The following is a 57,435-nucleotide window of genomic DNA, read 5'->3' as shown; positions in this document are numbered from 1 at the left end:
GGCGGTGAAAGATGTTACACGCGTTCTCATTGCCGAAGATGAATTTCTCCTTCGCCTTGATGCCGCCGATAGCATGCGGCGGCTGGGCTGGGAAGTCGTGGAAGTATCTTCCGCTGACGAGGCCATGGAACTGCTGCGCTACAGAGTGACCTTTGATCTCCTTGTGACCGACATTGATATGCCGGGACAGGCAGACGGGCTGGATTTGGCGCGTTATGTGCGGTCAGCACACTCTGAAATGAAAATAGTGATCATGTCGGAAGATCGTGGCGATCGGCCGACAGACCCGCATTTGTTTGAACTCATGGTGGTAAAGCCACTTTGGAATGTGGGTGAAACTCTGATTAAGCTGATGGAGGCAGACCGAAATGCAGGCTGACGAAGTCGAGACGATCCTGGTTGCGAGCAGCGATGCCCTGCAGCGCTCGATTATCGCGAAATATCTGCGTGAATGCGGCTATAGCGTCATCGAGGCGACCGGTTTTGACGATGCGAAAATCGCGATCGGACATTACGAGGTCGATGTCGTTGTTTCCGATACCCAGATGCAGGATGGGACCGGCTTCGATCTTTCTACCTATATCCGTTCAAGACACCTAAATATCGAGATCATTCTGACGCAATCTCTGATTAAAACTGCGCAGGTCGCCGGCGATCTCTGCGAACAGGGACCGCTGGATCAACCTTATCATCCGCAGCGTCTGGTCGATGAGATCAAGCGGCTGCGTGCGTTTCGCTGAGCGGCTCAGCAGACCGTCTGCCAAAATGACTGCTGAATATCGCTGGCTTACACAGCATCAAGACCTGCAATCGCTCTGACCACGTCTGCGCGGCTTACAATGCCGACGAGGCGTTGGTCACGAAGGACCGGTAGGCGTTTGATATCATGCTGCGACATTATTTCGGCGAGCTCGCTGAGTTCGGTCTCTTCTTCGGTCGTCCTCACCGGGTGTGTCATCAAAAGGGCTGCACGATGCTGGTCGACACCGATCAGCGTTTCGAACTGGGGCTCAAGATCATTGCCTTGGGCAAGGGCCGAAATCCACCAGTCCCGGCGCTGGGCGATAGTCTTGCCAAAGGGGCGCAGAAGATCACGTTCGCTGATGATGCCGACAACCCGTCCGGCTTCGTCGCAGACGGGGACAGAGCTGACGGTGTGCTTCACGAGAAGCCCCGCGATCTCTTTCAACGTAGCATCCGGCGAGACCGTGACCACGTTCCGCGTCATGATATCCTTGACCCGAACACCCATTTTTTCCTCCTGTAGCGTGCCTCTTCAACAGCAACTTTGTAGCATGCACCTGAGATGGCTACGATGCGCACTTCGTCGCTACGGCTCCCCGAGCGACATGTCGAAGCCGCCTGCCGATTGCACTGCAAGGCTCCCCGATTGGATGCCGGCTGTCAGGCAGGCGAGATGAGGTTTGCCGTCCAGCCATGCATGGATAAACCCGGCGTTGAATGCATCGCCGGCGCCGGTTGTGTCCACCACAGGTACCGCTTCGGCCTCCGCATGAAGTACCACGCCGTCCGACATGCTCCATGCCCCTTGCGCGCCAGCCTTCAGGGCGACGTGTGGAAAAATGGCGGAGAGCATGAGCATCGCTTTTTCCGGAGAGGCCGAGCCCGTGATGGCTTCCGCCTCTTCGAGGTTGGGCAGAAAAAGATCGACACCGGTGCAGGCCTGAAGCAGGCCCTTGTCATAGATCAGTGCAGCGTCCCAGCTCGGATCGAGCGAGACGCTGAGGCCCCTGTCTTTTGCCAAACGGACAAGTGCAGGGATTTCATGCAGCGTTGCATATTCGGCGATGTGCAGGTGCTTCGCTTCAGGCCAGTTCAGGGCTTCACCCAGTGTTGAAGGCATGGCCGCGCCCGCCCGACGGGTTAGAAACGCCCGTTCCTCGTCTATGACAGCTGCCACCGTCACCTGTGGACCCGCGTCAGCGGAATGTTCGACAAAACGCAAATCCACACCACTTGCCTGGATTTGTCTGCCTGCATCGGAAGAAAGCGCGTCGGTTCCAAGCCTCGCCACGAGCGCGGCCTTACGTCCGGCATTAGCGAGATGGGCGGCCGAAATGAAGGCGCCACCACCGGCTGCTATCCTCATGTCGTCGGCAAAGAGCTCGCGCCCGAGCACAGGAAGCTCCTCGAGACCGGTGAAGATGAGGTCGCAATAGATCCGCCCGATGCTCAACACCGCGGACCGCTTGTCTGTATCGGTCATCATGAGCGGCTCAGGAGTTTCTCTGTCTTGGCGTCGAAGAGGTAAAGGCTACCGCGTGCGGCCGTGCAGGTGAGGGTGCTGCCCACCGCCGGCATGAACTTGTCCTTTGCCGTGGCGATGACTGTCGTACCATCGATGTCCAGATGAACCAGCGTCTCGGGACCGAGCGGCTCGACTGCGGTAACCGTTCCCGTCAAACTAAGGTCCATCTTCTCGTCCGATGCCGTCGCGCGGGCGATGAGGTCATGCGGGCGAACGCCGATAAGGATGTCGCGTTCCGTTGCGGCTGAGGCCATTGCGGAACCCTTGCTGATCGGTAGCAGGTTCATCGACGGACTGCCGATGAAGCGGGCGGTAAACACGTCGACCGGGCTCTCGTAAAGCTCTGTGGGCGTGCCGACCTGCAGGATATGTCCGTCTCTCATCACCACGATCCGGTCGGCCATGGTCATTGCCTCGACCTGGTCGTGGGTCACGTAGACAGTGGTTGTTTTCAGCCGCTGGTGCAGGCGCTTGATCTCGATGCGCATCTGCGAGCGGAGCTGTGCATCGAGGTTGGAAAGCGGCTCATCGAAGAGAAAGGCAGATGGATTACGTACCATGGCGCGGCCGATAGCGACGCGCTGGCGCTGGCCGCCTGAGAGTGCCGCAGGGCGGCGATCGAGCAGGGCTTCCAGCCCCAGAATACGCCCAGCCTCTTCGATCCGCCGGTTCTTTTCGGCCTTGTCGAGTTTGGAGGTGTAAAGGCCGAAGCCGATATTCTGGCGCACCGTCATATGCGGATAGATCGCGTAATTCTGGAAGACCATGGCGATGTTGCGCTGCTTCGGCTCGCGCTCGTTGACCACTTCGTCGCCGATCTTCAGCGTGCCGTCGGAGATTTCCTCAAGCCCGGCAATCATTCTGAGCGTCGTCGACTTGCCGCAGCCGGACGGTCCGACGAAGACGACAAATTCGCCATCGGCGATGACAAGGTCTATGCCCTTGACTGCTTCGACCTTGCCGTAGCGCTTGATCAGTTTTGTCAGTTCAATCGTCGACATCAGCGGTCTCCCATCAGAGCGGCGAATTTCTCTTCAAGTTCGGCGGCGGCGGCGGCCTCGTCACGCTCGATCTGTTTCGCTTCCGTCTCGAAGGACGAGAGGCGCTCGCGATAGGCGGCAAGCGCTGCCTGCATCGGCTCGGGCGCCGGGCCGCCGAAGCGGCTGCGCACGGCAACGAAATGTTCCGGCGAGACGATCTCTTCGAATTTATCGAGGGAAATGGATGGCTTGCGACCAGTGGAATGTTCGAAAGCCGCAGTGAACGGAGCGTAGCCATCATCCGCCAGGCTGCCCTTCGCCGCGACGACGCTTTTGGCCGTGGCTGCGGCGATTTCGTGTGCCTCACGGAAGGACAGGCCTTCTATGCGAACCAGGGAATCGGCAAGCTCGGTGATAGTGATGCAGGAGCGGCGGATGTTCTGGTCCACCCGCTCCGGGTCGATGCTGATCTGGGCGATCAATGCGGCCAGAAGATCGAGCACGCGGGCGGCCGAGGCGAAGGCCTCGTAGCCCATGCCCTGGGTTTCACCTTCGCTGTCGTTCATGTCGGTGAACGGCGTGTTGTGCATCACGTCGAGCACGGTTCGGGCACGACCGAAGGTCTGGCTCGCAAGATGCCGCAGATGCTCGATCGGGACCGGATTGCGCTTCTGCGGCATGATTGAGGAGATCTGCACCAGCGAATTCGGCACGTAGATCTGGCCGACCTCGAAGCTCGTCCAGAACTGGAAATCCTGGATGACACGTCCCAGATGCAGGAACATCAGCTCGATCGCCGAATAGGTCGATGTCGTGTAGTCCACCGCCGCGATGCAGGAATAGGAGTTGCGCAAGGGTGCGGAAAAGCCGAGCAGTTGCGCTACCCGCGCCCGGTCGATCGGAAAGCCCGAGGTGGTGATTGCGGCAGCACCCATGGGCGACAGATCGACAATGCGCCGTGCGTCTGAGAATCGCTCGATATCGCGGATCAGCACCTCGATTGTGGCGGAAAGATAGTGTCCGAACGTCGTCGGCTGCGCCGGCTGGCCGTGGGTATAGGCAACGATAAGTGTCGATTTCTGCCGGTCCGCCGCATCGATCATCGCGGCAAGAAGTGTCCGTGCCTTCGACATCAGCACGTCGATCTTCTCTTTCAGGCCGATTTTGAAGAGCGTGTGGTCGATATCGTTGCGCGAGCGGGCAGTATGCAGGCGACCGGCGATATCGACGCCGATGCGCGCTTTAAGCTCCTTCTCGATCAGGAAGAAGAAGTCTTCGACTTCGCCGGTATAGACCAGCTCCGCCGGGTCGACCTCTTTGTCTATTGCAACAAGGGCTTCAGCGATCTTCGCTGTGATTGCTCGATCAAGGATGCCGGTTTCGGCAAGCATCACCAGATGGGCGCGATCGATGCGACGAAAGCCGTCGACATGATGGTTCCGGGCGCCATCGAAGAGCGGACGCAGTACCGTTTCCTTGTAGACCGGATCGGGAAACTTGCTGGTGTCGGAAAGGCGCGGGTCTTTGTCCGCCATGGCTTTATCCTTTCAGGCCGGCGAGCATCACACCGCGGACGATGTAGCGCTGCAGGACGAGGAAGACGATGAGGGTGGGAAGGGTGGCGATCGCAGCACCCGTCATGATCATTTCCCACTGGATGGACTGTTCGACGGCGAAGCTCGAGAGGCCGACCGGCAGAGTATAGAGTTCCTTGCTGGTGGTGACGATCAACGGCCAGAAGAAGGCGGTCCAGTTGCCGAGGAAGGTGAAGATGGCAAGTGCGGAGAGTGCCGGCGTCACCAGAGGCATCGCCACTTTCCACCAGATCTGGAATTCATTGAGGCCGTCGACGCGCGCAGCCTCGATGAAATCATTGGGAACGGTCTCGAAGAACTGCTTCATCAGGAAGGTGCCGAAGGCGGTCATCATGCCGGGAAACATGATGCCCCAGTAGCTGTCCAGCCAGCCGAGCTGGCTGGACATCAGGTACCACGGGATCACCAGCATCTCGGTTGGGATCATCAACGTCGAAAGAATAGCGATGAAGACGAAATAACGGCCACGAAACTCGAATTTTGCAAGCGTGTAGCCGACAAGACTGTCGAAGAAGCAGTTGGAAATGGTGACGGTGACAGCCACAAACATGGAATTGAGGAACCACCGCATGAACCGGCCATCGGCCAGAACCGAGATGTAGTTGGCCAGTGTCGGTGCTGCCGGGATCAGACGAAGATCATAGACCTGATCGGCGGTTTTGAGCGAGGTCGAAAACATGAACAGGAGCGGCGAGATCATGATCAGCCCGCCAATGAAGAGCAGCGTCCAGATGATGATCCGTCCTGGGCGGATATTGGCGTGGGAAAGTGCTGGCGTGTCGGTCATTTCTTTTCCCTCAGAATCCAGAGCTGCAGAAGCGACACGATCAGCAGAATGGTGAAAAGTACGACCGTTTGTGCAGCCGCATAACCCATGGCGTAGGAGCCGAAGGCAGTCTGATAGATCATCAGTACCAGCGGCTTGGTCGAGCCGAGCGGACCGCCGGGATCGTTCGTGGTCATGTTGTAGACCTGATCGAAAATCCGCAGGAATGCGATCGAGGAAAAGACCACGAGGAAAACGGTGGTGGGTTTCAGAAGCGGCAGGGTGATCTTACGCAGGATCGCCCATTCACCGAGGCCATCGATCCGGGCTGCTTCGTAGAAGGTTGTCGGAATGGCGCGCAGTCCGGCCATGAAGATGATGACCTGGAAACCGAGACCGGCCCAGATCGCCGTGACCATGATGGAGAACAGCGCCTGGTCGGTCGATCGGATGAAGGGCTGTTGCGGAATTCCGATCAGCGCTAGCACGTCGTTGATCACGCCGATCGGTGGAGGCTGGTAAAACCAGCGCCATACCCAGGCCATGGCCGCGGCGGTGGTCAGGTAAGGCAGGAAATACAGAGCCCGGATGAAATTGTGCATGAACCGCACCCGGTCGAGGAAGAACGCGACCGTGAACGCAATCAGCAGGCTGAGTGGCGTGCCGATGATGAGATAGGTGAAGGTGTTGCGAAACACCTTCCAGAATTGCGGATCCTTGAACAGCTTGACGTAGTTGGCAAAGCCGACAAATTTTGCCGGCCGCACGAGATCCCAATTGGTCATCGACAGGTAGAAGGCCTGAAATGTCGGATAAAAGCGGATGACGGCGTAAAACAGGACAGGGATTGCCAGAAATCCCCATACCCAGAGCAGCCTTTTGGTGCGCATCGAGAGGCGGTCTGCCGGCATGGCCGCCGCAGTCCCGCCGGGGCGGCCGCTCGCCGCCCCCTGCAGATTGTCCGTATCCATCATCAACTCCGCTTTCTCTGATCGGCGCTTATGGCATTGCCGCGTCGATCATTTCCTGCTCGGCTTCTGCCGCCTGCTTGAGAGAATCCTCGGGCGATTGCCCTTCGAGGAGAACGCGGTTGACCATGTCGATGGCGTTCTGGCGTTGGCCTAGCTCATCTTTGAACATCGTCGTATGAGCGTAATCCAGCCCCTTCAGGAACGGTCCGTAGATCGGGTCCTTGAGGTTGGCGTCCGTCAAGGCCGCCGAGCGCAGGGCCGGCAGTTCGCCGACAACCTTTAGCCAGATGGCCATCGCTTCCGGCGAGGTGAGATAGGTGAGGAATTTTTTCGAGGCTTCCAGCTCTTCCCCGCTCGTCTTGGCGCCGATGCCATTGGCGAAATAGCTGGCATAGTTGGAACGCAAACCGTCCTTGTTGGCCGGCAGTTCGGTCACGCCCCACTCGAAATCCTTGATCGTCGAGAAGGCGCCAAGACGGAAGGTTCCGTCGATCGTCATACCGGCCTTGCCGGCTCGGAACGCGGCCTGCCCCTCGTCCATAAAGCCAGCCGCGCCGATCTTCTTTTCCGTTTGCAAGCTGGTGTAGAATTTCAGCGCCTGAACACCTGCATCGCTGTTGTAGGCGACCTTTGTGTCGTTGTCGGTATAAGGTTCTCCACCGAACTGACGGACCAGCACTTCGCGCCACCACTGGTGATCCTGGCCGGCCATGTCCAGTGTCGAGCCTGCTGTGGTGACGTTGCCGGCTGCATCGTGCTTGGCGATCTTTTCGGCCGCGGCAACAAATTCATCTGCCGTTTGCGGCGGCTTGTTTGGATCAAGGCCTGCTTCGGTAAAGAGCTTCTTGTTGTAGAATAGGGCAAGCGAACGGACCGCTGTCGGCAGGCCGTAATAGTTGTCGTCGCGCTTCATCGCGCTGACGATCGGGAAGAAATCCTTCTCGATCTTGTCATGCGGGAACGTATCTGTCGGCAGCGGCTGAAGAATGCCGCCGACCACGAACTTGTCGAGCCAGCCATAGAAAAGCTGCATCACATCCGGGCCATTGCCGGCCATGTTGGCGGCAATAACGCGCGTCTGGTAGTCGGCATAGGGAAAGGTGACTTGCTTGACGGTGATATCCGGATTTTTCGTCTGGAAGTCGGCGATCAGCTGATCCATCGCCTTTACGCGTGTCTCGAAAACATACTGCCAGTATTCGATTTCCACTGCCTGTGCCGCGTTGAACGCGAAAGTGCTGAATCCGGCAACGAGCCCGGCCAGCAGAACTGACTTGCGCATGTGAGCCTCCATTTACCCCACCGGTTCTTCCGGTTTTCGGGGTTTGATTGTTCCCTGCATTCGGCCGCGTTACGGCCGATGCGTTGTCATCTGTGCGGACGGATCCAACAGGTCATCCTGTATCGCGGGGGACTGCCCCGGCTGCCGTAAAGCTTCCCTGAGCGGCTGGGTTTGTCAATAAGATAATTTACTTGAGTTATTGTATTTGCGGTGGCGTCGGCGGGGATCCTGTGGTTTGAAAGCGGAAGAGGTTGCAGAAATGACGATTCACACGATCGGCGCTCATCCAGTGGCCATCGGGAAAAATCCCGAGCGAAGCCGCGATCACAATCGCCGGGTGGTGCTCGATATTGTGCGTCGTCACGGCTCGCTTGGTCGTGCTCACATCGCCAAACTTACGCAACTGACGCCGCAGGCTGTCGCTAACATAGTCGATGAGCTGATGGGCGAGGGCCTTCTGATGGAGACCGGCCGGCTGCGTTCTGGTCGAGGTCAGCCGCCAATCCAGTTCGCGGTCAATCCGGAGGGTGGTGTTACGATTGGTGTGGAGATCGCGGCAGACCATATGGTAACGGTCGCGCTCGATTTTGCCGGCCGGCTCCGCGGACAGCGAATTGCGCCACTCAAGGATACGACGCCCGGCTCCATCACATCTGCCTTCTCGCGAGAGTTCTCTGGGTTGGCAGGATCGCTTGGCAGCAAATTACTTGGTGTCGGTGCGGTCATGCCTGGTCCCTTCGAGATCGACGGCATGACTTCCGTCGGGCCGACCACGCTTTCAGGTTGGGCAGGTGTCGATGCCGCTGAGGCGCTTAGCCAAGCTTGCGGCCATGCCGTTGTGGTGGAGAATGATGCGACGGCTGCAGCAGTCGGCGAACGGCTGTTCGGATCCGGTCTCTCGATTTCCAATTTCTGCATGATCTATTTCGGTGTTGGCCTCGGTCTTGGCATCATCCAGGACGGTGCGCCTTATCGTGGCGCCTTTGGCAATGCCGGAGAAATCGGTCACGTGACCGTTGTGCCGAAAGGGCGGCTGTGCCCGTCCTGCGGCCAGTATGGTTGTCTTGAAGCCTATGCCTCGGTCTATGTGCTCAAGCAGCAGCTGGCTGCGGTCGGGATCGCTGATAGCGAATTCTCCGACCTTGAACGACTGCACGCGGAAGGCCATCCGACCCTCATGGCATGGATAGAGGACGCAGCCACCTATTTCGGTCCGATGGTTGCCATGCTGGAAAACATTCTCGATCCGCAGACCGTCATTCTGGGGGGGGCTTTGCCGGATGCGATCATCGACGAGATCGTGGTTCGCATGGGGTCGCTTCCGACATCCGTCGCCAGCCGCAGGCAGCGCGAACTGCCGCGCGTTATCCGCGGAAAGACCGGGCAATTGACCGCGGCTCTCGGCGCCGCAGCCATTCCCCTGTTCGACATCGTCACACCGAAACTCGAGATTTCGCCCGGAAACACGATTTCAGCCTGAACATATAATGAGGTGATAGCCCAATGCTGAGCGCGCGCGAACGTATCGAAAAACAGATGGGCGCTCCCGCTCTGGTCCGGCTCCACCGCAAGCTTTCCCGGTTGAAATCGACTGTCACGGTGATGAATACCGGCGCCCATCCTGACGATGAGCAGAACGGCCTGCTCGCCTTTTTGCGGCTCGAACATGGCACGCGGGTGATCGTTGCCTGCTCGACGCGTGGCGAGGGAGGGCAGAATGCACTCGGCCCTGAGCGACATGGTGCTCTCGGTGTCCTGCGCTCGCGCGAGATGGAGGAGGCGGCCCGGATCATTGATGCGGATGTCGCTTGGCTTGGGCATGGTCCGGACGATGCAATCCACGATTTTGGATTTTCCAAGGACGGGGATGCGACCTTTGCCCGTTGGGGTGAGGCGCGTATCGTCGAGCGCCTGGTGCGAGCTTATCGCAAAGAGAGGCCGGATATCGTCATCCCGACTTTTCTCGACGTACCGGGACAGCACGGCCACCACAGGGCAATGACCCGCGCAGCCGAGGCCGCCATTGTGCTTGCTGCACATGCGACTGCGTTTCCCGAACATATCGCTGAAGGCCTAAAACCCTGGAGGGTTGCCAAATACTATCTGCCAGCCTGGTCCGGCGGGGGCGGGACATATGACGATGCGCTGCCGCCACCTGATGCGACCATTACTGTGGAGGCTTGCAGTCGCGATAAGGCTACCGGTGCGGAATATGGCCGGATCGGCGAGTGGTCACGTTATTTTCACGCGTCGCAGGGCATGGGCGACTGGCCGATGCAGGCAAAATCAGTCTGGCCACTACACCTCAAGCTGACTTCGATTGCCGCTAGCGAAGAGCGATTCATTTCCGATGGATTGCCAAATTCCCTTGAGCAGCTTGCGGCGTTTCCTGACCTGCCGGACGAGGTCGCGGCGGCGCTCATTTCCGCGGACACTGCAATAGCCGCAGCCATCGAGGCTTTCCCACATCGTGAAACCATCGTTTCCATGTTGACACATGCGGCCGGGCACCTCGAGAACGTCGTCGCGAATGCTTCCGAAGAGTTTCTGGCATTGCACAGCCATCGCATCGAACGCAAACGCATCGAGATAGACGCCGCGATCCTGGAGGCGGCCTCCATATTCGAATTTGTGTCTGTCGGTCACCCTTCCATTGCTCCGGGTGGAAGCACGGTGCTGACCGCGGAACTGGGGGAAGGGGCTCGCAGACACAATGTCGATATCTCGCTTGTCCTGCCATCCGGCGTGAGCGCGGAACACACATCATATGGCTCATCGCGAACTTTTCTGCTGACCGCATCCGCCAATGTCAGGCTTTCCGATCAATTTCTGCCTGATTGGTCATGCCTTGGAGGCAACGGTCATGCTTCTGTTCGGGCTTCTGCAGAGATAGAGGGGCGTAGCGTTACCGGGGTGTTTGATCTGGAGGAGCCGTTTACCGTTTCTGCTGCGCAGGCGATAAAGCTTCGCCCGGATGCCCTGCTTGTACCACTCGACACGCGATGCCGGGGATGGCAGGTCAAGGCTGATTTGACAGGGGAAGCGGCAACGCTTTCGTTCGATTCACCTGCCGGCTGGGCTATGGTGGCTTCTGGCGAAGATTGGACCCTGACGGCCCCGGAGAGAATTGCACCTGGCTTTACCAGTGTCGGGGTTAGCGTTGGCGGTCATTCGGCATTCGAGGTCGAGTCCATGTCCTATCCGCATATCGGCCGGGCGGAATTCCGCCGACCTGCGGCGCTCAATATACTGGCGTTGGACTTGCGACTTCCCGAAGGTGCCCGCATTGCCTATGTCGGTGGTGGCGCTGACAAGGTTGGTCTCTGGCTAGCCCGCATGGGACTTGATGTAGTCGACCTCGATGCCGTCGGTCTTGCGGGAGATCTTTCGCAATTCACCACAATCGTCGTCGGCATATTTGCCTTCGGCCTTCGCAAGGATCTGGCAGCGATAACGCAGCGGCTGCATCAGTTCGTGGAAAACGGTGGGCACCTGGTTACGCTGTACCATCGTCCATCTGACGGCTGGCATCCTGATGAGACACCGGTTCGTCGTCTGCAGATCGGATCTCCTTCCGTCCGTTGGCGGGTTACCGACCCCTGCGCCGAAGTTACGGTGCTTTCGCCTGACCATTTGCTGCTCTCCGGCCCGAACCTCATCCACCCTGAAGATTGGGAGGGATGGAACAAGGAGCGCGGTCTCTATTTTGCGTCGAGCTGGGACGAGTGTTACGAGCCGCTTCTCTCCATGCATGATGTCAATGAACAACCACTGAAAGGCGCGCTGCTTTCCGCCGAGATTGGCAAGGGCAGGCACACGCATGTCAGTCTGACCTTGCATCACCAGATGGATCGCCTTGTTCCGGGCGCCTTCCGGCTCATGGCCAATCTTGTTCAGCCCGCCTGAGATGCTGTTTCGGACCTGGCAACCTCTTAGCAAGCGCGAAGGGGCGGTGGTTTGCCGATTGATGAATCGGGGAGGTGCGCTTAAACCGTAGTCAGCATAATCAGGGAACAGACATGACTGACAGCAAGTATTTCAGTGCGGTGGGCGGACTGCCGCCTCAGACGCAACTTCTCTCCAGCAAGGCCGTTTTCACCACTGCCTACGCGGTCATTCCGAAGACGGTGATGAGCGACATCGTCACCAGCGTTCTGCCGCATTGGGAAAAGACGCGGGCGTGGATCATCAGTCGTCCGCTGTCCGGTTTTGCCGAGACATTCTCGCAATATATCATCGAGGTTTTGCCGGGTGGCGGCAGTAACAAGCCGGAGCCGGATATCCGGGCCTCGGCAGCCATATTCGTGGTGACCGGCGATCTGACTATAGAGCTTGAGGGCGCCTCGCATCGTCTGCGCGAGGGATCGTTCGCCTATCTTCCTGCCGGTTCGAAATGGACCCTGCGTGGCGAAGGCGACAAGCCCTGCCGTTTTCATTGGGTGCGCAAGGCATTCAAGGTCGTGGAAGGTCTGGAGGCGCCCCCGGCGATATTCACGCATGAGGGCGAATGCGTCATGGATCCCATGCCGGATACCGACGGCCGCTGGGCGACGACGCGTTTCATCGATCCTTCGGATGTTCGATACGACATGCACCTGAACATCGTCACATTCGAGCCCGGTGCAGTCATCCCGTTCATGGAGACCCATATCATGGAACACGGTCTCTATGTTCTGGAAGGCAAGGCGGTCTATCGCCTCAATCAGGATTGGGTGGAGGTCGAGGCCGGAGACTACATGTGGCTCAGGTCATTCTGCCCGCAGGCATGTTACGCAGGTGGTCCCGGCCGCTTCCGTTATCTCCTCTACAAGGACGTCAACCGCCATGCCGATCTCTGGTAGGGCGGCAAGCTTGGTCTCCGCATGAATTTAAGGCGTCAATGATAAACTTGTTGACGCCATACCTCCCACTTGTAGTATCTATTTGGCTGTCATGTATGACAACGCCGATAAAGTGTCGGTGATGCCTGTCCTGGGGAGGATATATGCTGAAGAAATTGTTGCTGACGGGCGCCGCGGGCGGTGTCGGTCAGAACATCCGCCCGCTGCTGTCGCAGTTGGCGGAAAAGGTCGTATTGTCAGACCTTGGTGACGTCTTTGACCTCGGACCAAAGGAAACATTCGTCAGATGCAATCTAGCTGATGCCCAAGGGGTTTTGCGACTCCTTGAAGGCGTGGACGGCGTCATTCATCTTGGCGGAGTATCCGTCGAGCGGTCCTTCGATATTGTTCTTCAGGGCAATATTATCGGTCTCTACAACCTATATGAGGCCGCCCGGCATCAGGGCAAACCGCGCATCGTGTTTGCCAGTTCCAACCACGTCGTCGGCTACTACCGCCAGGATGAAAAGATCGACAACACGGTCTACCCGCGTCCCGATTCACTCTATGGCGTTTCCAAGGTTTTCGGCGAGGCTGTCGCCAGCATGTATTACGACAAGTTCGGGCAGGAGACGCTGTCATTGCGCATCGGCTCCTGCTTCGACAGGCCGCTCAATCCGCGCATGATGGCAAGCTGGCTGAGTTATCGCGATTTCGTTTCCTTGTGCGAGAGAGCGTTCCTCACCCCGAAACTGGCGCACACGATCGTCTATGGCGCATCCGCGAACCAGCAGACGTGGTGGGACAATAGCAACGTCGATTTTCTCGGCTGGGAGCCGCAGGACAGTTCGGAAAAGTGGCGCGCCGAAGTCGAGGCTGCGACCGGCGAGCAAGATCCGAACGACCCTATGGTGATCTACCAGGGCGGGGCATTCGCCGGCGCTGGTCATCCCGACGACAATTGATAACATCGCCTCAAGAATGCCCTCCATTCATATGTTGCGGCCATATCCGCTGGATTGAAAAGCCGCTTGGGAAGGAAAAAGCATGACCATCCATCAAAATCTTATTGCCGGCGAGTGGGTCGGCAGCACCGGCTCGGAAAACGTCAATCCGTCCGATACCAATGACATTGTCGGGCTTTACGCGCAGGCAACGGCCGATGACGTCAGCCAGGCGATTGCTGCAGCAAAGGCTGCCTTTCCCGCATGGTCCCGGTCCGGAATTCTGGAGCGTCATGCGATCCTGAAAAAGACCGCCGACGAAATCCTGGCGCGCAAGCAGGAACTCGGCACGCTTCTCTCCCGCGAGGAAGGCAAGACGCTGGCTGAGGGGATCGGCGAAGTCACGCGTGCCGCTCAGATCTTCGACTTCTTTGCCGGTGAGACGCTGAGGCTGGCTGGCGAAGTCCTGCCATCGGCACGGCCCGGCATCGGGGTCGAGATCACGCGCGAACCGCTCGGCGTCATCGGCATCATCACCCCGTGGAATTTTCCGATTGCCATTCCCGCCTGGAAGATCGCGCCGGCGCTCTGCTACGGCAACACGGTGGTCTTCAAGCCGGCAGAACTCGTGCCCGGCTGCTCCTGGGCGATCGTCGACATCCTGCATCGCGCCGGCCTTCCCAAGGGCGTGCTCAATCTGGTGATGGGACCGGGTTCGGTTGTCGGCCAGACGATGCTCGACAGCCCGGATATTGCCGGCATCACTTTCACCGGCTCTACAGGGACGGGCAAGCGTGTGGCGGCGGCCTCGATCGAGCATAACCGTAAGTTCCAGCTGGAAATGGGCGGCAAGAACCCGATGATCGTTCTCGATGATGCCGATCTTGGAGTCGCCGTGGAAGCTGCGGCAAATTCCGGCTTCTTCTCGACCGGCCAGCGCTGCACGGCGTCTTCCCGCCTGATCGTCACCGAAGGCATCCACGACAAGTTCGTCGAGGCTCTGACCGAACGGATGAAGAGCATTCAGGTAGGGCATGCGCTGAGGCCCGAAACCCATATCGGCCCGGTTGTCGACGTGCGTCAGCTGAAGCAGGACACCGACTATATCGAGATCGGCGTCAAGGAAGGTGCCAAGCTAGCTTTCGGCGGCGAGCGTCTGGAGCGTGACACGCCCGGTTTCTTCCTGCAGCCGACGCTGTTTACCGAAGCGACCAACCATATGCGCATCAGCCGCGAGGAAATTTTCGGACCGGTCGTCAGCCTCATTCGCGTCAAGGGTTATGACGAGGCGCTGGCCATGGCCAATGACACGCCTTTCGGTCTCTCGGCCGGTATTGCGACGACGAGCCTGAAATATGCGACGCATTTCAAGCGCAACTCGGAAGCCGGTATGGTGATGGTCAACCTGCCGACGGCGGGTGTCGATTTCCACGTGCCCTTCGGCGGACGCAAGGCTTCGTCGTTTGGTTCGCGCGAGCAGGGCAAATATGCCGCCGAATTCTTTACCGTGGTGAAGACTGCCTACACTCAGGCCTGATGATGGCCGCAAATGTTGCGGCTGTAGAAATGTAAAAGACCTGTGAGCGGTCCGTCTGCAGAGTAAGATCTGTAGACGGATCGGTTTTACGCATTATCTCTGTCTGCGGAAAAACGTTCAGATGCAGGATGGGATATTCGTGGTTCAGCGTGTCAGCTTTTATATTCTGCTTGTCCTTGTGACGCTGGCATTCATCGCAATCCTCATCCCGTTCTATTCGGCGGTTTTCTGGGCGGTGGTCTTCGCCATCATCTTCTTCCCGCTCTATGCCAAGCTGGAAGAAGCACTTGGCGGGCGGCGTAATAGTGCCGCCGTTCTCTCCGTGCTGATCTGCCTCTGCCTCGTGATCCTGCCGGGTCTGGCCATCCTGGCTTCGCTCATTCAGGAGGGAACCGGTCTCTATCAGAGGGTCTCGAGCGGACAGATCGATCTCAACCGGATGCTCAACGAGGTCGTGACGGCTCTTCCCGCCTTCATGCAGGACTGGCTGCAGACCATCGAGACCGGCGGCTTCGCCGCCCTGCGCGATCGCTTTTCGTCATCGCTCATGCAAGGCGGAAGCTTCTTTGCTGGGCGGGCATTGAATTTTGGCCAGAGCACCGCAGAGTTTTTCATTGCCTTTGGTCTGATGCTCTATCTGCTTTTCTTCCTGTTTCGTGATGGACGCTCGCTTGCGGCTGCAGTCCGAAGCGCGGCACCTCTGAGCGATGAGCACACGACGCAGTTCATGGCAAAATTTGCCTCGGTCGTGCGGGCGACGGTTCGGGGCAATATCATCATCGCCATCATTCAAGGCGTCATTGGAGGCGTTACCTTTTGGTTGCTGGGCGTGCAGCCGGCACTTCTCTGGGGCGTCCTGATGGTCATCTTGTCGCTGGTGCCTGCCGTTGGCGCTGCGCTCGTCTGGGTGCCGACGGCGATCTATCTTGCCGTCACGGGCGAGGTTTTGAAGGCTGCTGTCATCGTTGCAGTCGGTGTGTTCGTGATCGGTCTCATCGACAATATCCTTCGGCCGCCGCTTGTCGGCAAGGAAACGAAGCTTCCGGACTATGTCGTGCTGATCTCGACTGTTGGCGGGATTTCTCTTTTCGGCGTCAACGGTTTTGTCATCGGCCCGCTGATTGCAGCGCTCTTCATTGCGGCATGGTCGCTTTTTGAAAAGGAGCGGGGCGGGGGCGGGAATGCAGTTGATTGAAACGCGATATCTGTAAACATTGTTGGACCATGGTCCAATTCGGGCATTCGCAAAGGTCTCATGGCGGAACTATGGCTGGGCTCAAATGTTGAATGCTAGTAGGGTGCAGTTACTGACGCTTGTCCGATGGAGGTTGCCATTCGCTCCCGCCGACAGATCATTTCAGGCCTGATGCTTGCCTTTCTCCCGGATGTTGTGTCGTTTGGCGCGAAGTCCGCGATGGCACGTAATGGCGGACAGGGTGGTGGAAACGGAGGAGGCGGAGGCGGCCGTGAAGGCGGCGGCAATTCCGGCAGGAGCGGTGGGGCTGAGAGCCGAGAGGGTAATGGTGGCCGGGGCAATCGCGATCGCAGCACCGATACCGCGGCCGAGACGAGAACAACGGATAGCCGCTCTCAAAAAGACGCCGTCAATGTCGACAATCGTGGCATCAGGGTGAGGCACGGCAGCGGTATTGCCGAAGAGGTGAATGATCGAGGCCGTTATGTCATGCGCGATCGAAGTGGCAGGACGATCGTCAATCGCGCCGCCACGAAATCCGATCTCGACAGATTGCGCTCATTGATAAAGTGAGTGAGCTGCGAGCCATCATTTCCAGACGGCCAGCCGGATTGCTGGTTTCGCCTACGAGGAGAGCGTACGCCCGGAGATTTCCCGTGCCGCCTCATTCCAGGCGATTGCCGCGGCGGTTCTGTTGGTCACGTTCAGCTTGGCGAAGATGCGCGTCATGTGATGCTTGACCGTCTTCTCGTGCAGGTCGAGTTCGATGGCGATTGCCTTATTGCTTAGGCCTTCGGCCGCGAGACCCAAGACCTCGCGTTCGCGTATCGTCAGATCGCGCATGGCGACGGAGAGGCTGTCCTCGTTGGCTGATGCCGGCGGCTCTGCAAGGAGCTTGGCGGAAAGCGCCGGCGCCACATATCCTTCACCGGCGGCAACCGAGCGGAGGATTTCCGCAAGCGAGCCTGATCCGATCCCTTTGAGCACATAACCCTTTGCGCCGTCCTGTAGCGCCTGGCGGATATCATCGCTGGTTTCCGATACCGTCAGCATCACGATGTTCTGGTCGGGCCGCTCGGCAAGGATGGGGCCGATTGCACCAAGGCCGCCACCCGGCATCGAGATATCCATCAGCAGAATGTCGGGCTGATGCCGCTGGGCGATTTCGATTGCATCGTCGCGGCTTCCCCCCTCAGCCACGATGTCGAAGCCGAGTTCGGTCAATGTGCGCGCAACGCCTTCCCTGAAAAGAGGGTGATCGTCGCATACGGCAACCCGCAGATCCGTCATCAAGTTTTCTCCGTTTCGCAAATCTTCAAAGTCATCGTCACTGTCGTACCACTGCTATTCGAAACGATGTTGAACCGTCCTCCGAGGCTCTCGATCCGCTCCCTCAGACCGGCGATGCCAAGGCTCGTCGGCTTGATCTGTGTCGGATCGAAACCGGGGCCGGTGTCGATGACATCCACCACAACGCAATCCTCTTCTAAACGTTGCAGCACTTTCTGGCCCGATCCTCCCGCATGCCGCCAGCCATTATTAAGCGTCTCCTGAACAAAGCGGTAGACGCAGATTTTTTCCGCAGGGCTTGGCTGCCACTCGACTGCGGCCATTGTAAGGGCAATCGGAACGCCGGTCCGTTCCCGGTGGCGCTGAACGGCCTGCAGGATCACATTCTGGAAGTTCGCGGTCTCGATCTCCGGAAGGATGAGATCGTGACAAATGCTGCGGATTTCCCGCATCGCTTCCTGAAGGCTCTTCTTGATCGAGGTGACCTCTGCCTTGCGCGTTTCGCGAAGTGCCTGGGCGCCGAGAATGGCGGGGCTATCGATCCGCAGGGATGCATAGGCAATAAGCTGCGCCGGCCCGTCGTGGAGATCGGCTCCAAGCCGCCTGAGAAAACGTTCGTTAATGGCGGTCGTTTGCTGGCTTGCCTTTTGAACGCGCGAGTGCAGTTCCCGGTTCTGCTTGAGAAGATGCGAAAGCTCACCGACCCGGGCATTGAGAAGGCCGCGCTGCAGCTCGATGAGCCGGCTGCCGCGAAAGACGATCAGCGACAGCAGCGAGAAGATTGCCGCGATCACCGCAATGACCGCCAGCCAGGCACGTAGTCTTGCGCTCTGGAGGCTGCGCTCGAAATCGGTTGCCACTTCATAGAATTCCGATACCGCCACGACTTCGCCTGACCATGGCTGCAGCACGGGATTATAGATTTCGAGGAGTGGTCGCGTCTGATTACCCAGCGCTTCCGCTTCCTCCGGATCGATCTGGTTGAATTCTGACACCATCTTACCGGAAAACGCCGCCTTCAGGTCTTCGCTTGGAGCAAGTTTTTTCCCCATCAGCGTCTTGTCATTGGCGTACAGGATCGTGCCGTCCTTGCGCCATAGGCGGAAGGAAATGAGGCGTTGACCGAGCGCTCCCTGTGACAGTGTCTCGTCGAGCACGCGTTCTATCGACTCATCGAGCTTTTCCGTGGTCGTCATGTCCGGCAAAATCGGAGCGATGATGCTGTCGACGTAAAGAGCAGTCGATGCGGCGGAGTTCCGCGTTACGGCCTCTTCGATGAGGCTGGCAACGAAAGTACCCACGATCAATGTCGCGATGATCGAGATTAACCCGCCGGCAAGCAGAAACTGGCGGGCGAGCGACTGTCCGGTCCAAAAAGCAATAACGTTGGGTAGGCGCACGAAAGCCTCGGTGGCTGCATCAGAAGAAGATAATTAAGGCTCGGCTTCACGGCGTCAATGGGGTCGCATCACCACTAATTTGTCCGTCGGGACCAAAGTCGCATCCTCAAACGCAAAGGTCCCGTATGGGAACGGCTCCGCATGCTTCACGTTTTCCTGCCATCGCAAGCAAGGAGTTCTGTGATGAAAAAGATGATCCTGGTATCCGCTGCCATTGCAGCCTTCGCCACCGGTGCCCTGGCCCAGCAGAGCACTGTAAACGGTGCCGTCGGTGGTGCCGTCACCGGCGCAATCGTCGGCGGCCCGGTCGGCGCTGCGGTTGGCGGCATCGTTGGCGCTGCAGCCGGCACGGCAATCGACCCGCCGCCGGAACGCGTGGTGCGTTACGTAGAGACCCAGCCGATGCCGGCACAGTCGGTCGTCGTCCAGGAACAGGTGGTGGTCGGTCGCCCCATTCCGCAGCAGGTGGTGTTGACGCCTGTGCCGGAAGATCCGACCTATGCCTATGCGGTGGTCAACCAGCAACGCGTTATCGTAGATCCGCAGACACACACGGTCGTTCGCATTCTTAACTGATATTAGGTCGAAGATCGAAAAGGCGCCCGTGACATCGCGGGCGCCTTTTCTCACGTCTTTCCTCAGCCCTTCTTGCGGGCAGCAGCGTAGCGATTGGCGGACATTGAAAGGCCGAGATTTTCGCGAAGTGTTGAGCCCTCGTACTCTTCACGGAAAAGCCCGCGGCGGCGAAGTTCCGGCAAGACGAGTTTGGTAAAGTCGGTCAGGCTTGCCGGCAATGTCGGGAACATCAGAATGAAGCCGTCGGCGGCGCGCGCCTCGAACCACTCTTCCATGAAATCGGCGATTTCCTTTGGCGTGCCGGTAATACCGTTGCCGGTGCTCTTCTCCGCATAGTGGTGGATCAGATGGCGCAGCGTGTGGCCCTGTTTGATGAAGTCGGTCAGTTCTTCGAACAATGCCTTCGAGCCCTTCGGCTGCTGCGGCAGGCGTTCCATGGGGAAGGGCTTGTCGAGTTCGGCTCCGGAAAGATCCGTTTCCAGAAATTCGCCCAGCATCCAGCGGCCGACATCGGGGTGAAGGTTGTCGATCAGGAAATCGACCTTGGCCTGGGCTTCCGCTTTCGTTTCTCCGACATTGACGACAATGCCCGGCATCATCTTCAGGTCGTCCTCGATGCGGCCATACTTCGCCATACGGCTTTTGACATTGCGATAGAATGAACCGTTGCGCTCGATGCTGGAAGCTAGGCTGAAGACGATTTCCGAGGTTCGGGCAGCAAGCTCCATCCCCGCTTCCGAGCCGCCGGCTTGGGCGATGACAGGTCGCCCTTGTGGGGTCGAGGCGATATTCAACGGTCCGCGAACCTGGAAATGCTTGCCCTTGTGGTTCAGCGTGTGCAGCTTGTCCTTGTCGTAATAGACACCGCTCTGACGATCGAGCAGCAGGGCGTCCGGCTCGAAACTGTCCCAGAGGCCGAAAACGACATCGACGAATTCCTCGCCGCGCTCATAGCGGATCGCATGCGGATCGAGCCCTTCGCGATTGAAGTTATAGCCGGTTTCGTCGTGGTCGGAGGTGACAACGTTCCAGCAGGCCCGGCCGCCGCTGAGATGATCAATGGAGGAGAATATGCGGGCGATGTTGTAAGGCTCATAGTAGCTGGTCGAGGCTGTCGCCACGAATCCGAGCTTCTCCGTCATGGCCGCAAGGGCAGTGATCAGCGTCAGGGGTTCGAACCGGTTCATCTTTGTCGGCGAGCGGGATAGAGCTTCCGGATCGCCGATGGCGGCGGCCGGTGAGTCCGCCACGAACATGAAGTCCAGCTTGGCCTCTTCCGAAATGCGGGCGACATTAAGCAGGTGGTCGATTTTGTTCGCACCATTGACATCGGCTGCAGGATGCAGCCAGCTCGCCGGGTTGAAGCCAAACGTATAGACGAAGGTTCCAAGTTTCAGCTTGTCTTCGCGGGCCATGGTTCCTCGACTCCTCTTGATAGTCTTCGTGTTTCAGCCCGCCTGAGATGGGGTGAAGCGGGCGGTGAGCGTGTGGCTTTTGCCGGGATAGGTCAGCCGAACCGAAGTCACCGACTGATCGAGCCGCCATGTCTGACGCTCGACAACCATGACAGGGCTGCCGATAGGGATGGTGAGATAGTCAGCTTCCGCGGAGCCGGCGCCGCGGGCCGCAATCCGGTGCTCGGCGGCGCTCCATGGCACATGATCGAGAAGCCAGGGACCGGGAGACAGGGTTTCGAATGTTTCTCCTCTGGCATCCGGCACGACTTCCAGATTTATCAGACGCTGCTCAAGGCAGAAGGGATGTGTGCCCGCATAGTGGAGGCAGGTAATATCGGCGATCGCTCTCTTATGCGGAATGTCGAGGCGTTCGGCCTCTTCACTGTTCGCCGGCCTTACCGTGCGGCTCAGAATCCGGTGGCTATAGATTTCACCTGTCGCCTTCACCTCTTCGCGAATGTCGTAGATTTCGAGAATTGCGCTTTGTGCCTTCTGAGGGAGAACGACACTGCCGACCTTGCGCTTCCGCTGTATCAGCCCGGCGCGTGCCAGCTGTGTCACGACCTTGTTCACGGTCATGCGCGAACAGCCGTATTGCAAGGCCAGTTGCTGTTCCGATGCGATCTTGAAGCCGGGTTGCCAGCGGCCAGTCAGGATATTCTGCTCGATATCGAGAAGTATTCGCTGATGAAGCGAAAGCGGCGTCTCGGAAATAGTGTCGGCAGTAATATCCGCGTCAATCATGCGAGCATGCTGGCGCCGCGATCGAGATAGGTGTCGAGAAATTGCTCCAGTCGTGGGTGGCGCGGCTTGGCAAAGATTTCCGCTGGCGGTCCTGAGAACAACAGCCTTCCGTGATCGAGAAAGCTGATCTGCTGGCCGACGCTGGCGGCAAAGCCGATCTCGTGGGTGACGACAACCATCGTCATGCCCTCGCTCGCCAAGTCTCGCATGACGTTGAGCACTTCACCGGTCAATTCCGGGTCGAGCGCGGAGGTCGGCTCGTCGAACAGCATGATTTTCGGTTCCAGCGCGAGCGCCCGGGCAATCGCCACGCGTTGCTGCTGGCCGCCAGAAAGCTGCGACGGGTAATGTCCGGCGCGGTTTTCCAGCCCGACCTTGCGCAACTGCACCATGGCGCGTTCTTCCGCCTCGGCTTTCGGCACCTTGCGGACGAGCTTCAGGGCTTCGCTGACATTGCCGAGCGCGGTCATATGCGGCCAGAGATTGAATTGCTGGAAGACCATGCCTGTCTTCGTGCGAACCGCACGGATCTGGTTCGCGGGCAGGCGCTCGCGGCGGCCATTGGCGTCCTCGAAAAAGCCCAGGGCCTCTCCGTTGATGGTGATCATGCCGCTGGTTGCTTCTTCCAGAAAAGCGAGGCAGCGCAGCAATGTGCTCTTGCCTGAACCAGACGGACCGATGAGGCAGGAAACCTTGCCTTCCGGGATTTCCAGATCGATGTCCTGCAGCACGGTGGTTTCTCCGAACCGCTTGACAAGTTTGCGGATGGCGATGGCTGGTACACTCATGCTTTCGAAAACCTCAGTCGGGAGAGACGATTTTCGGCCATGCGGCCGAGCCGGTCTGTGAGTTCAACGATGATCCAGTAGACGATCGCCAGGATGAAGATCGCTTCGAGGAAGGCGTATTGCTGCGAGCCGATGGCGCTGACAGTAGCGGTCAGTTCCGGCACCGTGATGATCGACAAGACGGCGGACTCCTTGAGCAGGATGATCGCGAGGTTGATGGCGGGCGGCAAGACGATCAGCCCCATTTCCGGCACCTGGATGCGGCTGATCGTCTGGAACCGCGTCATGCCCAGGCAGGCTGCGGCCTCGACATGGCCGACCGGAACTGAAGCATAACCGGCGCGGAACACTTCGCTGTAATAGGCCGCGCTATAGACGGTTAGCCCGATCAACCCGCAGGGGATGGGATCGAGCATCAGGCCGACGAACGGACCGCCGTAATAGAGAAGGAAGATCTGGATCAGGAACGGGGTGCCGCGCAGCACTTCCACGATCGTGCCGAGCACGGCATTGACGATCTTGCCGCCGAAGCGTCGCGCAGTGGCGACGATGAAGCCTGCCACGACCCCGCCGAGCACGCCGGCGATCCAGAGCCAAAGGGTGACGAACAGCCCGCTGCCGATTTCCGGCAGTTTTTCGATAATGACTTGCGGATCGAACATCATGCCGAGGCTCCCTTCAGAGAGCGTTCGGCATAGCGGCCAAGAAGCGCGAGTGCGGAGTTGATGACGAAATAGATGAGCGCCGCGGAAGCAAAGATCGGGATCGGCTGATAGGTGCTGGAGGCAAGATCCTGAGCCATCTTGGTGATCTCGATAATCCCCACCACCGACACGAGCGAGGAGGATTTGAGGATCATGATCGCCTCATTCACCAGTGCTGGAAATGTTAGCCTAAGAGCGATGGGCGCGCGGATGCGGATGAATGTCTGGGCACCAGTAAAGCCTGCGACATCGGCGGCTTCAATCAGCCCAGGCGGAACGCTTGCGAAACCGCCACGCAGATTTTCGGCCTGATAGGCAGCCGTGCAGAGCGACAGGCCGACGATCGCGGCGACGATGCCGGGAACATTGATGCCGATCACTGGCAACAGCGTGTAGATAAGCAGCAGCTGGACCAGCAGCGGCACGCCGCGGAAAAAGCTGATGAACAGCCTTGCCGGCAGGATATAGATCGACTTGCCCGACAGGAGCGCGGCAGAGAGCAGCATGGCGATCACGAACCCGATCGCGATCGACACCAGGCTGATGCCAAGGGTCGAGAGAGCCGCCTCCAGAAGCAGCGTAAAAAGTTTTGGCGTCATCGGCTACGCTTCGTTGGTCGCCGGCGCGGTGCGCAGGGCGAAACGGAAGGAACGAGGGATCAGGGGACGCGCTAAGCACATCCCCCTAATCGACTGAGGATCAGAATGCCGGCTCAGGCACCGAGTCCGGCGTATCGAACGTCGTGCCGAACCACTTTTCCTGCAGCTTGCCCAGGCGGCCGTCCTTCTTCATCGCAAGAATTTCGGTGTCGATGTAATCGAGCAGCGACTTGTGGTCGTCATCCTTGGTACCGATGAAGCCGAAATAGGTCTTCTTACCGAAAGCCGGGGTCACGACTTCGAAGGCGCCGTTGCGCTGCTTGGCAACGAAGGCGATGTTCGGAAGGGAGTTCGCGACAGCAACGACGCGGCCGGTGGCGAGGTCGGCATAAGCGTCGTTGAACGAGACATATTCGCGAACGTTGACCTTTTCCGGAAGCGTCGCGGAATATTCCTGCAACTGCGCGAGCTGTGCGGTCGCCTTGCCGACGCCGACGGCCTTGCCGGCAATATCGGCCGGCTTCGTGATCGAAGTGTCGCCGGCCTTCTTCAGGATGGCGACGGAGGCTTCGGCAACCGGGGCACTCATGCGGTAACGCGCAATGCGGGCCTTGGTGATGGTCGCCGGACCGGCAACGACATCGAACTTACCGGCTTCAAGGCTTGGCAGAACGCTATCCCACGGCAGTTCGACCCATTCGATCTTGACGCCAAGGTCCTTTCCGAGCGCCTCGAAGAAATCGACGTTCAGGCCCTTGTGTTCGCCGGCGTCGATGAAGTCGAAGGGAGCGAATGCTGTTTCCGTGCCGACTTTCAACACGCCTGCGGCCTTGGCCTTGGCCAGCACGTCTTCAGCATGGGCCGAAAACGACGTGGCAAGCAGAAGGGCGCCAGCGGCGACAGCCTTCATCATTTGTCTTTTGAGCATTGGTGATTTCTCCGCGTTGTTCTACCTTAAGGACCGCAGTTCGGCTGTTCCCACCGTGTGACAGCGAATTTTATCGCTGTTCTTTTTATTGCCTATACAAATGACCGATGTTTTCGGAGCCGTCAACGGCTTCAATCGGGCTTTCCCACGTGTCGCGTCGGGGCTGATGATCGCCGCAATCGGTAGGCCGATTTCCGATCAAATCAGCTTGCCTTGCCTGGTTTCGTAAACCTATCTTCTCTGGATACTCATCGAGGAGAGAGCGAAGCCAGGTGCCGCGCCGGCGCGAATGCTTCGCTCGATCTGCTGCCAGCATTTCATTTCAGGATCATGCCATATGACTTCCAATCTCGTCGTCAATGCCGGCCGTATCGCGGCGGATATCGACGCTCTGGCCAATATCACCGAACCCGACAGGCCGTGGACGCGCCGCGCATTCACGCCGATGTTCCTCAAGGGACGCGCCTATGTGGAAAAGGCATTTCGTGATGCGGGTCTTGAGACGCATATCGATGCTGCCGGTAACCTGATCGGCCGTCGTCGCGGAAAGACGGGTGGGGGCACGCTGATGCTTGGATCACATACGGACACGGTGCCAAATGGCGGTCGTTTCGACGGGATCGCTGGCGTGATCGCCGCGCTCGAAGTGGCGCGCGCGCTCAGCGATGCAGGGATCGAACTGGAGCACGACCTGGAAATCGTCGATTTTCTGGCGGAAGAAGTCTCGATTTTCGGCGTGTCCTGCATCGGTAGCCGGGGCATGACCGGGGTTCGCCCAAGCGAGTGGCTGGAACGTACCGCCGAGGTCGAAGGGAGACGTATCGATCTTGCCGAAGGAATTCGCGAGGTCGGTGGCGATCCTTCGCAAATCGGTGGCCGTGACGACATCAAGGCCTTTCTGGAATTGCATATCGAGCAGGGGACCGTGCTTGAGCGGGAGGGGATCGATATCGGTATCGTCGGGGCGATCACCGGGATTTCCCGGTTCGAGATCTTGGTCGAAGGCCGCGCGGACCATGCCGGCACGACGCCGATGAACGCGCGCTACGACGCTCTGGGCGCCGCATCCTGCCTAGTGCTCGGGATTGAACGCATCGCCAAGGAGTTGGCTCTCGGATCGAGCTATTTCGCAGGCACCGTAGGTGAGTTTTCGATGGAGCCGAATGCCGCGAATGTCATTCCATCCCATGTTCGGATGCTAATCGATGCCCGGGCCGTCGATCCTGCTCTCATGGATGAATTCGTAGCGGCCTTGTCTGCGCTTTGTGCGCAGACGGCTGCGAAGCGGAATGTGAAGATTGCGGAACCGCGCAGGGTTTCCAATGCGGCCCCGACGCCTATGTCCGGGATGGTGACGGATGTTTTGGCATCGAGCGCTGCGCGGAGCGGTGCCACCAGCAGGCCGATGGTGTCAGGCGCCGGCCACGACGCCGCCTTCATTTCAAAGGTGGCGCCGGCTGCGATGATCTTCATCGCCAGCAAGGACGGGCGCAGCCATGCTGCGGAAGAATGGTCGGAAAATGATGCGATCACTCTGGGTGCGGCCGTTCTTTTCGAGGCAATTCTGGATCTGGATAAAAGATAGGGAGACGGCATGGGGCGCATACTGACGGAGAAGGATGTCGAGGCGGCCGTTCGCGGAGGTTCCGTTTATGCGGCCGGCGGCGGCGGCTGGTCCGATCATGGCCGCATGCTGGGTTATGCCGCGGTCAGCATCGGCAAGCCAGAACTGATTACGATCGATGAACTGGATGATGAAGACTGGGTTGCAACGGCAGCGGCCATTGGCGCGCCGGCGTCGACAACCGCATGGGAAATGCAGGGCGTCGATTACGTCAAGGCCGTTCAGCTTCTGCAGGATGCGTTGGGAGAAAAGGTTTCGGCCCTGATGATCGGCCAGAACGGCAAGTCATCGACGCTGAACGGTTGGCTTCCGTCCGCAATTCTTGGCACCAAGGTGCTCGATGCTGTCGGTGACGTGCGTGCCCATCCGACCGGCGACATGGGTTCGATCGGCATGGCCAATTCGCCGGAACAAATGATCCAGACCGCAGTCGGCGGTAATCGTGCCGAGAACCGATACATCGAACTGGTTATTCGCGGTGCGACCGCCAAGGTCTCGCCGGTCCTGCGTACGGCTTCCGATATGTCGGGCGGATTTATCGCCTCCTGCCGCAATCCGCTGCGGGCCTCTTATGTTCGCCGCAATGCGGCGCTTGGCGGTATCAGTCTCGCGTTGAAGCTCGGCGAAGCGATCATCAAGACGGATGTCAGGGGAGGGCATGCGATCATTGACGCGATCGTCAAGACGACAGGCGGGTCGATCATCGCCGAGGGCGAGGTCAGCTCAAAATCGGTTGTCTATACGAACGAGGCTTTCGATGTCGGCACGATCACGGTCGGTCGCGGCGACAAGGCCGTGACGCTGCATGTGATGAACGAATACATGGCGGTGGATGATGCCGGCGGCAACCGGCTCGCAACTTTTCCGGACATCATCTCGACCTTGTCGCCACAAGGCGAGCCAATGAGCGTTGGACAGTTGCAGGTCGGAATGCCGGTGTTTCTGCTGCATGTGCCGAAGACGATCATTCCGCTTTCGTCGAGCGTCAAGGATCCGTCAGTCTACCCGATCGTCGAGAAGGCGCTCGGGATCAGCATCGCCGATTACGCATTGGGGTGAGGAGAATACCGTGTCTAAGCCCAACCCGCGCCATCCGAAATTTCCGATCCCCGGCGGACTGAAGCTGCGCGCCAAAGGCTGGCGGCAGGAGGCGTTGCTGAGGCTTCTTGAAAACGTTCTCTCCGTTGGCGAGGATCCCGACAATCTCATCGTCTATGCGGCGCTAGGGAAAGCCGCGCGCAACTGGGCGGCGCATGATGCGATCGTCAGGACCTTGAAGGAGATGGACGAGGATCAGACGCTGATCATCCAGTCCGGCAAGCCGGTCGGGTTGCTGAAGACCCATGCCAGGGCGCCGCTGGTGATCATGGCGAACTGCAATATTGTCGGCCAATGGGCGAAGGCGGAATATTTCTACCAGCTGCAGGAAAAGGGGCTGATCTGCTGGGGCGGGCTGACGGCCGGCGCCTGGCAGTATATCGGTAGCCAGGGCGTGATCCAGGGGACCTATGAGATCTTCATGCGTATCGCCGAAAAGCGCTTCGGCGGTACGCTTGCAGGGCGGTTCGTGCTGACTGCCGGGCTGGGCGGCATGGGCGGTGCGCAGCCGCTTGCCGGTCGCATGGCGGGAGCGGCGATCCTTGTCGTCGACATCGATCCCGAACGTGTCGCCAAGCGCAAGGCAATCGGTTTTCTCGATGAGGTCGCGCCCGATCTCGATACGGCGCTCTCGATGATCGACGCGGCGGTGAAGGAAAAGCGAGCGGTCTCGATCGGCCTCGTCGGTAATGCGGCGGATATCTATCCGCAGATCGTCAAGCGCGGGATCGTGCCGGATGTCGTTTCCGACCAGACCTCGGCTCATGATCTGGTCTATGGCTATGTCCCGAAAGGCATGAGCCTCGAGGAAGTACGACGGCTTCGAAAGGAAGGGCAGGGGCAGCTGATGGCGGCGAGCCGCGCCTCGATCGCCGATCATGTCCGCGCCATGCTGACCCTGCAGGAAAGAGGAGCGGAGGTTTTCGATAATGGTAACCTCATTCGCACCCAAGCCAGAGAGTGCGGCGTCGAAAACGCCTTCGATATCCCGATTTTTACCGAGGCCTATCTGAGGCCGCTTTTCTGCCGCGCAATCGGTCCCTTCCGTTGGATGGCGCTATCTGGTGAAGAGAGCGATATCGCGCGTATCGACGATCTCGTTCTGGAGCTATTCCCGGACAATCATATCGTCACCAACTGGATCAGGCTTGCGCGCGAAAACGTGCCCTTCGAAGGGCTACCTGCACGGATTGCCTGGCTTGGCCACGGCGAACGCACGAAGCTGGCGCTGGCGGTCAACGAACTGGTCGGGAAAGGCGAACTGAAAGGGCCGATTGCTTTCTCGCGTGACCATCTCGATGCCGGGGCGATGGCGCATCCCAACATCATGACCGAGAATATGAAGGATGGGTCGGATGCGATAGCCGACTGGCCGCTGATGAACGCCATGGCGCTTTGCTCGTCCATGGCCGATCTCGTCGTCATCCATTCGGGCGGTGGCGGCTATGCCGGCTACATGACCAGCGCCGGGGTGACAATTGTGGCCGATGGAACGGAAGCTGCGGCGGAACGGCTCGATATGGCGATTACCAACGACACGTCGCTCGGCATTATCCGGTATGCCGATGCAGGTTATGAAGATGCGGTCGAAGCGGCCGAGCGGGGCGAGGTTCCACATATACGGCTGGGTTGAGACCCAGCCGTATGGATTGCTCGGTCAGCCCTTCTTGAAGGCCGAATAGGCGACGGCCATCTTGGCGGCGAGCGTCGCGTTATTCTTCACCAGCTCGATATTGGCCTTCAGGCTTTCGCCTTTGGAGAGTTCGTTAATGCGGGCAAGCAGGAAGGGCGTCAGTTCCTTGCGGCCGATGCCGCGTTCATCGGCTTCGCGAACCGCATCCGCAATCGTGCCGTCGATGAATTTTGGCGTCAGGGCCGCCGCTTCCGGGATCGGGTTGGCGATCAAAAGGCCTGTGCCGGTGCCGAGCTGGTGATGCAGCCACATCGCCTTGGCGATCTCGGCGGCGCTGTCCAGCTTGTGATCTGCCTTGTAGCCGCTCTTGCGCGTGAAGAAGGCCGGGAATTCGTCGGTTCCATAGGCAATAACCGGGACGCGCTGGGTTTCCAGATATTCAAGGGTCTTGGCGATATCGAGGATCGACTTGACGCCGGCGCAGACGACGGCGGTTTTCGTGCGGCCAAGCTCGGTCAGGTCGGCGGAAATATCAAAGGTCTGCTCGGCACCGCGGTGAACGCCGCCGACGCCGCCTGTGGCAAAAATCTCGATGCCGGCGAGTTCAGCCAGCAGCATTGTTGCCGAAACGGTCGTACCGGCCGTCTGCTTGCGTACCATGGCGACGGCAAGGTCGCGGCCGGAGGCCTTTACGACATCCTTGGCCTGGGCGAGTTTTTCGAGTTCGTCGGCGTCGATACCGGCGCGCAGCTCGCCATCGATGACGGCGATCGTTGCCGGGACGGCGCCGTTGGCACGGACGACATCCTCGACCGCCTTGGCTGTTTCGAGATTGGCGGGGTAGGGCATGCCATGTGTGATGATGGTGGATTCGAGCGCCACGACCGGTCCGCCCTTCGCAATCGCGTCGGCGACTTCCTTGTTGAGCTTAGGCTTCAGCAGTTGCATGTCGTCTTGTCCTTTCAGTTCGTCAGCCTGTGCCGATTGGCTTCGATAAGCTCGGCAGACAGGTCGGGGTGCACGCTGGCATTACATTCGGTGGTGAGTGTGGCGGCAAGCGCGCCGGTACGGGCCGCATCGAAAATCTCGTCGCCTTCGAGCAGTCGATGAAGCGTCGCGGCGATCATCGCGTCGCCTGCGCCGGTCATGTCGACGGGGACAGCCCTGACGGCACTGACAAATTCCACGGTTTTCCGTCCAGCAACCGCCATGCCCTGAGCACCGGCGCTGACCACAGCCATGCCGGCGCCTGCCTTCTGCAGCGCCAACGCGGCCTGTTTCGCGCCTTCGGACGTGTGCGGGTGCGTCTGGCCGAGGATGGCGTTCGCTTCGTCGATATTCATGAACAGGAGGTCTATCCCGTTCAGGTCTTTCGGCAGGCGCATGACCTTGTGGGTCGACACCGCATCGATCGCCAGATGAGAGGACGCATTTTTGCAACGGTCTATCAGCGCCAAAAGCGCTTCGGCGGGAAGATTGCAGTCTGCAAACACCCAGTTCGAGGCTGCGAGATGAGGCCAGGCACGCTCGATATGATCGGGCTGGAACAGGTCGAATATGTTCATGTCGGCAATGCCGAGAACGAGATCGCCTTCTGCATCGAGAATCGCCGCATATTCGGCCGTCGGGCGTTCGTTGGTCGTCACGACCTGACTGACGTCGATCCCGATTTCGCGCATATATTTGAGCAGGGCCTGTCCGCCGTCATCGTCGCCGACGATCGATAGAAAGCCGGTGGCCGAGCCGAGCCGAGCAAGATTTTCCGCAACATTGCGCGCGACGCCGCCGAGGCTACGGGTACTTTCGACGGGATTGGACGTTTCCAGCACGATCTTGGTGCGGGCGTGATATTTGCGGTCCAGCACGGCGCCGCCGATGCAGAAAGCGCGGACTTCGGACGAGAGAACATAACCCCGCCCGAGGATATATCCCTTGTTCATCAATTGAACGATATGAGCAGCAACCGTCGAGCGGGCCAACCCCAGAGCGGTGGCAATTTCCTGCTGTCCGACGAAAGGGTTTTCGCGGATCAAGGCCAGAACGGCGCTTTCCTGTGGTGCAAGCGGCTGGGTCATTGCATGGGCTCCTTAAAAAACCCATGCAGACAATTGTTTATTTTGTCAACAATTGTTTTGGAGTGCTACTTGCCATGCGGCTTTTCGACGTGGCCGCCGAAGGACTTGCGCATCAGCGACAGCATCTTGTTGGCGTATTCGGCATTGCCCTGGCTGTCGAAACGGCTGAACACGGCGGCAGACAAAACCGGCACGGGAACGCCCATGTCGATCGCGGCCTTCATGGTCCAGCGGCCTTCGCCTGAATCCGAAACGCGCCCGCCGAAGCTGCTGAGCGACGGATCGACCTTCAGAGCGTCCGCCGTCAGATCAAGCAGCCACGAGCCGATCACGCTGCCGTGGCGCCAGACTTCGCTGATCGCCTCGATATCCATGTCGAACTGGTAATACTGCTTGTCCGGCAGCGGCGTCGTTTCCGCATCCGCCTCGCGATGGGCGTTGCCGACATTTGCCTGTTTCAGCACGTTGAAGCCTTCGGCATAGGCCTGCATCATTCCGTATTCGATGCCGTTATGAACCATCTTTACGAAATGGCCGGCGCCGCTTGGGCCGCAATGCAGATAACCGCGTTCGGCGGGGCGAATGGAGGGATCGAGATCCGCTCCCGGCGCCAGTGTCGCGAAGATCGGATCGAGATGTTTGACCGCCTCGTCCGGGCCGCCGATCATCAGGCAAAAACCGCGCTCAAGGCCCCAGACGCCGCCGCTGGTGCCGACATCGATGTAGGAAATGCCCTTCTCGGCAAGCTTGGCGCTCTGGTCGACGGCGTCACGGTAGTTGGAATTGCCGCCGTCGATGATCATGTCGCCGGGCTGCATGAAGGCTGCCAGCTTGTCGACGATGCCGGGCGTGATCGCTGCCGGAAGCATGATCCATACGGCACGCGGGGGCGTCAATTTTTCAAGGAACTGTTCGATGGACGAAATGCCGATGGCGCCCTCGCCGACCAGTGCCTCGACGGCCGCCGCGTTGACGTCGTAGGCGACGCATTCATGGCCAGCACGCATCAGACGCCGCGCCATGTTGCCGCCCATGCGGCCCAGTCCCATCATTCCGATCTGCATGTGTAAGCCTCTCGATGCAGGTTTAGAATCGAGAGGATAACTAGGACGATGTGTCGCAGGCCTCAAGCTATTTAAATCGATTTACTCTTGGCGACGGTCACGTTTCCGGCAGGATCGGAAAAACTGGTGTAGAATATTCAGGGATTGGCGAGCTTACCGCCCGTCTGAGCCATCGGAACGCCGGTCGTTGTCGGGAAGCTGATCGGCAGACCACGCAAAGTGCGCACGGCGAGGAATGCAAAACATTCGGCTTCGACAGCATCACCGCGCCAACCGAAACCATCGGCTGAAACTGCCTGAACCTTTGCCCTCTCTTCGATCATCGCCATGATCGTGGGGTTGCGCCGCCCGCCGCCGCTGACGATCAGGCGCCTGGGTCTGTGTGGCAGAAGGTCGAGCGCCTTGCCGACGGCGGACGCGGTGAAGGCGGAGAGAGTGGCTGCGCCATCTGCGGCGCTCAAACCATCCGCCATGGCTGCGGTGAAATCGAACCGGTCGAGTGATTTGGGATAGGCTGCGGTCAGATATGGATGCTGCAGAAGGCGTTCGAGCCGCGCTTCGTCCACCGTGCCTGATGCACCAAGCGCGCCGTCCCGATCCATCTCTCCAAGACCAAGCGCCTTGATGAAATCGTTGAGCGGCGCATTGGCCGGCCCGGTGTCGAAAGCGACCACCAGATCCTCACCATCCCACCACGTAATATTGCCGACGCCGCCGAGATTGAGGATGGCGGTGTCGCCGCTGCGATCGACTTCACGTAGGAGAGCAGTGTGATAGATGGCTGCCAGAGGAGCGCCCTGACCGCCGGCTCGGACATCTGCCGTCCGGAAATCGTAGACGACCTTGGTTCCGAGAACATCGGCCATCATCTGGCCGTCGCCGAGCTGTCGGGTATCGCCCAGGCGCGCCTTGGTCGGAGCGCGATGCAGCACGGTCTGTCCATGGAAACCGACGGCACCGATCTCCTCCATGGTCAGTCCGGCGCCTTTGACAAGCTCCTGAACGGCGGTGGACTGGGCGCGCGTCAGCGCTTCTTCCGCATCTTTGAAAATCAGAGGGTCCGGACCTTCAAAATTCCAGCCTCGCGCCTGACGCAATGTTTCTTCGAGCAAAAGGCGAGTATCTTCCGCATAGGGCGCAAGCGTGTAGGCGCCGAAGGTTTCGACGCTTTCGCCGTCCGTCTTGATGAGCGCGACATCGATATTGCCGTCGAGTACCGTTCCGGTCATCAGTCCGACCGCCCAGATAGGCTTCATTGCTTGTCTCCAATCGCGATTGACCGAATCAGATCATTTTATACGTACTCTTCCGGCAAACGACGCCGGTTGTTCCTTTAGTAGAAATTCCTTGACGCGAATCACTCATGCAAGCACCCTGTAACGGCACTTTCGGAATTTTCTTATATTCGGCGTAACTATCTATGTTTGGTGTAGATTTGACGAAAAGGCGTATTGAACTGCCGGGACGAGTTTTATTCGCGGTTGATCGTAACCGTGAATGTCGCTCCCGTAGGTGGGCATCAGGGAGAGTTTGAGGATGGCCGGATCGGCTGAAAAAATTCGGAACTCGAAAGGCGATGTCGCGCGGGAAACGCGAGAGCTTGCCGACGAGGCCATCGCAAACGATGCGCGCGCGCTTTCCGAGCAGCTCAAGGCGATGCGTGAGCGGCTTTTTCCGCCGCTCGCAAGCAAGACGCTGCGTAGCTTCTCTTCCGGCGAGGCCGCCAAGCTCATTGGTGTGTCCGATGGTTATCTGCGCCAGCTGTCCCTGGCAGGCGAAGGGCCGCAGCCCGACACGGGTGCGGGCGGACGCCGATTCTACTCGCTCTCGGACATCAATGCCTTGCGCAGTCATCTTGCAGAACAGGCGGTGGCCAAGGGCAATGTCGCCAAGGCGAAGTCCTACCTGCCGCGCCGGGATGCGGCGCAGAACGAGCATCTGCAGGTCATCTCTGTCACGAATTTCAAGGGTGGTTCAGGCAAAACCACCTCTGCGGCGCATCTCGCCCAGTATCTGGCCCTGACGGGGCATCGGGTGCTTGCGATCGATCTCGACCCGCAGGCTTCGCTTTCGGCGCTTTTCGGTTACCAGCCGGAATTGGACCTTACCGGGAATGACACGCTCTATGGCGCCATCCGGTACGACGACGAACAGCGCCCGCTTTCGGAGGTCATTCGCGGAACATATTTTCCGGGTCTGGATCTCGTTCCCGGGAATATAGAGTTGCAGGAATTCGAGCACGTTACCCCGCAGGCGCTGGCGAACCGCCAAAGCGGCAAGGATAGCGGTCCGCTGTTTTTCGCGCGGATTCAGGCCGTACTGACGACCGTGGAGCAGGATTACGATGTCGTTGTCATCGATTGCCCGCCGCAACTCGGTTACCTGACCTTGTCGGCTCTTTGTGCATCAACGTCGGTTGTCGTGACAGTGCATCCGCAGATGCTGGACGTCGCGTCCATGAATCAATTCCTTTTCATGACGTCTGATCTTCTGTCGGTTGTCCGCGAGGCAGGCGGCACGCTCAATTTCGATTTCCTGCGGTATCTCGTGACCCGTTATGAGCCGAATGACGGGCCTCAGGCGCAGATCGTCGGTTTCATGCGCTCGCTCTTCGGGGATCGAGTTCTGACCGCGCCGATGTTGAAATCCACCGCGGTTTCCGATGCCGGTCTGACCAAGCAGACCCTTTATGAGGTCGGACGCGAGAACTTTACACGTTCAACCTATGACCGCGCAGTAGAGGCTATGAACGCCGTCAACAGCGAGGTGGAGGCTCTGATCCACGCGGCCTGGGGCCGCTAGGACAGAAGGAAAGGTTTCAGATCATGGCAGGAAGCCGGAAAAACGAATTGAAGGCGCTGTTTGGAGGCGGACTTGCGCCCGGCACTGCACCTGCGCCCGAGGCGCAATCGGCACCGAAGCCGGCGATTGAAGTGCCTGCTCCCGCGGCCAATCCGACAGGACGTAGCGCCGCCGGCGCGGTAAAGGCCATGGGCCTTTCGCTCAATGCCATGACCCGTGAAGCCGAAGAAGCTCGCCTGCTGCGCCAGGCGCTCAGCGAAGGCGAGCGGGTCGTCTCGATCCATCCTGAGAAGATCGATTCTTCCTTCGTCGAAGACCGGTTGCGGCTGGACGATCAGGACGACGAGGACCTCGCGACCCTTATCGAAAGCATGCGAGAGAGCGGACAGCAGGTGCCTGTGCTGTTGCGCAATCATCCGGAAAAGCCAGGCCGATACCAGACAGCCTATGGCCATCGCCGCATTCGCGCTGCTTCGCGCCTCGGGATCGAGGTCAAGGCAATCGTTCGGTCGTTGTCCGATGACGAACTGGTTTTGGCTCAGGGCAAGGAAAATGCCGAGCGCCGCAACCTCTCCTTCATCGAGCGCGCTGTGTTTGCCAAAAACCTTCTCGCCGGCGGTTTTGACCGGAAGGTGATCGGTGAAGCACTGTCGGTTCAGAAAAGCGAGTTGTCGCGGCTGCTGCAGGTGGTCGAGGCCGTGCCGGATACGCTCATTCGGGCGATTGGCGCAGCTCCGAAGGCTGGCCGTGATCGCTGGATGAAACTTGGTGAACTTCTCTCCTCGAAGGCAGCTCAGGCTTCGGCTATGGCCGAGATATCCGGTGCCGATTTCCAGTCATCCGTAAGCGATGACCGATTCCAGCTCCTCTTCAATCATCTCTCCCAGCCGGAAAAACGCCAGCCTGCAGAGCCTGTGCTGTTGAAGGACAACAAGGGAAAGATTTTCGCGCAGCTACATACCGATGGCAAGAAAAGCCGGATCGAGTTTGCAGCGGGGATCGATCGTGGGTTCGTCGATGCTGCCATGAAGACCCTCATTCAGCAGTATGACGCGTTTATCTCCGCTCAGTCATCGAAGGTATAAAGGCGCTGACAGCTCTTCCAGACGACAGTGAAAACGAGAAGCAGAGTAGATAAGCCGGCCTTGTTCCGGATGGAAAAGTCGTCGAAAGAATAGGCATATCGAAACTGATTTTTTCAACCGTCCGGAACTCATGTCATGAACGCCAATCCTCTGGTCAAAGGTTTCTACGATGAGCGCACCGGCAGCATTCAGTATGTGGTGAGCGATCCGGAAACGAGAGATTGCGCGATCATCGACCCGGTGCTCGATTACGATGAGAAATCGGGGAGCACGAAGACATCGAGCGCAGATGCAATCCTCGCCTATGTCGAAGGTAAGCAGCTTACGGTGCAATGGATACTGGATACGCATCCTCATGCGGATCATTTTTCTGCGGCAACCTATTTGAAGACAAAGACGGGCGCCCCGACCGCGATCGGCGCCAAAGTGGTCGATATTCAAAAACTCTGGCAAAAAATCTACAACATGCCGGAAATGAAGACGGATGGATCGCAGTGGGATCGTCTTTTCGCTGATGGCGAGAGCTTCCGGATCGGTAACATGGTCTGTAGGGTCATTCATTCGCCGGGCCACACGCTGGCATCGGTGACCTACGTTGTTGGCGACGCTGCCTTTATTCACGATACTTTGTTCATGCCGGATAGCGGCAGTGCCCGTGCAGATTTTCCCGGCGGCAGCGCTGCAAGCCTGTGGTCTTCGGTCGAAACGATTCTTGCTCTTCCCGACGATACGCGGCTGTTCACCGGGCATGACTACCGTCCGGGCGGACGCGAGGCCCTGTGGGAAAGTACGGTTGGCCTGCAGAAGGCGGAAAACCCGCATGTTGGCGAAGGGCGGGATGCCTTTATCCGACTGCGCGAGGAACGGGATGCGACCTTGCCGTTTCCGCGCCTGATGCTGCATGCTCTGCAGATCAATCTGAATGCAGGGCGGATGCCGGTTCCCGAAGCCAATGGCACGAGCTACCTGAAAATCCCGCTTGACGCATTCGCCATCAACGCCTGGTAGGCGGCCGCTGCCGAACTGCCGAGTTTTACCGGTTGCTTAAAATCTATTCGGCCGAAGTTGGAAGGTCGCGATCCCAGCGGGGTGCAGGTGCGAATTTGCCGGCCAGGAAATCGATGAAGGCGCGCACCTTTGCCGGCGGTCGCCGGTTGCTTGCATAGATGGCGAAGACGCCGGGCAATTCCATGAGAGGCTCGTCGAGCGTGACAGATACCAGCCGGCCGGCGCGGATTTCATCGCCAACCAGAAAGGTCGGCTGATAGATCATGCCCTGACCTGCAAGGGCGGCGGCGACAAGCGCGTCGCCATTATTGGCATGCAGATTTCCTGTAACCGGAACGATGATCGAACCATCGAGACCAAATCGCCAGCGATCGGGACCAACCGAACTCGAAAGGGTGTAGCCGAGGCAGTTATGCGATCCCAGTTCCGATACCGATCTAGGGATTGGTCGCCTCGCAAGATAGGCGGGAGATGCGGCGACGAGCATGCGACAGCGTGCGATCTTGCGAGCTATCAGGCTCTGGTCTTCGATCCTGCCGATACGGATGGCGATGTCCCAACCTTCTTCGACGAGATCGACGGTACGATCGCTCAGACCCAGATCGACACTCAATGCCGGATGCAGTTCGGCGAACTCTGCCAATAACGGTACGATTTCCCGAACGCCGAATGAAACCGGCACGTTGACGCGAAGCGTTCCGCTGACTTCCATACGCTCTGCCGCTGCCGTTGCATCGGCTTCCGAAAGTTCGGAGAGAATACGCTCGACACTTTCCAGATAGCGCCGCCCGGCTTCGTTCAGGGTTATCTTGCGGGTGGTGCGATGCAGAAGTTTTACGCCGAGCCGATCTTCGAGCGCTGCCATGTGCTTGGTGGCCATGGTTGGCGACATGCCGAGCGCTCTTGCGGCTCCGGACAGGCTGCCGATTGCGGCGATCCTGGCGAAAACCTCCATTCCGGCGATGCGATCCAGCATGATTGTCTCACTCCATGGGTGTGAGCTGTAATGCTCAGATAGTTGATTATCATGTTACTGGAGCGAATGCATAGTGTGGCCGGTGATGGCTTCGCGCCGTCGGTATAACTATGTTGGGAAAAGACCGTGCTCGTAGATGGCAAATGGACTGCTGACTGGCAACCGGTACAGGCCAAGGATGCGAAAGGCGGCTTTGTACGCCAGACATCCAGCTTTCGGAACTGGATCACGCCGGATGGATCGGCCGGGTCAACCGGAACGGGCGGATTCGCAGCCGAAGCCGGCCGCTATCATCTCTATGTCGCACTGATCTGCCCCTGGGCATCGCGAACACTGATCGCCCGCAAGCTCAAGAAGCTCGATGACCTCATCTCTGTCTCGGTAGTGGAGCCGGCGCTGACAAAGGAAGGCTGGCAGTTCGGCACCTATCCCGGCTCTACCGAGGATACGGTGAACGGCGCCCGTTACATGCACGAACTCTACACACGGGTGGATCCGCATATTACCGGCCGCGCGACGGTTCCTGTTCTATGGGACAAGAAGACAGGCACGATCGTCAACAATGAATCGGCCGACATCGTGCGGATGTTCAACAGCGGTTTCGCATCTCTGGCCGACGAGAGTGTCGATCTCTATCCGGAAGCTCTTCGCCATGAGATAGATGCCCTGAACGAGCGCATCTATCCGCGCCTCAACAATGGCGTTTATCGCGCGGGCTTCGCCACCACGCAGGATGCCTATGAAGAGGCTTTTCATGACGTATTCGGCATGCTTGACGAATTGGAGAGCCTGCTGTCGGCGAAGACCTTCCTGGTCGGCGAGCGCCTGACCGAGTCCGATATTCGCCTCTTTGTTACGCTCGTGCGCTTTGACGCCGCCTATCACGGGCAGTTCAAATGCAATCTGCGGCGTATCTCGGATTATTCTAACGTCAGCCACTATCTGCGCCGCATCCTATCCGTTCCGGGCATCGCGGAGACGGTCAGCATCGATCACATCAAACGTGGCTATTACTCGATCGAAAGCCTTAATCCGAACGGGATCATACCCGTTGGCCCGGCTCTGGAGTTCGCGGATCTGCTGCCTTCGCTACCAGCTGCGATCTAGGCAAACCGCTCAAGACATTCTCTGAAATCGGCAAATATTCGGGATCGATACGCATGCTGACCCAAATTCTTCTGACTTCCGTCCTGTTGCCGCTTGTTCTCGGTGCGGTGATTGCACTGGCCGGCAAGGGTGCAACTTCTCGAGCCGTTCTGCTGACGGCACTGCTGATACCAGTTGCCGCTGCCATCGCGAGCGTTTCGATCGAAGGCCTTCCGCCATTCCCGCCGATTGCGGCGAAACAGAAGCTGCCCTTGTTGCTGGTTATCGGTGGCGTTGTCTTTGCAGTGCTTGGCGTTCTGTTGCGACAATTCGTGAACCGATGGATCGTGGCGCTGGTCGGCGTCGTCTCGCTTGCAGCTCCAGCATGGTGGCTCGGCAAGAACGTTCTCGCGGCCAATGCGACGAAAGCGACGACGCTCGCCATCGTGCTCGTCATCGTCGCGATCGAGATTGCAGCCGTGTCGGGGCGGCAGGCCAAGCGGTCTTCTCCAGCCGCCTTGCCGGCTGCGCTGCTCGCAACCGCGATCGGAACGGCGCTCACCGCGATCATGGGCGGCTATATCGGCATGGCGCAGATGAACGGCGCGCTGGCCGCCCTGTTCGGTGGCTGGCTGCTGGTTCGCTACATTTCCTATATCCGAGGCGATGATGCAGCCTTCGTTCTTGGGAACTTTGCAGCAATTTCCTTCATCTGGACCGCTGCTATGGGCGCTACGATGACTGTGCTGCTGTCGCCGAGCGCTGCGCCGGCTGCGCTTGTTCTTTCGGTTCTGCCTGTCGCCATCTTCGCGGTTCTCAACTGGCGAGAATTCGGTTTTGCGAACCGCGCGCGGTTCCTACAGCCGCTGATCATCGGCGCTCTAACCGCAATTCCTGCAATCGCTGCCATCCTTGTCGCCATGCTTGCCGGCGGTTGAGCTCAAAGTTTCACCAATCCGGCTTGCCGGACACCATCCCATCACGAACACCATCAACATATGTAAGGAAAAACCATGAAACGCCTGATTCTCGCCACTGCCCTTGCCGGCATGTTCATGACCGGTGCGGTATTCGCAGCTGACAGCTATGAAATCGATCCGACGCATGCGTGGGTCGGCTTCAAGACGAGCCATGCCGGCTGGGCAAAGGCCCACGGCGCTTTCAAGGCTGTTTCCGGCACCATCTCCTTCGACAAGGATGATGTCACCAAGAGCACGGTTGAAATCGCTCTCGGAGCTGCAAGCATCGACACAAATGACGAGAAGCGTAACACGCACCTGAAGAGCCCGGACTTCCTCAACGCCGAAGAATTCCCACAGATCACCTTCAAGAGCACCTCGATTGAAAAGACCGGCGACAAGACCGCAAAGGTAACCGGTGACCTGACCCTGCTCGGCACGTCCAAGCCGGTAGTTCTCGACGTTACCTGGAATGCGGAATCCCCGCTGCCTTGGGATGCAAACACGATCAAGACCGGCTTTTCCGCGACCGGTTCGTTTAACGGCGTCGACTTCGGTATCACCAAGATGACCGATTTCGGTATCGGTCCGGAAATCGCGCTCGATATCGACGTCGAAGCCATCAAGAAGTAATCACAGCCTCACATGTTGAGCTGAAAATGGCGCGACCGGCCGAATATCCGGTCGCGCTTGTCGTTTTACGACAGAACGATCCTTGCCTCGAATCCGTCATCCCTGCCACTCGCGGGTGATAGCAGCACGAGATGGCCGTTCATCTGCCCGAGCAATCTTTCGACAATCGAGAGACCAAGCCCTGACCCTGCGGCTTCCGTCTTGCCGCGGCTGAAGCGCCTGCGGATCGAGGCAATTTCTGCTTCCGTCATTGCAGGTGCAGCATTGACGATGCGCACAGGCCCGCCGTCTTCGAGAAACACTTCGACCGGTTCTTCCTGTCTGCCATGTACCAGCGCATTTTCGATCAGGTTTCGCAGGACAATCGCAAAGGCGTCTTCGCTGAACGGACCTGTCAGCTTCGCACCGGGTGCGCGATGGAATATCAGGCGCGAAGGCTTGGCCATGCCGCGCCAGAAATCGGTCAGAACCATTTCCAATATGCGACCGAGATCAGCCGGTTTGTCGGCAATGCCTATACCCGCCTCGGCACGCGATAGCTGAAGCAGCTTTTCGGCAAGGTGGCTGAGACGTGTCAGCGATGCCTCGATCTGGCTTGCACGATGACGGCTGGAACTGTCGGTCAATTCGGCGATCAGCATCTGCGTTTGCGCCAGAGCGCCGGCGATCGGCGTGCGCAACTCGTGCGCGCTGTTGGAGGTGAACTCCCGCTCGGCATCGAGTGCTGTTCTGAGCCGCATCATCAGCAGGTTGACGGAAACTGCGATCGGCTGCAGTTCGCGCGGCAGGATGGACGCATCGATCGGCTCCATATTGCCGCCATCCTTTGTCTCGATTTCGCGGCGCAGTTCGCTGACCGGTTTCACAGCCCGGCGAACCACCAGCCAGATCATCATCCCACTGACCGGAATCAGCAGTATCAGAGGAAGAAACAGAGCGATTGCGCCTTCTCTAACGGCCTCTTCGCGGTTCTCGAAGGCATCTGCAACCTGAACGAAGATTTTACGATCCTCGCTTGTCGCGGTGTAGAACTGATAGGTTGGGTCTTTCCAGAAACCCGCTTTTAACGGTGTTTCGAATGCCTGTTCGGGCGCGTCATGAGATCGGATCAACACACGGCCGGAAGGATCGCGTACCTGGTAGATCAGATATTCATGATCTCCGCTCGAGCTGGCTGTCTGCAGTTGTTGTGGTGCTGCACTTTGGGCGCTGTCGGAAGGGCCGCCCGCCATACCGCGATGTTCGAGATCGTCGACGACCAGCGGCACGAGCCGTTCTGCGGTATCCTGAAGCGTGCCGTCAAAAATTTCGGCAAGCTCTTCTTCCATCACCACCAGGCCTAGTCCGACCGCCAGCAGCCAGAGGAAGGTCATGGCAAATGTCAGCGACAGGATCAGCCGCCGGGTCATGGACGGGCCGGTCGCCCGGCTGAAGAGGCTCATTGTTCGCGTCCCAGCCGGTAGCCGATACCGCGCAGCGTGGCGATGTGATCCCGACCGAGCTTTTTGCGCAGCCGGCTGACATAGACCTCGACGGTGTTGCTTTCGATTTCGGAACCGAAGGCGTAAAGGGCTTCCTCGATCTGAGGCTTGGACACCACGGCCCCCGGGCGCGCCGAAAGGCTGTCCAGCACCGCCCATTCGCGGCTGGACAGATCGATGACCTCGCCTCCAACTGTCACTCGGCGGGTTGCGGCGTCTATTTCTATGTCTCCGATGCGCACCAGAGACACCGGCCGGCCGCTGTAACGGCGGCTCACCGCCAGCATCCGCGCCGTCAGTTCACCGAGATTGAACGGCTTCACCAGATAGTCGTCTGCGCCGCTATTCAAGCCTTCGATACGGTCAGATATCTGGTCATGCGCCGTCAGAATGATCACCGGCGTGGTAACGCCTCGGGCGCGGAATTCCTTCAGAAGAGCAATCCCGCTGCCGTCGGGCAGGCGAAGGTCAAGCAGGATCAAGCCATAGCTGGTCGTTGCAAGCGCGCTTGTCGCCGTGTCGATCGTCTTCATCCAATCGACGGCATGATCGCCACTTGCAACATGATCGCGCACCGCTTCTCCAAGCGTTGCATCATCTTCAACCAGAAGAACCCTCAAGCTGCCTGCTCCGTCCCATCGCGATATTATCTTATACCCACCGTTTAGCAGAGGAGGGGGATAAAATTCGAGAGGGGAAGGGGCTGCCTCCGGCATCATAGCAATATGAGTTTCGGGATTATGACGAAAGCAGCGGTCAGACCGTTCACGACAAGCAGGCAGAATACGGCAAAAGAGCCGAGATCCTTGGCATGCCGGCCGGTTTCGGACCATTCGGGCGAGATGCGGTCGATGATCTCTTCAATGGCCGTGTTGAGGGCTTCCGCCGCAAAGAGGCCCAGCATGACGATTGCCATCATCACGTAATCGGAGAAGCGCGCACCGACCGCGGCAAAAGCCGCGAATATTGCCACGCCGGCAATGATTTCGTGGCGGAATGCGGTTTCGCGCAGCAACCTCAAGGCACCATTCAGCGAATAGCCGAACGCTGCCTTGAGGTGCCGGCTGCCGGTCACTTTCTCGATGGGGGACGAGGGGCTGATGGAGACAGGCGGCAGTTCATCAGCTTTTTTTGTGACCGGCCTTCCGACCGTTCCGATGGGGGCATAATCGGGAACGGTCATGAGTTTGGTTTTCCTTCCGCCTTGCGGCACGTGCCGAGCACATCGAGATCGGGATTGTAGACGGAGGTCTTGACCGCCATGATGCCGAGCGCAGTGTGGAAGAGATTGTCGTGCGAGGCTTCGTTACCTGCTCGTTTCGAGACACAGGAAGCGTCGACCGAAGCTTTCATTTCGGTTCCCTGCCACAGAACGAAGGGGACATGGGTCTGCTGCGACGGGGCTATGATATAGGGCGCGCCGTGCAGGTACAGCCCGTTTTCGCCGAGCGACTCGCCGTGGTCGGACATGTAGATCATCGTGGGAGCGATCTTGTCTTCACGCGCTTTCAGGATGTCGATGACCGAGGCCAGGATATGGTCGGTGTAAAGAATGCTGTTATCGTAGGCATTGACGACCGCCTGGCGATCACAGGTGCCGAGCTCGGCTGTGAGGCATTCCGGCGTGAAACGAGCAAATTCCTGCGTGTATCTCTGGTAATAGGCCGGGCCGTGACTGCCAAGCTGATGCAGAACCAGGACGCTGTCGCCCTTGAGATTTGCAAGCCAGCCGTCGAGTTCGGCAACCATGCCGTCATCGAGGCATTCGTGTTCCTTGCAGTAACGCGGGTCGTTTGCATCCGAGAAGGACCGGTAAGCGGTACGGTCGGCGACACCTTTGCTGCCCGTATTGTCGTCCCACCATTCCGTCTTGATGCCGGCATGGCCAAGCACGTCGAGCAGGTTTTCGTTCGCAAGTCCGGCGCGATGGGAATAGCCGTGCCGTGTCAGGTTGGAGAACATGCAGGGCACCGAGACCGCAGTCGCCGTGCCGCAGCTTGAGGTTTGCGAGAAGTAGGTGATGTCGCGCTTCTTGAGTTCGGGATTGGTCTCGCGGTTATAACCACTAAGTGAAAAGTTTTCGGCGCGGGCGGTTTCTCCGGTCACGATGACCAGCACGCGTGGCTTGCCTGATGTCGGGGAGGAGGCAACTTTTGCATCGGTACCGAGTGGCTTTGCCACGATGTTCTTGTCCGCTTCACTGGCCAGTGTGAAGGCGACCGCACTGCCGATTGGCAGGAACGGGTTGAGTGTCATGATCATGTCTTTGTGCAGACGCGCGACAGAGGCGATGCTGCGCGCGCTGCTGACGCCACAGGCTAGCGCGACGAGGAGAAGCGGCACAATCGCGGCGAGATTCCAGCCAACCTTGGAAAAGAATCTGCGGTGCTCGACTCTAACCCAGCAGACCAAAAGCGCTGGAAACAGACCGAAAATCGACATGTGCAGCAGATAGGCCGCGGTAATCAGGTGGCCGGCTTCAGACGGGGTCGTCTGCGCCGCGTTGCGGATCATGTCGACATCGATGATGGTGCCGAACCGATCCATGAACCATGAGGCCGAGGCGGCACTGACGATCATCAGGATCAGGACGGGTTTCAGAAGATATTTGACCGAGACTGCGATCATGAAGGCGGCAAACAGGCAGGTTAAACCCAGAGCAAATGCTCCAAATGCCAAGTGGCTGTCGAAATAGCTATAGGCCCGCGTGAAGAACGTGCGATTGGTAAAGGCAATCAGGTAGAGAGCCCCGAAGACGGCGAGAGTGACGCTGCCGATCTGCGGCCGGACGAAGCGGCGGGCAGGGCGGGACATGCTTAAAATGGACAAGGAGGAGGCTCCCGGCAGTTTCTGTTGCCGGCGAAATTGCATCCGATCCTGACTGTCACCTGAATGTTAAAAATCTTCTCCTGCGCGCGTCGCGTTCAGCCAGATGTCAGCTTCGCGTCGCATCTTGCGGCAATCGGAGTAGGAGTCGGCGTCTCGTGAATGCGTTTAAAACCCGTCCCGGCATGATCTATGTTGCTGTGCTCGTTCTAGTGGTTTGCTCAATTCCCCTGATGCATGAGGCGAAGCGTATTCACACACTTCAGAACTGGCCGACAGATGCCCAGTCGCATCGCGGTTTCCTGGGATAATGAATTAACAGGAGCCGATGAGGCGATGTCGATTTCGCCTCATCGTGATTGTGGTGGTCTTCACTCTACCGGATCGCTATGGCAGTTTCCCGCGCCACAGGGGGCAGGAACGCCATGAAAAAAGATATCGCCGTAAAACTCGACAATGTCAGTCGCTCGTTCGGAACGACAGCAGCCGTCCGCGACATATCGATCGATATTCGAAAAGGAGAGGTTGTTTCGCTCGTCGGTCACTCGGGCTGTGGAAAGTCCACCCTGCTGCGCATCATTTCAGGCGTTGAAACCATCGATTCCGGCCAGGTCTTTCTCGATGGTCGCGAGGTTGACGGCCGGCATTTCGTCGAGCCGGAAACGCGCGGTGTTGGTTTCGTCTTCCAGGACTACGCACTTTTCCCGCATCTCAGCGTCCGCGATAACATTTTTTTCGGCCTGAAACGGCACTCACAGGCTCAGGCTAACGCCAATGCCGAGGATGTCATTCGGCGCATCGGGATCGAGCACCTGATGGAGCGCTTTCCGCACACGCTTTCAGGTGGCGAGCAGCAGCGTGTGGCACTTGCAAGGGCGCTGGCGCCGAGGCCCGGTATTGTTCTCATGGATGAACCCTTCTCCAACCTCGATCAGGGCTTGCGTGGACAGGTGCGGGCCGAAACGTTGTCGCTTTTGAAATCGCTCGACACGACCGTCATCATGGTCACCCATGATCCGCAGGAAGCCCTTTCCACCGGTGACCGCGTGGTGTTGATGCGATCGGGCGAAATCGTGCAGGCAGGATCCGGCTATGATCTTTATGACCGGCCGACAAGCGCCTATGCGGCCGACTTTTTCTGCCTTTCGAACAAGGTTCCGGGGATCTGCAAAGGCGGCAGGATCGAGACTGCGATTGGCAGTTTCCAACTGAACCACAGGACAGCTGACGACGGAAAGGCAATCGTCCACATCCGGCCACAGGCAATTTCCATTTCGCTTGACCGGGGCGATATTCCCGCACGCGTCAAGCAACGGGTCTTTCATGGAGAAACCGAACATATTCTGCTCGCGGTCGAGGGACTGGAGACACCGTTAAGAGCCATTGCTCTCGATCGCCTTCCGGAAGGCTCGGATGCGGTCACGATTTCCATTGCTGCTGAGCGCGTGCTGGCATTTTGATGCTCTTACTGGTTGTTTTGGTGCCTTTCGACCCGATAAAGTTTGCGTGATGGGTATCTTCGGTTGAATTTTAAACTTGACCAATCAGGTCAAGAACTGCTGCAAGCGTTGCGTGTTCATTCCAAAGGGGGAGTATCATGAACCCGCACGCTTTCTTCACCTCCACGCTTTTGGCCACTTCGATGTTCGTGGCTCCGTCGCTGGCATCTGCCGCCGAGATCAACGTCTACACGACGCGTGAACCAGCCCTGATCGCCCCGCTTCTGGAAGCCTATACCAAGTCGACCGGCACGAAGGTCAATACGGTATTCCTGAAGGATGGATTGGCTGAACGCGTCGCATCGGAAGGCGCAAGCTCGCCGGCCGATATCCTGATGGCGGTCGATGCCGGTAATCTCGTCGATCTCGCCGAAAAGGGCGTGACGCAGCCGATCGAATCCTCCGTTCTCAGCGGCGCCGTTCCGGCAGAACTGCGTGACGGCAAGGGCCATTGGTTCGGCCTTTCCTACCGCGCTCGCGTGCTCTACGCCGCCAAGGATCTCGACCTCGCCTCCTTCAACTACGAGGATCTGGCTGATCCGAAGTGGAAGGGCAAGGTCTGCATCCGCTCTGGCCAGCATCCCTACAATACCGCGCTGTTTGCCGATTACATCGCCCATTACGGCGCGGAAGAAACCGAAAAGTGGCTGACCGGCGTGAAGGCCAACCTGGCGCGCAAGGCTGCAGGTGGTGACCGCGACGCGGCCAAGGACATTCTCGGTGGCATTTGCGATATCGGCATCGCCAATTCCTACTATGTCGGCCTGATGAAATCCGGCAAGGGCGGCGAGGAACAGGTCAAGTGGGCCGAGGCGATCAAGGTCGTGCTGCCGACCTTCAAGAATGGTGGCACCCAGGTGAACATCAGCGGTGCGGCCGTTGCCAAGAATTCGCCGAACAAGGCAGAGGCCGTGAAGTTCCTCGAATATCTCGTCTCCGACGAAGCCCAGAAGATCTATGCCGAGGCCAACTACGAATATCCGGTCAAGGCCGGCGTTGCTGCCGATCCGATCATCGCCGCATTCGGCGAGTTGAAGATCGACAACAAGCCGCTTTCCGAAATCGTCAGCCATCGCAAGCAGGCAAGCGAACTGGTCGACAAGGTCAGCTTCGACAATTAAGGAATGCGCGAGGCGCTTCGGTACTGGAGCGCCTCGCGTCTTTTATATCATGGATATGTCTATGCCTGCCAGCAACCCGGTCGCCGAACCATCGGTCGTCAGCCATGCTGGCCGTTCGGGCAGAAACTGGCTTGCTGTTTCCGCCATCGCCGCGCTGATCGTCATCCTGCCGATCGCCGGTTTGGCCCTCGAAGCGCTGAAGGGATCGGCGGGTCTCTGGGCGCATCTTTTTTCCAGCATTCTGCCGGTGGCATTGGTCGACACGATTATCCTGCTTCTTGGAGTGGGGGTAGTTACCGCAGTGCTCGGGACCACGACCGCCTGGCTGGTAACCGCCTATGATTTTCCGGGACGGCGTGTTCTGGAATGGGCGCTCTTGCTGCCGCTTGCGGTGCCGACCTACATCATCGCCTATGCCTATCTCGATATCCTGCACCCGATCGGCTCGGTGCAGGGGGCTATCCGTTGGTTCCTGGGGTATGAGACGCCACGGCAATTCCGCTTGCCCGACATCCGCTCTATGACGGGCTGTATCCTGCTGCTCGGCTTCGTACTCTACCCTTACGTCTACATTCCCACACGGGCGATGTTTCTCACGCAATCGGGCAATCTCGTCGATGCGGCCCGCACGCTGGGTGTGTCCCGCCGGGCGATCTTCTGGCGCGTTGCGCTGCCGCTGGCGCGGCCTGCCGTGGCGATCGGGGTCGCGCTTGCGCTGATGGAAACGCTCAACGATGTCGGGGCGGCCGAATTTCTCGGTGTGCGGACCATGACGGTGTCGATCTATACGACCTGGATCACCCGCACCGATTTGCCCGGTGCCTCGCAGATTGCGCTCGCGTTTCTGCTGATCGTGGTTGCGCTGGTGGCGATCGAGCGGTGGGCGCGGCGCAAACAGCGTTACGCGACGGATGCCCGCCGCAGCCGCGGTCTGACACCTCAGAAAGTGCCTGCCGTGAAGGGCATATTGCTTTTTCTCGCGGGGGCTATGCCGGTCTTGCTCGGTTTCGCCGCTCCGGCGCTCTACCTCACCACCGAGGCCTGGAAACGTTATCAGTTTGCCGGCCTTTCCTCACGCCTTGTCGGCGAGGCGATCAGCACGCTCACCATCGCAATATTGGCAACGGTCGCAACCATTTCTCTCGGGCTTGTTGTCGCCTATGCGACCCGTCTGCGCCCGGGCAAGACTTCCGCCACGTTGCTTCGCATGTCGACTGTCGGTTATGCCGCACCGGGTACCGTTGTTGCGATCGGCGTGCTGATCGTGCTGGCCTGCCTCGACCGGTTCATCGATAGCACCGCGTTTGACTGGTTCGGTGTCTCGACCGGGCTTTTGTTCATGGGATCGGGCGCGGCCGTGGTCTATGCGCTCACCGTACGCTTCCTGGCGATCTCTGCCGGCGGCATCGAGGCTGGCCTGTCGCGCATTCCGATGTCCTTCGATCACGCATCGCGCACGCTTGGGCAATCGACGGCCGGCACGTTCCGGCATGTGCATTTGCCGCTATCGAAGGCTGCGATCTCGGCGGCTGCCCTGCTTGTGTTCGTCGACTGCATCAAGGAACTGCCGGCGACGCTTCTTCTGCGGCCGCTCAATGTCGAAACCTTTGCCACCCATCTTTATGGCGAAGCGGCGCGCGGTACCTATGAAGAGGCATCGATCGCGGCGCTTGCCATCGTTGTGATCAGTGTTCTGCCGGTCATTCTACTTTCGAAAGTCGGCGCATCTGGGCGTGGCGCGTAGCGTTTACTAACCGAGGGACGTACCAATCGTTGCCGTATAGACGGCATAAAGCGATCTTGTCGCGGTGATGAAAAGGCGATTGCGCCGCGGGCCGCCGAAGGTGACATTCGCCACCGTCTGCGGAATCAGGATCTTGCCGAGCAGCTTTCCATCCGGTCCGAAGCAATGCACGCCATCTCCGGCACTGGTCCAGACATTGCCGTAGACATCGACGCGAAAACCATCCGGCAGGCCGGTGTCGATCGTGCAATATTCTCGGTTGTTCGTCAGCGTGCGGCCGTCCACCACGTCGAAGGCGCGGATATGGCGTGGCCGGCCGAGATCATGGCTGGATGAGGAATCCGCCACATAAAGGATGGTTTCATCCGGCGAGAAGGCGAGGCCATTCGGTTGGCCGAAATCGGTGACGACGGCATCAATCTCGCCGGTTTGCGGATCGAGCCGATAGACGTTGCGGGTCTGCTGTTCCGGATCGGCGCGATAACCCTCGTAATTCGACATGATCCCGTAGGTGGGGTCGGTGAACCAGACGCTACCATCGGACCGCACCACCACATCGTTGGGCGAATTAAGCCGCTTCCCCTGATAGCTGTCGGCAAGCACGGTGATCGAGCCGTCGATTTCGGTGCGGGTTACACTGCGTGTACCGTGTTCGCAGGTCACCAGACGACCTTGGTGGTCTCTCGTATTGCCGTTGGAAAAATTCGATGCGCTGCGGAAGACAGAAACACCGCCGCCTTCGACCCATCGCAACATTCGCTCATTCGGATTGTCGCTCCAGATCAGGCAACCCTGATCGGCAAACCAGACCGGGCCTTCCGCCCAGCGGCATTCGGAATAAAGTTCGTCCAATGGCGAGGTCGGAACGATCAGGAACCGGAAGCGATCATCGTGGATTTCGTAGATGGATGAGGTCTGTGACATGGCATTGTGTCCGGTTTGATTGATCGGCTAGCGAAGCGATTGCCGGCCGCCGGCAAGCAGTATGACGGCTATGATGATGAGGCCGGTGAGGATGAGGCGGAAACCAGCGCCGAAGCCGTAGGTGTTCAGCATCGATACGACGAGGAACATAAACAGCGATGCGCCCCAGATGCCCGGGATGTTGGAATTCCCGCCCGCCACCGCCGTGCCGCCGATTACAACGACGGCGATCGACATCAGCAGATATTCCGAGCCCATGTTGAGGGCCGCTCCGCCGGAAAAGCTCGCCAGCAGATAACCGCAGACGGAGGCGAGCACGGCGCAGAGCATGTAGGTGACAAGCCGCGTGCCATCGACCGGGATACCGGCCATGCGGGCCGCGAACGTGCTTTGCCCGATCGCCGAAATCCAGCGGCCGTATATGGACTTTTCCAGAAGCACCCAGGCGACGATCGAAAGGATCAGTGCCACGAGCGCGACATTCGGGATGCCGAACAGGCTGGATGTGGCGAAGTCGGCAAGCGTTTCAGGTGGTTTGATGCGCAGGCCGCGATTGCTCCAGATCGCCACCGACTGGACGATGAAGCTCATCGACAGCGTTGCGATGATCGGCGGAATGCGCAGCGCCTTGATCAGCACATAGTTGCCGATCCCGATGATGAGACCGATGCCGATCGAGGCGAGCAATCCGACGACGATCATGCCGTCCTGCACGTCCATCAACTTGAGCGCAAGCGTGCCGGAGAGCGTCATGGTAGCTGGTACCGAAAGATCGATATTGCCCGGCCCGAGCGTGATGACAAACATCTGGCCGATACCGACGACGACCGAAAAGGCTGCGAAGGTAAGAGCTGCCTGAGACAGGCCAAAAGAACTGGCGCCGCCGGTGAAAAGCACGGTGACGATCCAAACCGTGATCGTCGCAGCAAACGACCAGATCCACGGTTTTGCCATGAGAATATGATGCAGGTTCATTGGCTCTTCTCCCGCTTTTCCAGACGGTTGAGGGCAAGGCGAAGGGCGAGAACGACGATCAGGATCGCGCCCTGCGCGCCGATCTGCCAGTCAGGCGAGATGCGCATGAAGGACAGGAACGAACCGGCGAGCGTCAGTGTCAGCGCTCCGATGACGGCGCCGATCGGCGAAACCTTGCCGCCTACGAACTGGCCCCCACCCAAAATGACACCGGCGATCGACAGCAGCGTATAGCGAAGCGCGATATTGGCATCGGCAGAGGTGGTGAGGCCGACCAGTGCGATGCCGGCAAGCACGGCGAAGAAGCCTGCCAGCGCATAGGTTGCGGCGCGAAGGCCGAGCACGGACCAGCCGGCGCGTTCCACCGAGCGATCATTGCCGCCGACGCCGCGCATCAGCACGCCGAAGGACGAGCGCATGACGATATAGTGCGTGACTACGGCAATCAGGATGCTGGCGACGATCGCCATCGGCACAAGCGGCGGCTTGGCCGTCATCAGCCAACGCGCCCAGGTGGGGGCGGTGCCGCCGGGTGAGGGGAGAATGAGGACGGCAAGTCCGCCCCAGACGAAACTCATCCCCAATGTCACGACGATGGACGGCAGGTCGCGCACATAGATGACCATGCCGATCAGCGCATAGGCCGCAATCGCGCCGAGAAAGATCAGGATACCGAGCGCCGGCGATGACTGCAGGAAGGTGGCGGCAACGCAGGCGCAGAAGCTGACGAATGTGCCCATCGACAGATCGAGATCGTTGACCGACATGATCAGCATCTGGGCGATGGTGGCGAGCGCGATCGGAACCGCGAGATTGAACAGAAGATTGAGCCCCGTATAGCTCATCGCGCGCGGCTGCATGTAGAAGACCGCTGCGAGCAGCAGCACCAGAGAGGCTGCGGGGATGATCAGGCGGATCGTGCCGGAAGACAGTTTCATGCCGCATCTCCCTCGTGGAAGGAGGCTGCCAACACGTTTTTCTCGGTGATCTCCTCGCCGACAAGCTCTGCCGCAATCGCGCCGTCACGGAAGACATAAACCCGGTCGCAGAGGCGGATTTCGTCCATTTCCGTCGAATACCAGATGAAGGTGCGTCCGTTGGCAGCTTCCGAGCGGAGGATTTCATAGACCTCCTGCTTGGTGCCGATATCGACGCCGCGCATCGGATCATCCATCAGCACCGTGCTGGCCGTGGTCGCCAGAGCCCTGGCGAAAAGTACCTTCTGCTGGTTGCCGCCCGAGAGCGACAGGATGCGGTTTTCCATATCCGGGGTGCGAATTTCTATCCGCTGTTTCCATCCGGCCCCCAGTGTTTCTTCCCGCGCCCGGTCAACCATGCGGTTGGTCGAAAGCTGGCCAAGCGAAGCGATCGACAAGTTCTTGAGGATGCTCCACAGCGGGAATGTGCCGTTCAGGCTGCGGTCTCCGGCGACAAAGGCGATTTCGCGCTGCCTCTTCGGCCACCAGTTGCTGTTGCGATCGAGATAGAGGTCGAGCAACGCTTCTGTCTGGCCATGGCCACCGAGGCCGGCAAGGCCGATCATCTCGCCACGCCATGCCTGGAACGCAAGTCCATGCCCGCGGCGCGGCGGCATGGAAAGAACCGGCTCCCCGGTCCTGCTCGTGGCCGAACGCGAGAATTCCTGTTCGCGAACGACATTGCCCATCGCCTCGACAAGGCTGCGGGTCGAAAACTCGGAGGCTGCCCGGTCGGCCACCACGCGGCCATCCTTCATCACCACGATACGGTCGGAGGTGGAGAGAATTTCGCCGAGAATGTGCGAAATCAGCAGAACCGAACCGCCTTCGCCGACGAATTTGCGGATATAGGCCATCAACTGTGCAGCAAGCCCGGCGTCCAGTGAGGATGTTGGTTCGTCGAGAATGACGAGTTTGGGGCGCTGATCGATGCCGGCGAAGCTGATGGCGATCTCCACCATCTGCCGTTCGGCAATCGACAGATCATCGACCGTCGAGTCGCAATCGATCGAATGACCGGGGAATATGTCTTGCAACTGGCTCTCGACCAAGGCCAGCGCCCGCTTTCGCCAGGCCCATCCCTTGAGTTCCGCATGCATGATGCGGGCATTTTCACCGACAGTCAGATTCGGGCACAGTGACAATTCCTGGAAGACGCAACGCACGCCATTGGCACGGGCCGCCGATATGCCGTGAAATTCGCGGCCACTATAGGTGAGCGAACCGTCATGCGGTGTCAGCCCTCCATTTATGACATTGACGATGGTGGACTTACCGGCGCCGTTATGGCCGACCAGCCCGATACATTCTCCGGCATGGATCACGAGGTCTGCGCCATCGAGCGCCTTGACGGCGCCGAACGTCACACGGACGCCACGCGCTGCCACAACCTCTTCTCGCTTCAAGGTCTTGGTCATGCAATCGCTGTCGATTTTGGTGTGTCGGACAATACCGGGGCGCGTAGGGGTTGGGCGCCTTCGCGCCCCGGCACGCGGGAGGCGACGCTACTTGGCGTCGATCACCTTCTGGGCGTCTTCCAGCGAATATTCGACATTCGCCACGCCGCCCTTCTGGGTCGTCTTCAGATTTTCTTCCAGATTGGCCTGATCGATCCGAAGGAAGGGCACGACAAGGTCCTTCTTGACCTCCTTGCCGTCGAGGATCTGCTGCGCCACCCAGAATGCCAGCGTCGAGACGCCCGGAGCGATCGAGACCGACATGGTCTCGTAGCCGTCCTTGTCCTTCTGCTGCTTCCACCAGACGAGCTCGTCCTCACGGTTGCCCATGACTATGGTCGGCGTCGGGCGCTTGGCGGCGGCAAAGGCCTGGGCAGCACCATATCCGTCACCGCCCTGGGTGACGACGGCTGCCACTTCCGGCAGGCTCGGCAGGATGCCGGCGACAGCGCGCTGGGCAACGTCCTGTGCCCAGTCACCATTCACCGAACCGACGATCTTGAATTGCGAGTTCTTGGAGACGCCGGCTGCGATACCTGCATGGATCTCGTCATCGACCGAAACACCGGCGAGGCCGCGGATTTCGAGAAGATTGCCGCCCTTTGGCAGTTTCTTGGCGAGATAGTCGATCTGGCTTTCGCCCATCTTCTTGAAATCGACGGCGATGCGCCAGGCGCAGGGTTCCGTCACGATGCCATCGAAGGAAACGACGGTGATGCCGGCATCGCAGGCTTCCTTGATCGCACCGTTAAGCGCAGTCGGCGAGGCGGCGTTGACGACGATCGCGTCATAACCCTGCAATATCATGTTTTGGATTTGTGCCGCCTGCTCGGTCGCCTGATTCTCAGCGGTGGTGAACGGGTCGGCTGCCGCGACCACACCCTTGGAGACTGCCTCCTTGGTGATCTTGTCCCAGCTTGTCAGCATCGCCTGACGCCAGGAATTGCCGGCATAATTGTTCGACAGCGCGATCTTTTTGGATGACGTATCGGCGAGTGCGGGTGCGCACAGGCATGCAAAGGCGACGGATGCCGCCAGCATCGTTCTGATGGTCATGATTTCCTCCCAAATAGCTCCCTGCATATCGTCCGGGCCGCTCCTCAACGGTGATCCGGAGATAATGATTGCCCTGAGCCCCTTTTGCTCAGTAAATCGAGGATGGAGGAGTTTCTTGACAAAGTACAGGCGCATCCAAGCAGGCTTTCTGCGGGTTTGCGCGCAAAATCTGCGGGTCCCCGCAGGACAAGCTTAAAAAGCTCACGCTTAATTGACGGCTGAAGGACTGGAGGAGGTCCGCCCATGCTCAATCCGGCGCGTAACTCGCTGTTCGACCGCTATCTGGGGATTTCCCGGCTTCTGGCGGGCCAGCTCGATTTCGATGCGATCATCAAGGCCGTGGCCGACGAGATCAGCCATATCATTCCGCATGACCATCTCGACGTCTGCATCAAGATGCTGGATGGAAAATACCATATTGCCTATGAGAGCGGACTGGATACTGCCTGGAGCCAGCACCCGCCGGCGCTTCTGACTGGAAGCCCTATTCGCACACTGCTGTCCGGCGAGGTGGATTTCCTGCTTTCAGGCGATGCGTGTACTGATCCGCGTTTTCATTTCAAAGGCGCGTTTTCAAGCCCGATCATCGAGCTTTCGCTGCATAGCCGGTTGCATGTGCCGCTGAAGGTGCAGGGCGATGTGATCGGTGCGCTGAGCTGCTCCAGCCGGCAGAGCGATTGTTATACCCAGGAAGATGTCGAAAATGCCCGTGCTGTGGCCGATCTTCTGGCACCCTATTTCTTTGCTTTGCGTGCGGCCGAGCAGGCGAAACGCTCCGCCGTCATCGAAACGGAAGCGCGCGCACGGGAAGAGGGCCTGCGTTTCGGCGCGCTGAAGTTGACGGAGGCACTGGAGGCAGAACGCCAGCGCATCGGCATGGATCTGCATGACCAAACACTTGCCGACCTGACAAGGCTGACGCGCCGCATGGAGCGGCTGACCCATCTGCCTGCAGTCTCGGGCGACGCGTTGGAACCGCTATGTCGGGCGATGCAGCAATGCATGCATGACCTTCGCCAGATCATCGAGGAAGCCAAGCCCACTGTACTGCAGCTTTTCGGTGTTGCGGAAGCAATCGAGAACCATCTGGAACGGTCGGTTCGGGAAAGCGGCCAGCCGATCGGATGGAAGATGATCGACGAGAGCGGTGGCAGCCTTCGGGATCTCAATCCGACAGTTTCTGTGGCGCTGTTCCGTATCGTCCAGGAGGCAGTCAATAACGCCATTCGCCATGGGCAATCTGACAATATCACGGTGCGGATCGCCCGGAGCGGTCAATCGCTTTGCATAGAGGTTGAAGATGATGGTCGGGGCCTCGCCTATATAAAGGAAACGGCTGGACACGGTATCGACAACATGAAGACCCGTGCCCGGCTGATTGCGGCGCGGTTCGAGATCGGCCGCAATCCGGCGTGCCGAGGCGAGGGGAGCGGAACGTGCATGCGGCTGACCCTATCGCCGGATTTCCCCGTTTTGGGCGAGGTGTGACGATGAATGTGCTGATTGTTGAGGACGATGCTCTTCACCGCACGTTTCTCGGTGAGGCAGTCCGTGCTGCCTTGCCGGAATGCGGGCAGGTGATCGAGGCGGAAAACGGCCTGAAAGGCGAAGTGCAGGCCCGAACTGCACGTGTCGAGCATGTCGTCATGGATTTGCAGATGAGCGAGCGCAACGGGATCGAGGCGGCACGCACGATCTGGCGCGAGCGTCCGGATACCAAAATCCTCTTCTGGTCGAACTATTCTGACGAAGCCTATGTGCGTGGCGTGGCGCGGATCGTGCCGGAGGGCGCGACTTATGGCTATGTGCTGAAGTCTGCTTCGGAAGAACGGCTGAAACTTGCACTGCGCAGCGTTTTCGTTGAATCCCAGTGCGTGATCGACCGGGAAGTGCGTGGTATCCAGCAGAAGAGTTTTGGCAATTCCCCCGGCCTTACCGACGCCGAATACGAAATCCTCGTCGATGTGGCGCTGGGATTGACCGACAAGGCGATCGCCAAGCGAAAACATCTGTCACTGCGCAGCGTACAGAACCGCCTGCAGCAGCTTTACGAAAAGCTCGATGTTTATGAGACGCCGGGGCAGGGAAATGAGGGCTTGTTCAATCTGCGTACGAGAGCGGTCGCGGTCGCTCTTTCACGCAAGGTTTTGAACGCCAGCGCCATCGAGAGGGCCGAACGGGACCTCAGGCAGTCCGCAGGGATCTAGGCCATGGGGGACAGATAAGCCGAATGACGGTTCTCGCCGCGATCTGTTGTCAGACGAGCTGAGGTTCTGGAGGCAAAATTGCCCCTGGTAGGCGTTGAAATCGAATAAATCTTTTAAAATCAATGTCATGCACGATTTTTGCAGATTTATGAAAATAGCCTGTTGACGTTTTCCTGGGTGTGGGACTATAACCCGCTCACTGACGAGGGCGGCGGCGCTGCTAGCGACGAAGCTTCTCGTTCTAAAGAAAACCACTAAAGATTGGCATTTGCTGATTGGG

Annotated in this window: 53 protein-coding genes (1 of these 53 only partly in view); 24 read left to right on the top strand and 29 right to left on the bottom strand. The window is 58.9% G+C overall.

The genetic code is table 11. The features are described from left to right. On the top strand, positions 1-379 hold the 3' portion of the coding sequence (locus tag GGE33_RS17515) for a response regulator (protein WP_183825831.1). The gene continues 32 nt to the left of window position 1, outside the view; only the last 379 of its 411 coding nucleotides appear in the window; the start codon falls outside the window, past its left edge; its stop codon occupies positions 377-379. After that, a complete protein-coding gene (locus tag GGE33_RS17510) occupies positions 369-740 on the top strand; it encodes a response regulator (protein ID WP_183825828.1) in 372 nt (123 codons plus the stop codon). The genes GGE33_RS17515 and GGE33_RS17510 overlap by 11 nt, the downstream gene beginning before the upstream one ends. A gap of 47 nt (positions 741-787) precedes the next feature. Here the strand turns inward: GGE33_RS17510 and GGE33_RS17505 are convergent, their stop codons facing one another. The 7 genes from GGE33_RS17505 to GGE33_RS17475 form a co-directional block, all read right to left on the bottom strand. Then, positions 788-1,252, bottom strand: coding sequence for a CBS domain-containing protein (locus GGE33_RS17505; RefSeq protein ID WP_183825825.1), 465 nt, complete (start codon positions 1,250-1,252; stop codon positions 788-790). A gap of 78 nt (positions 1,253-1,330) precedes the next feature. Then, positions 1,331-2,230 (bottom strand): carbohydrate kinase family protein, encoded by a 900-nt coding sequence (locus GGE33_RS17500; protein WP_183825822.1) that lies wholly within the window; start codon positions 2,228-2,230, stop codon positions 1,331-1,333. Next, positions 2,227-3,270 (bottom strand): ABC transporter ATP-binding protein, encoded by a 1,044-nt coding sequence (locus GGE33_RS17495; protein WP_183825819.1) that lies wholly within the window; start codon positions 3,268-3,270, stop codon positions 2,227-2,229. The genes GGE33_RS17500 and GGE33_RS17495 overlap by 4 nt, the downstream gene beginning before the upstream one ends. Then, positions 3,270-4,784 (bottom strand): argininosuccinate lyase, encoded by a 1,515-nt coding sequence (gene argH / locus GGE33_RS17490; protein WP_183825816.1) that lies wholly within the window; start codon positions 4,782-4,784, stop codon positions 3,270-3,272. Before argH ends, GGE33_RS17495 begins: the two co-directional genes overlap by 1 nt. A gap of 4 nt (positions 4,785-4,788) precedes the next feature. Then, on the bottom strand, positions 4,789-5,631 hold the full coding sequence (locus GGE33_RS17485) for a carbohydrate ABC transporter permease (RefSeq protein ID WP_183825813.1): 843 nt from the start codon (positions 5,629-5,631) through the stop codon (positions 4,789-4,791). Next, entirely contained in the window at positions 5,628-6,581 is a 954-nt protein-coding gene (locus tag GGE33_RS17480) for a carbohydrate ABC transporter permease (RefSeq protein WP_183825810.1), read from the bottom strand. The genes GGE33_RS17485 and GGE33_RS17480 overlap by 4 nt, the downstream gene beginning before the upstream one ends. 28 nt (positions 6,582-6,609) lie before the next feature. Then, positions 6,610-7,875 (bottom strand): sugar ABC transporter substrate-binding protein, encoded by a 1,266-nt coding sequence (locus GGE33_RS17475; protein WP_183825806.1) that lies wholly within the window; start codon positions 7,873-7,875, stop codon positions 6,610-6,612. Between the two features lie 247 nt (positions 7,876-8,122). Between GGE33_RS17475 and GGE33_RS17470 the strand changes: the two genes are divergently transcribed. From GGE33_RS17470 to GGE33_RS17440, 7 genes are all read left to right on the top strand, one after another. Then, positions 8,123-9,343, top strand: coding sequence for an ROK family transcriptional regulator (locus tag GGE33_RS17470; protein ID WP_183825802.1), 1,221 nt, complete (start codon positions 8,123-8,125; stop codon positions 9,341-9,343). A 23-nt stretch (positions 9,344-9,366) separates the two neighbouring features. After that, entirely contained in the window at positions 9,367-11,769 is a 2,403-nt protein-coding gene (locus GGE33_RS17465; protein ID WP_183825799.1) for a PIG-L family deacetylase, read from the top strand. A gap of 113 nt (positions 11,770-11,882) precedes the next feature. After that, entirely contained in the window at positions 11,883-12,704 is an 822-nt protein-coding gene (locus tag GGE33_RS17460; protein ID WP_183825795.1) for a bifunctional allantoicase/(S)-ureidoglycine aminohydrolase, read from the top strand. Between the two features lie 143 nt (positions 12,705-12,847). Continuing rightward, complete coding sequence (locus GGE33_RS17455) at positions 12,848-13,648, top strand: NAD-dependent epimerase/dehydratase family protein (RefSeq protein ID WP_148145037.1); 801 nt, start codon at positions 12,848-12,850, stop codon at positions 13,646-13,648. Positions 13,649-13,730: 82 nt separating this feature from the next. Continuing rightward, entirely contained in the window at positions 13,731-15,164 is a 1,434-nt protein-coding gene (locus GGE33_RS17450) for an aldehyde dehydrogenase family protein (RefSeq protein ID WP_183825792.1), read from the top strand. A 121-nt stretch (positions 15,165-15,285) separates the two neighbouring features. Then, positions 15,286-16,359 carry an AI-2E family transporter gene (locus tag GGE33_RS17445; protein ID WP_183825789.1) on the top strand — a complete coding sequence of 358 codons (1,074 nt, stop codon included), beginning with the start codon at positions 15,286-15,288 and terminating at the stop codon, positions 16,357-16,359. Positions 16,360-16,578: 219 nt separating this feature from the next. After that, positions 16,579-16,932: a hypothetical protein gene (locus GGE33_RS17440; RefSeq protein ID WP_183825786.1), complete on the top strand. Its 354-nt coding sequence runs from the start codon at positions 16,579-16,581 to the stop codon at positions 16,930-16,932. 51 nt (positions 16,933-16,983) lie between these two features. Here GGE33_RS17440 and GGE33_RS17435 read toward each other — a convergent pair whose 3' ends face one another. Beyond that, positions 16,984-17,652, bottom strand: coding sequence for a response regulator (locus GGE33_RS17435; protein ID WP_183825783.1), 669 nt, complete (start codon positions 17,650-17,652; stop codon positions 16,984-16,986). Further along, positions 17,649-19,049: a sensor histidine kinase gene (locus GGE33_RS17430; protein ID WP_343062507.1), complete on the bottom strand. Its 1,401-nt coding sequence runs from the start codon at positions 19,047-19,049 to the stop codon at positions 17,649-17,651. Before GGE33_RS17430 ends, GGE33_RS17435 begins: the two co-directional genes overlap by 4 nt. Before the next feature lie 183 nt (positions 19,050-19,232). Between GGE33_RS17430 and GGE33_RS17425 the strand changes: the two genes are divergently transcribed. Continuing rightward, positions 19,233-19,625, top strand: coding sequence for a DUF1236 domain-containing protein (locus GGE33_RS17425; protein ID WP_148145031.1), 393 nt, complete (start codon positions 19,233-19,235; stop codon positions 19,623-19,625). A gap of 62 nt (positions 19,626-19,687) precedes the next feature. Here the strand turns inward: GGE33_RS17425 and GGE33_RS17420 are convergent, their stop codons facing one another. The 6 genes from GGE33_RS17420 to GGE33_RS17395 form a co-directional block, all read right to left on the bottom strand. Further along, positions 19,688-21,040 carry an LLM class flavin-dependent oxidoreductase gene (locus GGE33_RS17420; RefSeq protein ID WP_183825778.1) on the bottom strand — a complete coding sequence of 451 codons (1,353 nt, stop codon included), beginning with the start codon at positions 21,038-21,040 and terminating at the stop codon, positions 19,688-19,690. Positions 21,041-21,073: 33 nt separating this feature from the next. Next, entirely contained in the window at positions 21,074-21,826 is a 753-nt protein-coding gene (gene hutC / locus GGE33_RS17415) for a histidine utilization transcriptional repressor HutC (protein ID WP_183825775.1), read from the bottom strand. Next, positions 21,823-22,614 (bottom strand): amino acid ABC transporter ATP-binding protein, encoded by a 792-nt coding sequence (locus tag GGE33_RS17410; RefSeq protein WP_148145028.1) that lies wholly within the window; start codon positions 22,612-22,614, stop codon positions 21,823-21,825. Before GGE33_RS17410 ends, hutC begins: the two co-directional genes overlap by 4 nt. After that, entirely contained in the window at positions 22,611-23,279 is a 669-nt protein-coding gene (locus tag GGE33_RS17405) for an amino acid ABC transporter permease (protein ID WP_183825772.1), read from the bottom strand. Before GGE33_RS17405 ends, GGE33_RS17410 begins: the two co-directional genes overlap by 4 nt. Next, positions 23,276-23,917, bottom strand: coding sequence for an amino acid ABC transporter permease (locus GGE33_RS17400; RefSeq protein ID WP_183825769.1), 642 nt, complete (start codon positions 23,915-23,917; stop codon positions 23,276-23,278). Before GGE33_RS17400 ends, GGE33_RS17405 begins: the two co-directional genes overlap by 4 nt. Positions 23,918-24,017: 100 nt before the next feature. Beyond that, positions 24,018-24,845: a transporter substrate-binding domain-containing protein gene (locus tag GGE33_RS17395; protein ID WP_183825765.1), complete on the bottom strand. Its 828-nt coding sequence runs from the start codon at positions 24,843-24,845 to the stop codon at positions 24,018-24,020. Positions 24,846-25,182: 337 nt separating this feature from the next. Here GGE33_RS17395 and GGE33_RS17390 point away from each other — a divergent pair, with 337 nt between their 5' ends. Genes GGE33_RS17390 through GGE33_RS17380 form a run of 3 tightly spaced genes read left to right on the top strand, consistent with a single transcriptional unit; the run spans position 25,183 to position 29,200 of the window. Further along, complete coding sequence (locus tag GGE33_RS17390) at positions 25,183-26,430, top strand: Zn-dependent hydrolase (protein ID WP_183825762.1); 1,248 nt, start codon at positions 25,183-25,185, stop codon at positions 26,428-26,430. A gap of 9 nt (positions 26,431-26,439) precedes the next feature. After that, on the top strand, positions 26,440-27,528 hold the full coding sequence (locus GGE33_RS17385; RefSeq protein WP_183825759.1) for a thiohydantoin desulfurase: 1,089 nt from the start codon (positions 26,440-26,442) through the stop codon (positions 27,526-27,528). Positions 27,529-27,538: 10 nt separating this feature from the next. Beyond that, positions 27,539-29,200, top strand: a complete 1,662-nt coding sequence (locus GGE33_RS17380; protein ID WP_183825755.1) for a thiourocanate hydratase — start codon at positions 27,539-27,541, stop codon at positions 29,198-29,200. Between the two features lie 24 nt (positions 29,201-29,224). Here GGE33_RS17380 and GGE33_RS17375 read toward each other — a convergent pair whose 3' ends face one another. The 4 genes from GGE33_RS17375 to GGE33_RS17360 all read right to left on the bottom strand — a co-directional run bounded on the left by GGE33_RS17375 (position 29,225) and on the right by GGE33_RS17360 (position 33,595). Next, positions 29,225-30,148, bottom strand: a complete 924-nt coding sequence (locus GGE33_RS17375) for a pseudouridine-5'-phosphate glycosidase (protein ID WP_183825752.1) — start codon at positions 30,146-30,148, stop codon at positions 29,225-29,227. A gap of 14 nt (positions 30,149-30,162) precedes the next feature. Then, positions 30,163-31,275 (bottom strand): carbohydrate kinase, encoded by a 1,113-nt coding sequence (locus tag GGE33_RS17370; protein ID WP_183825749.1) that lies wholly within the window; start codon positions 31,273-31,275, stop codon positions 30,163-30,165. Positions 31,276-31,340: 65 nt separating this feature from the next. Further along, a complete protein-coding gene (gene gnd / locus GGE33_RS17365) occupies positions 31,341-32,339 on the bottom strand; it encodes a phosphogluconate dehydrogenase (NAD(+)-dependent, decarboxylating) (protein WP_183825744.1) in 999 nt (332 codons plus the stop codon). Positions 32,340-32,476: 137 nt separating this feature from the next. Beyond that, entirely contained in the window at positions 32,477-33,595 is a 1,119-nt protein-coding gene (locus tag GGE33_RS17360) for an anhydro-N-acetylmuramic acid kinase (protein WP_183825741.1), read from the bottom strand. A 280-nt stretch (positions 33,596-33,875) separates the two neighbouring features. Between GGE33_RS17360 and repA the strand changes: the two genes are divergently transcribed. The 3 genes from repA to GGE33_RS17345 all read left to right on the top strand — a co-directional run bounded on the left by repA (position 33,876) and on the right by GGE33_RS17345 (position 37,234). Beyond that, positions 33,876-35,141, top strand: a complete 1,266-nt coding sequence (gene repA, locus GGE33_RS17355; protein ID WP_183825739.1) for a plasmid partitioning protein RepA — start codon at positions 33,876-33,878, stop codon at positions 35,139-35,141. A 23-nt stretch (positions 35,142-35,164) separates the two neighbouring features. Beyond that, a complete protein-coding gene (gene repB, locus GGE33_RS17350; protein ID WP_183825737.1) occupies positions 35,165-36,226 on the top strand; it encodes a plasmid partitioning protein RepB in 1,062 nt (353 codons plus the stop codon). Positions 36,227-36,361: 135 nt separating this feature from the next. Next, entirely contained in the window at positions 36,362-37,234 is an 873-nt protein-coding gene (locus GGE33_RS17345) for an MBL fold metallo-hydrolase (RefSeq protein ID WP_183825733.1), read from the top strand. A 43-nt stretch (positions 37,235-37,277) separates the two neighbouring features. Here GGE33_RS17345 and GGE33_RS17340 read toward each other — a convergent pair whose 3' ends face one another. Continuing rightward, positions 37,278-38,210 carry a LysR family transcriptional regulator gene (locus GGE33_RS17340; RefSeq protein WP_183825730.1) on the bottom strand — a complete coding sequence of 311 codons (933 nt, stop codon included), beginning with the start codon at positions 38,208-38,210 and terminating at the stop codon, positions 37,278-37,280. Between the two features lie 126 nt (positions 38,211-38,336). Here GGE33_RS17340 and GGE33_RS17335 point away from each other — a divergent pair, with 126 nt between their 5' ends. From GGE33_RS17335 to GGE33_RS17325, 3 genes are all read left to right on the top strand, one after another. Beyond that, positions 38,337-39,317: a glutathione S-transferase C-terminal domain-containing protein gene (locus GGE33_RS17335; protein WP_183825727.1), complete on the top strand. Its 981-nt coding sequence runs from the start codon at positions 38,337-38,339 to the stop codon at positions 39,315-39,317. Between the two features lie 53 nt (positions 39,318-39,370). Beyond that, positions 39,371-40,234, top strand: coding sequence for a hypothetical protein (locus GGE33_RS17330; RefSeq protein WP_183825724.1), 864 nt, complete (start codon positions 39,371-39,373; stop codon positions 40,232-40,234). Positions 40,235-40,309: 75 nt separating this feature from the next. Further along, positions 40,310-40,888 carry a YceI family protein gene (locus GGE33_RS17325; RefSeq protein ID WP_183825722.1) on the top strand — a complete coding sequence of 193 codons (579 nt, stop codon included), beginning with the start codon at positions 40,310-40,312 and terminating at the stop codon, positions 40,886-40,888. Positions 40,889-40,953: 65 nt separating this feature from the next. On the opposite strand, the gene GGE33_RS17320 is transcribed toward GGE33_RS17325, so the two are convergent. From GGE33_RS17320 to GGE33_RS17305, 4 genes are all read right to left on the bottom strand, one after another. Next, on the bottom strand, positions 40,954-42,330 hold the full coding sequence (locus GGE33_RS17320) for a sensor histidine kinase (protein WP_246436237.1): 1,377 nt from the start codon (positions 42,328-42,330) through the stop codon (positions 40,954-40,956). Further along, on the bottom strand, positions 42,327-42,989 hold the full coding sequence (locus GGE33_RS17315; protein WP_148145010.1) for a response regulator: 663 nt from the start codon (positions 42,987-42,989) through the stop codon (positions 42,327-42,329). The genes GGE33_RS17320 and GGE33_RS17315 overlap by 4 nt, the downstream gene beginning before the upstream one ends. Before the next feature lie 95 nt (positions 42,990-43,084). Beyond that, positions 43,085-43,552 carry a diacylglycerol kinase gene (locus tag GGE33_RS17310; protein WP_148145009.1) on the bottom strand — a complete coding sequence of 156 codons (468 nt, stop codon included), beginning with the start codon at positions 43,550-43,552 and terminating at the stop codon, positions 43,085-43,087. Continuing rightward, positions 43,549-45,198 (bottom strand): phosphoethanolamine transferase, encoded by a 1,650-nt coding sequence (locus tag GGE33_RS17305; protein ID WP_343062504.1) that lies wholly within the window; start codon positions 45,196-45,198, stop codon positions 43,549-43,551. Before GGE33_RS17305 ends, GGE33_RS17310 begins: the two co-directional genes overlap by 4 nt. Positions 45,199-45,620: 422 nt before the next feature. Between GGE33_RS17305 and GGE33_RS17300 the strand changes: the two genes are divergently transcribed. The 3 genes from GGE33_RS17300 to GGE33_RS17290 all read left to right on the top strand — a co-directional run bounded on the left by GGE33_RS17300 (position 45,621) and on the right by GGE33_RS17290 (position 49,559). Further along, the gene (locus GGE33_RS17300; protein WP_183825719.1) at positions 45,621-46,655 is read left to right on the top strand and encodes an ABC transporter ATP-binding protein; all 1,035 of its coding nucleotides are present in this window, start codon (positions 45,621-45,623) and stop codon (positions 46,653-46,655) included. A gap of 182 nt (positions 46,656-46,837) precedes the next feature. After that, the gene (locus GGE33_RS17295) at positions 46,838-47,815 is read left to right on the top strand and encodes a Fe(3+) ABC transporter substrate-binding protein (protein WP_246436257.1); all 978 of its coding nucleotides are present in this window, start codon (positions 46,838-46,840) and stop codon (positions 47,813-47,815) included. A gap of 61 nt (positions 47,816-47,876) precedes the next feature. After that, entirely contained in the window at positions 47,877-49,559 is a 1,683-nt protein-coding gene (locus GGE33_RS17290) for an ABC transporter permease (RefSeq protein WP_183825713.1), read from the top strand. A gap of 6 nt (positions 49,560-49,565) precedes the next feature. Here the strand turns inward: GGE33_RS17290 and GGE33_RS17285 are convergent, their stop codons facing one another. From GGE33_RS17285 to GGE33_RS17265, 5 genes are all read right to left on the bottom strand, one after another. Beyond that, positions 49,566-50,483, bottom strand: coding sequence for an SMP-30/gluconolactonase/LRE family protein (locus GGE33_RS17285; RefSeq protein ID WP_183825710.1), 918 nt, complete (start codon positions 50,481-50,483; stop codon positions 49,566-49,568). Between the two features lie 27 nt (positions 50,484-50,510). Next, on the bottom strand, positions 50,511-51,458 hold the full coding sequence (locus GGE33_RS17280; protein ID WP_183825706.1) for an ABC transporter permease: 948 nt from the start codon (positions 51,456-51,458) through the stop codon (positions 50,511-50,513). Beyond that, positions 51,455-52,396 (bottom strand): ABC transporter permease, encoded by a 942-nt coding sequence (locus GGE33_RS17275; RefSeq protein WP_183825703.1) that lies wholly within the window; start codon positions 52,394-52,396, stop codon positions 51,455-51,457. The genes GGE33_RS17280 and GGE33_RS17275 overlap by 4 nt, the downstream gene beginning before the upstream one ends. Continuing rightward, positions 52,393-53,853 (bottom strand): sugar ABC transporter ATP-binding protein, encoded by a 1,461-nt coding sequence (locus tag GGE33_RS17270; RefSeq protein WP_183825700.1) that lies wholly within the window; start codon positions 53,851-53,853, stop codon positions 52,393-52,395. The genes GGE33_RS17275 and GGE33_RS17270 overlap by 4 nt, the downstream gene beginning before the upstream one ends. Positions 53,854-53,940: 87 nt before the next feature. Beyond that, the gene (locus GGE33_RS17265) at positions 53,941-54,948 is read right to left on the bottom strand and encodes an ABC transporter substrate-binding protein (RefSeq protein WP_148145001.1); all 1,008 of its coding nucleotides are present in this window, start codon (positions 54,946-54,948) and stop codon (positions 53,941-53,943) included. Between the two features lie 243 nt (positions 54,949-55,191). Here GGE33_RS17265 and GGE33_RS17260 point away from each other — a divergent pair, with 243 nt between their 5' ends. Both GGE33_RS17260 and GGE33_RS17255 read left to right on the top strand, forming a co-directional pair. After that, positions 55,192-56,436: a GAF domain-containing sensor histidine kinase gene (locus tag GGE33_RS17260; protein ID WP_183825697.1), complete on the top strand. Its 1,245-nt coding sequence runs from the start codon at positions 55,192-55,194 to the stop codon at positions 56,434-56,436. Between the two features lie 2 nt (positions 56,437-56,438). Next, positions 56,439-57,155, top strand: a complete 717-nt coding sequence (locus GGE33_RS17255) for a response regulator transcription factor (protein WP_183825693.1) — start codon at positions 56,439-56,441, stop codon at positions 57,153-57,155. Positions 57,156-57,435 lie beyond the last annotated feature (280 nt).

Source organism: Aliirhizobium cellulosilyticum (genome assembly GCF_014198105.1).
In the GTDB taxonomy this organism is placed as follows: Bacteria; Pseudomonadota; Alphaproteobacteria; order Rhizobiales; family Rhizobiaceae; genus Neorhizobium; species Neorhizobium cellulosilyticum.
Note: the sequence above shows the minus strand (reverse complement) of the source record. Positions and strands in the feature narration are given on the sequence as shown.

Coding starts and splice junctions, on each gene's coding strand:
- GGE33_RS17510 (WP_183825828.1), top strand. CDS start 369: ATGCAGGCTGACGAAGTCGAGACGATCCTGGTTGCGAGCAGCGATGCC.
- GGE33_RS17505 (WP_183825825.1), bottom strand. CDS start 1,252: ATGGGTGTTCGGGTCAAGGATATCATGACGCGGAACGTGGTCACGGTC.
- GGE33_RS17500 (WP_183825822.1), bottom strand. CDS start 2,230: ATGATGACCGATACAGACAAGCGGTCCGCGGTGTTGAGCATCGGGCGG.
- GGE33_RS17495 (WP_183825819.1), bottom strand. CDS start 3,270: ATGTCGACGATTGAACTGACAAAACTGATCAAGCGCTACGGCAAGGTC.
- argH (WP_183825816.1), bottom strand. CDS start 4,784: ATGGCGGACAAAGACCCGCGCCTTTCCGACACCAGCAAGTTTCCCGAT.
- GGE33_RS17485 (WP_183825813.1), bottom strand. CDS start 5,631: ATGACCGACACGCCAGCACTTTCCCACGCCAATATCCGCCCAGGACGG.
- GGE33_RS17480 (WP_183825810.1), bottom strand. CDS start 6,581: ATGGATACGGACAATCTGCAGGGGGCGGCGAGCGGCCGCCCCGGCGGG.
- GGE33_RS17475 (WP_183825806.1), bottom strand. CDS start 7,875: ATGGAGGCTCACATGCGCAAGTCAGTTCTGCTGGCCGGGCTCGTTGCC.
- GGE33_RS17470 (WP_183825802.1), top strand. CDS start 8,123: ATGACGATTCACACGATCGGCGCTCATCCAGTGGCCATCGGGAAAAAT.
- GGE33_RS17465 (WP_183825799.1), top strand. CDS start 9,367: ATGCTGAGCGCGCGCGAACGTATCGAAAAACAGATGGGCGCTCCCGCT.
- GGE33_RS17460 (WP_183825795.1), top strand. CDS start 11,883: ATGACTGACAGCAAGTATTTCAGTGCGGTGGGCGGACTGCCGCCTCAG.
- GGE33_RS17455 (WP_148145037.1), top strand. CDS start 12,848: ATGCTGAAGAAATTGTTGCTGACGGGCGCCGCGGGCGGTGTCGGTCAG.
- GGE33_RS17450 (WP_183825792.1), top strand. CDS start 13,731: ATGACCATCCATCAAAATCTTATTGCCGGCGAGTGGGTCGGCAGCACC.
- GGE33_RS17445 (WP_183825789.1), top strand. CDS start 15,286: ATGCAGGATGGGATATTCGTGGTTCAGCGTGTCAGCTTTTATATTCTG.
- GGE33_RS17440 (WP_183825786.1), top strand. CDS start 16,579: ATGGCACGTAATGGCGGACAGGGTGGTGGAAACGGAGGAGGCGGAGGC.
- GGE33_RS17425 (WP_148145031.1), top strand. CDS start 19,233: ATGAAAAAGATGATCCTGGTATCCGCTGCCATTGCAGCCTTCGCCACC.
- GGE33_RS17420 (WP_183825778.1), bottom strand. CDS start 21,040: ATGGCCCGCGAAGACAAGCTGAAACTTGGAACCTTCGTCTATACGTTT.
- hutC (WP_183825775.1), bottom strand. CDS start 21,826: ATGATTGACGCGGATATTACTGCCGACACTATTTCCGAGACGCCGCTT.
- GGE33_RS17410 (WP_148145028.1), bottom strand. CDS start 22,614: ATGAGTGTACCAGCCATCGCCATCCGCAAACTTGTCAAGCGGTTCGGA.
- GGE33_RS17405 (WP_183825772.1), bottom strand. CDS start 23,279: ATGATGTTCGATCCGCAAGTCATTATCGAAAAACTGCCGGAAATCGGC.
- GGE33_RS17400 (WP_183825769.1), bottom strand. CDS start 23,917: ATGACGCCAAAACTTTTTACGCTGCTTCTGGAGGCGGCTCTCTCGACC.
- GGE33_RS17395 (WP_183825765.1), bottom strand. CDS start 24,845: ATGCTCAAAAGACAAATGATGAAGGCTGTCGCCGCTGGCGCCCTTCTG.
- GGE33_RS17390 (WP_183825762.1), top strand. CDS start 25,183: ATGACTTCCAATCTCGTCGTCAATGCCGGCCGTATCGCGGCGGATATC.
- GGE33_RS17385 (WP_183825759.1), top strand. CDS start 26,440: ATGGGGCGCATACTGACGGAGAAGGATGTCGAGGCGGCCGTTCGCGGA.
- GGE33_RS17375 (WP_183825752.1), bottom strand. CDS start 30,148: ATGCAACTGCTGAAGCCTAAGCTCAACAAGGAAGTCGCCGACGCGATT.
- GGE33_RS17370 (WP_183825749.1), bottom strand. CDS start 31,275: ATGACCCAGCCGCTTGCACCACAGGAAAGCGCCGTTCTGGCCTTGATC.
- gnd (WP_183825744.1), bottom strand. CDS start 32,339: ATGCAGATCGGAATGATGGGACTGGGCCGCATGGGCGGCAACATGGCG.
- GGE33_RS17360 (WP_183825741.1), bottom strand. CDS start 33,595: ATGAAGCCTATCTGGGCGGTCGGACTGATGACCGGAACGGTACTCGAC.
- repA (WP_183825739.1), top strand. CDS start 33,876: ATGGCCGGATCGGCTGAAAAAATTCGGAACTCGAAAGGCGATGTCGCG.
- repB (WP_183825737.1), top strand. CDS start 35,165: ATGGCAGGAAGCCGGAAAAACGAATTGAAGGCGCTGTTTGGAGGCGGA.
- GGE33_RS17345 (WP_183825733.1), top strand. CDS start 36,362: ATGAACGCCAATCCTCTGGTCAAAGGTTTCTACGATGAGCGCACCGGC.
- GGE33_RS17340 (WP_183825730.1), bottom strand. CDS start 38,210: ATGCTGGATCGCATCGCCGGAATGGAGGTTTTCGCCAGGATCGCCGCA.
- GGE33_RS17330 (WP_183825724.1), top strand. CDS start 39,371: ATGCTGACCCAAATTCTTCTGACTTCCGTCCTGTTGCCGCTTGTTCTC.
- GGE33_RS17325 (WP_183825722.1), top strand. CDS start 40,310: ATGAAACGCCTGATTCTCGCCACTGCCCTTGCCGGCATGTTCATGACC.
- GGE33_RS17320 (WP_246436237.1), bottom strand. CDS start 42,330: ATGAGCCTCTTCAGCCGGGCGACCGGCCCGTCCATGACCCGGCGGCTG.
- GGE33_RS17310 (WP_148145009.1), bottom strand. CDS start 43,552: ATGACCGTTCCCGATTATGCCCCCATCGGAACGGTCGGAAGGCCGGTC.
- GGE33_RS17300 (WP_183825719.1), top strand. CDS start 45,621: ATGAAAAAAGATATCGCCGTAAAACTCGACAATGTCAGTCGCTCGTTC.
- GGE33_RS17295 (WP_246436257.1), top strand. CDS start 46,838: ATGTTCGTGGCTCCGTCGCTGGCATCTGCCGCCGAGATCAACGTCTAC.
- GGE33_RS17290 (WP_183825713.1), top strand. CDS start 47,877: ATGCCTGCCAGCAACCCGGTCGCCGAACCATCGGTCGTCAGCCATGCT.
- GGE33_RS17285 (WP_183825710.1), bottom strand. CDS start 50,483: ATGTCACAGACCTCATCCATCTACGAAATCCACGATGATCGCTTCCGG.
- GGE33_RS17280 (WP_183825706.1), bottom strand. CDS start 51,458: ATGAACCTGCATCATATTCTCATGGCAAAACCGTGGATCTGGTCGTTT.
- GGE33_RS17275 (WP_183825703.1), bottom strand. CDS start 52,396: ATGAAACTGTCTTCCGGCACGATCCGCCTGATCATCCCCGCAGCCTCT.
- GGE33_RS17270 (WP_183825700.1), bottom strand. CDS start 53,853: ATGACCAAGACCTTGAAGCGAGAAGAGGTTGTGGCAGCGCGTGGCGTC.
- GGE33_RS17265 (WP_148145001.1), bottom strand. CDS start 54,948: ATGACCATCAGAACGATGCTGGCGGCATCCGTCGCCTTTGCATGCCTG.
- GGE33_RS17260 (WP_183825697.1), top strand. CDS start 55,192: ATGCTCAATCCGGCGCGTAACTCGCTGTTCGACCGCTATCTGGGGATT.
- GGE33_RS17255 (WP_183825693.1), top strand. CDS start 56,439: ATGAATGTGCTGATTGTTGAGGACGATGCTCTTCACCGCACGTTTCTC.